The following is a 56,410-nucleotide window of genomic DNA, read 5'->3' on the forward strand; positions in this document are numbered from 1 at the left end:
ANGGGGAAGAGGGAAACGGTCATGACTTTCATGATTTGGGGTGTCTCCACGTGTCATGACCGTTAATGTGAAAGTCGCGTATGCGACTCACGAACCTCCCTTCTCCCCCTGCGGGAGAAGGGCCGGGGGTGATACGGGGAATTCGGGGAGCATGCTCCCTGCCCAGCGAACGATTCCGGCGTGTAAGCCGGAATGCGCACTGCAAGTGAGAGGCGGGCGGTCATGGCTTTCATCATCAGGGGTGTCTCGACATGTCATGACCGTTTCCCGGTCACGGCGCACAGCCGGTCGCGACCATCGCCGCCGAGCGGCTTGACCCACACCTGGCGGGGCGTGCTGTGATAGGACCGGCCAGGACCGGCCAGGGCGGGCCAGGGCGGGCCAGGGCGCGTCCGCTGGTCTCTCCGAGCAACTGCCAACCGGCAGCACGGTAGCAGGTGCCGGCATGGTGTCGCGGGTCGACAAAGCTTTCCAGCAGCAGCGGCTGGTACCCCCAATGTTCGAGCCAGTCCCTGCGGATGCCAGCGCGCCACCAGCGCATCCCAATGCGCCACCACAGCCGGGTCGCGAACGACTTCCAGAGACACCGGTCCGAGTGCCGACAGCGTGCCGTGCACCGGGGGCTCGGCGACTGGCTCGACCGGTGCGGCGACGGCCGCGCCACGACCTGCCGGCGACGGCCGCACCGCCGGCAGTGCCAGCCGTCCGGCGGCCTGCAGACGCTCCAGGAACTCCAGGCAGGCACTGAGCTTCGCCGCCCCCCGTCCGCGTGGTCCAGCCTAAATGCTCGCAGACCGTCGCTGCCAACTCCTTGCGCGCCAATCCCGGCAGCCACGCCACCGTCGCGCAGAGGTCGGCAATCTCCGCGGCGCGGAACACGCGACCGCAGTGCACCCAATTTCCGGCACTCGTTGCAACCACCGTCACTCCTCCGGCCAAGACGTGGATCCATGACGCTCCACTTCTCCTGCCAGAAGTCCTCGCGCTCCGCGGTGGTTGATTCTCATTGTGTCGGCGTGCCACGGACCCACCATGACCATGAAATCTCTGCGATACCGGGAGTGAAGTGCTGGGCGAGGAAGGCGCGACGTCCGCTTCCGCAGCACCGCGCACGCAGATCAAGAAACACACCGCCCCGCTTGGCCGGGCTTCGTGCTTTCTGGAGCTTGGCCTCGTCGGCTCAGTCCGCTTCCTGGAACGTCTCCTGGCGTTTGGACTTGATCGCCGGAAACGTCGCGATGCCCAATAATGCCAGGGCCGCAAGCAGCAGGCCGAGCGAGAGCGGGCTTGTGACGAACGTGGTCGGGTCACCGCGCGACAGCAGCATCGCCCGCCGCAAGTTCTCCTCCATCATCGGGCCGAGGATGAAGCCCAGGATCAGCGGTGCGGGCTCGCAGTGCAGCTTGTAGAACAGATAACCCAGCGCGCCGAAGAAGACGGTCACTAACACGTCGAAGGTCGTGTTATTGATCGAGTACACGCCGATACAGCAGAACGCCAGGATTGCCGGATACAGCATCCGGTACGGCACCTTGAGCAACTGGATCCACAGCCCGATCAGCGGTAGGTTCAGGATCACCAGCATCAGGTTGCCGATCCACATCGATGCGATCAGGCCCCAGAAGAGCGTCGGATTGCTCGTCATCACCTGTGGGCCGGGCTGGATGTTGTGGATCGTCATCGCGCCGATCATCAACGCCATCACTGCGTTGGACGGTATGCCGAGCGTCAGCATCGGGATGAACGAGGTCTGCGCGCCCGCGTTATTGGCCGACTCCGGGCCGGCGACGCCGCGGATGTTGCCCTTGCCGAATGGCGGATCGGCATTCGGACCCGCGAGTTTCTTTTCGACCGCGTACGCCGCAAAGGCCGCGAGCAGCGCGCCGCCGCCAGGCAGTATGCCGAGAATCGAACCGAGGAGCGTGCCGCGCGCGACCGCCGGCGCCGCCTCCTTCATCTCCTTGCCGTTCGGCATGACCGAGCCGACGTTGCTGGTCAACACCTCGCGCTGGCCTTTCTTCTCCACATTGGCGATGATCTCGGCAAACCCGAATACGCCCATCGCCACCGCGACGAAGCCGATTCCGTCGGTCAGCTCTGGAATGCCGAAGCTGAAGCGTGACACGCCCGAGTTCACGTCGGTGCCGACCAATCCGAGCAGCAGCCCGAGCACGATCATCCCGACCGCCTTGATCAGTGAACCCGACGCGAGTACGACGGCGCCGATCAGGCCCAGCAGCATCAGCGAGACGTATTCGGCAGGACCGAACTTGAACGCGAGTTCGGTCAGCGGCGGCGCAAACGCCGCGACCAGAACCGTTGCGAAGGTTCCGGCGATGAATGAGCCGATTGCCGCTGTACCGAGCGCCGCCCCCGCGCGACCCTGGCGCGCCATCTGGTAGCCGTCGAGACAGGTCACGACGGAAGACGATTCACCGGGCAGATTGACCAGAATCGCCGTCGTCGAGCCGCCGTACTGCGCACCGTAGTAGATCCCGGCCAGCATGATCAGTGCCGAGGTCGGTTCCAGCGCGTAGGTGGTCGGCAGCAGCATCGCCAGGGTGGCGACCGGTCCGACGCCGGGCAGCACGCCGATCAGCGTGCCGATCAGGCAGCCGGCAAACGCATAAAAGAGGTTCTGCAGCGTCAGCGCAGTGTCGAAGCCGATCGCGAGGTTGTCCAACAGTTCCAAAGCCGTCTCCGCTGAGTCCGTCTAGTTCCTGAGGAACGCCGGCAGGACCGGGATCGTAAGCTTTAGGCCCATGATGAAGACGAGGTACGTGATCACGGCCATAACGATCGACAGGATGATCGCTTCCTTCCAGCGGAACTCGTGGCTCGCGAAGCTCGAGATCACGATCAGTGCGAGCATGGACACCAGCAGGCCCGCCCAGCGCAGTATCGCTGCATATATGAGCACCGCACCGAGCACCCATGCCAGCTCGGCGAAATGGAACCTCTCGAGCTTGCCGCCTTCTCCCTCACGCCCCAGTCCGGCCAAGGCCACCAGCACGCCGACAAGCGCGAGCAGCCCGCCCAGCACGGTCGGGAAATACGCCGGCCCCATGACCTGTGCGGTACCAAAGTCATAGCGGGTCGCGAACGCCGCGAAAAACAGCCCGAACGCGATGAACATCACGCCCGACCAGAAGTCGGTTTCGTTTCTGATTCTCAGTTTCATCTCCTCGCGGTTGCTGCGCGTTTGGCAAGGCTGTTGGGACGTCTTCGTGGTCAGTCTATGGTTCGGACGGTCGGGAAATTGGGAACACTTCGCGCACGTACTCCGCCAGCATATCGCAAAAGGCCGTTGCGTAGGACGGCAGGGAGCGCCGCTTGTCCCAGAAGACGGCCAGGTGCTCGCGCAACGGTTTGCCCCCGTCGGTGATCCGAACGATGTGCAGCGGATACCGATCGATACGTACTGCAGAGGGAACGATGGCTACACCGTGCCCACTCTCAGCCATTGCCAGCAGCGTATGCGGTGTCCGGCTCTCAAAAACGATATTGGCCTCGATGCCTGCCAGGCGGCAGGTGGCGTCGAAGGTGCGGCGGGATAAAAAGCTGGTATCCAGCACAAGGAGCGGCTGGCTGGCGAGGTGCGCGATCTCGATCGCTCCGCTCTTTCCAAGCATCAACGGCGCATGCGAAGCGGCAAGCAGGTCTACCGCCTCCAGCGGGTGGCTCGCAAAGTGCGGATCGTCGGGCTGAACCACACGAAGCAGATTCTGACCAAGGTGAATCTCGCCACGCTCGAGCATTCCGAGGGTGTCGGACCACGCAATTGCCTCGATCACCTTGACCTGCACGTTGGGGTAACGCTGCGTGAATCGGTCCAGGAACCCGGAAAGGGTGCCTTCGATGAACTGAGGGGAGGCCGCTACCTTCAGTATGCCCCCGTCGCCGCGCCGAAGCTGTTGCGCGCGCTCGCCGATCGAGCTGGCGCAGTTCAACAAACTACGGCAGTCGCCAAGCAACTGCTCGCCCTCGCCAGTCAGCACGAGACGGCGTCCTACACGATCGAAGAGTTTAAGACCGAGCTCCTGCTCAAGATCGCGGATCTGCCGGGACAGGGCAGGCTGAGCAATGTGCAGACGTGCCGCTGCCTTGGAGACGGTGCCCAGGTCTGCAACGGTGACGAAGGTTCGCGCGTGTCGAAGGTCCATACCAGCAGTTATGCCTGATCGGCATAAGTAACGAGAGAAATTCTATATTGGATTGCTAAACAGCATTGCGCCATAGTTGATGTGCAAATTGCGTTCCTCTAAAAGGAGAAAGCCGTGAAATCGATGCTCTTGATGCGCGTCCTTGCGCTCGGCCTGACCGTCACGACATTCGCCGCCGAAGCACAGACCTGGCCGTCGAAACCGCTGAGGGCGATCGTGCCGATCGCGCCCGGCAGCATGGCCGATATTGCCGCGCGTGTCGTCTTCGAACAGGTGTCGACGCAACTCGGGCAGCCCGTCATCGTCGAGAACCGTCCCGGCGCAGGGCAAACGATCGGTGCAAGCGTCGTTGCCAAGTCGGAACCCGATGGCTACACCCTGCTGGTCAACTCGTCCGCACACGCCATAGCGCCGTCGCTTCATCTGAACCTGAACTACCACCCGGCGCGGGACTTCGCTGCAGTCATCCCGCTCGGCATCCTGCCCAATGTCCTGGTCGTCCCGCCAGCCAAAGGGTGGACGACAGTGGGCGAACTCGTTGCCGCAGCCAAGGCGACGCCTGGCGCGATGAATTACGCGTCAGCCGGTGTCGGGACTGCGACTCATCTCAGCGCGGAACGTTTTCGGTCGAGCGCGGGAATCGAGGCCGTGCATGTTCCACTCAAGGGCGGGTCGGAAGTTCTCACCGAGGTGATGACCGGACGGGTCGATTTCTTCTTCGGGCCCGTTGGCGTCGTGGCGCCTCGGGTTCGGGAGGGCAAGCTCACTGCGCTCTTGGTGAATGGCGCCCAACGTTCTTCCTTGCTGCCGGACGTGCCGACTACACTGGAGGCCGGCTTCGCCAATGCCGAGTATCCGCTCTGGTTGGGTGTGTTTCTGCCGGCGAAGACGCCGCGCGGTATCGTCGAGAAGCTTCACCACGAGACGCTCAAAGCGCTGCAAGAGCCCAAGGTGAAGAACAAGCTGGCGACACTGGGCATCGATCCGATGGTCATGACCCCGACCGAGTTCGACGCGCATGTCGAGAAGGAGATTGCCGTCAACGCAGCGCTTGTCAATGCGATTGGCTTGAAGCCGCAGTGACAGTCGACCAAGCCTGAGGCCGAGCGCTCGGTTAATGTGAAAGTCGCGCAAGCGACTCACGAACCTCCCTTCTCCCCCTGCGGGAGAAGGGCCGGGGGGAAGAGGNGGGGACGGTCATGACTTTCATCATCCGGGGTATCTCGACTGTCATGATCGTTAGCGGCCAAACCAATGCATCTGTCGCAGAACACATGGCGATTTCATCAACATTCGTTGCCTCGGACGGGGACGGTTACGAGGTCCAGATGGGCCGATGGAGCCGTCGTCTCGCGCCCCTGTTCATTGACTTCGCGGGGATTGCGGCAGCAGAGCGCGTCCTCGATGTCGGGTGCGGCACGGGCAATCTGAGTTTCAGCATTGCCCGGAACCCGGCCATTGGCAGCGTGCGTGGCATTGATTTTTCGGCCGCTTACGTCGACCACGCCAAGCGACGGAATCGCGATGCGCGCGTCGACTTCGAAGTGGGAGACGCTTGTGCTCTGCCATTTCCGGACGCTTCGTTTGACCACACCCTCTCGCTGCTGGTCCTGCAATTCATTCCCCAGGCCGATCTCGCTGTGCGCGAGATGCGGCGTGTCACGCGTCCGGGCGGAATTGTCGCCGCCGCGACGTGGGACACACGCGGAGGGCTCGTCTGCGTTCGTCTGATCTTCGATACGGCAGCCATGCTCGATGAACACGGAAATGAGGACAGAGCGCGAGCGTACACCAAGCCCATGAGTCGCCCCGGAGACTTGGCGCGCGCGTGGCGTGAGGCCGGTCTGGTTGGTGTCGTGGACGGCATGCTGACCATCCGCATGGATTTCGCATCCTTTGCCGACTTCTGGGCACCCGCAGAAGGCAAGGATGGACCGATCGCGGCCTACGTCGGCACCCTTGGCATGCAAGCGCGGGAAAAGCTTCGAGACATGGTCAAGCTGGCGTATCTAGACGGAGAGGTCGATGGTCCACGGTCCTACGCCGCAACGGCCTGGGTCGTGAAAGGCAAAGTGCCATAGTCGCTGGAGCCCCTGTGGCGTGGGTCGGCACCGAACCTGTTCAGCGCCAGATACCCATCGTAGTGTTGGCAGGGCCGACCTGCCGCCAACCCCGGAGAAGCCCCCTCAAGACAGCCAGCATTCCGCGATTGTTCCGAATGGCTGGATTGGCCCGAGATGCTGGCAGTCGCAGAGATGTGCGAGCGTCAGCAGTCGATGGGCGTTGCTGACGCTCATCGCCTCAATTGAGGGGCTGGCCGCTGGTCCGCTTGTGGTCGTTATGGATAGATGTTCATAACGGCCACAAACAGCCGTAGCGGCTTCGAAAATGGAGCTACGCGAACGGCAGGTAACTCATCAGATACCGGTCCCTCGGCGTTGTAGTACATTGGCCAGATCCTCGGCCATTCCAGAGATAGCAGGAGTGCTCTATGTTGCGGTCTCGACCCATCACCCACGCCCACGAACCCGCCGCTGAGGACGGCAGCAACTCGTCATACGGAAATAAACCGATAACCTACGCCTGCTTCTGTAATGATGTGTCTTGGCTGCGACGGATCATCTTCGATTTTCTTCCGTAGCAGCCCCATATAGACCCGAACGTAATGACTGTCGTCGGCATGGGATGGCCCCCACACGGTCTTGAGCAGTTGGCGATGCGTCAGAACGCTGTCTGGATGGGTGATAAGGTAGGCCAGCAACCGATACTCGATAGGAGTAAGGTGCAGTGGCTTGCCCGAGAGCTCGACAATCCGCTTGCCGAGGTCGACACGTATCTTGCCGAACTCGAAGACCGTGGAGCCGCTACCGACCGTACTCGATCGGCGTCTCAATTGAGCACGAACGCGAGCCAGCAGTTCTCCGGCCCCAAAGGGTTTGGTGAGGTAGTCGTCGGCGCCAGCGTCCAGAGCCCCCACCTTGTCGGCTTCGGTCGTTCGTGCCGACAGCACGATGATAGGGATATCGGACCACGCGCGCAGGTCGCGGATGAAATCGACGCCGTCGCCATCAGGTAGGCCGAGGTCGAGTACTACCATGTCCGGCTTGCGGGTACCGGCCTCGATAAGGCCGCGCTGAATGGAGTCAGTTTCGTAGACCTGGCAGCCTTCTGCTTCCAGGGACATCCTGATGAAACGCCTGATCTTCGGCTCGTCCTCGATGACGATTACTACGGGCAGCGGTTCGCTCACTTCTGGCTCTCCTCCTTCAGAACATCCTCCTCGGCTATATCAACGGAAGGAGGATTACCGCGCGGCAGCGAGAATACGAAACGCGCTCCGCTACCGCGGCGGTTCTCGGCCCGAATGGTGCCGCCATGCGCTTCGACAATGGCGCGACAGATCGCGAGCCCCAGGCCCACTCCTGTCGTAGCGCTTTCCTTCTGGCCACGCTCGAATTTTTTGAAGATTTCCTCTTCCTTTCCAGCCGGCAAACCGGGTCCATCATCCTCGACCGATATGTCTTCATAATCGCGGGCCCCCAGTGTTGCGCCGATTCCGATCATGCTTCCGGGGGGGGTGTATTTGGCGGCATTTTCCAGTAGATTCGACAGCACACGTTCGATCAGTACGGCGTCGAATTGCAGCAGAGGCAAATCGTCCGGCAGGTTGACGCTCACGCGGTGGCGAGCGAGGGTCGCTCCCGTCGCCTTGATGGCGCTGCCAACTACTTCCTCGAGCGGTTGCCACTGCCTGTTGAGCTTGACTGCACCGGCTTGCAGACGGGCCATATCGAGCAGGTTGTCGACCAGCGAGTTCATGCGTAACGACTCTTCGCGCATCGACATAGAGATTTCGCACTGCTGTCCTGTCAGCGGTGGCTGCGTCATGGACATCGAGTCGGCCAAGCCGACCAACGCCGCGAGAGGCGTGCGCAGGTCATGCGAGATGGCCGATAGCAGCGAATTGCGCAGCCGCTCTGACTCCATCTGCACTGTGGTCATCTGCGCCACATCGACGTAATGAACTCGTTCGAGAGAAATGGCGGTCAGCCGCGCGAAGGTGTCGAGGAGACGACGCTGCTCGGGAGCCATCAGCCGCCTCTGATGGCGCGGCTCCAGTACCAGCACGCCGCGCGTGCGCATCGGCGCCTTGAGTGGAATATAGAGGAGCGGGCTTCCCGCCAGGGTGTCTGTGCCGCAGCCGGCCTCGGCACCGTGGTCGAAGGCCCACTGGCTGATACCCATGTCCACCGCCGGCACGCCGCCGGGGATCTGGATCGGCTCCTGCAACCGGCCTTTTTCGTCGGCCAGGACGATGGCGGTTCGGGCGCCGAATCCGGTCTCGGCAAAACGCTGGCTGATTTCGGCGATCTGTTCCGGCACTAGCGCTCCCGACAAGTCACGCGACATTTCATAGAGTGCCCTAACCCGTTGTTCGCGGCGGCTGGCGACGCGGGCCTGGAACTTGAGACCCGCGGTGAGCTTGGCGGTAACCAGGCCGACGGCCAGCATGACGGCGAAAGTCATCAGGTACTGGACGTCGCTGACTGCGAATGAAAATCGCGGCGGCACGAAGAAAAAATCGAAAGCCGCAACGTTAAGGAAGGCTGCCGCGACCGCCGGGCCGAGACCGTAGCGAACTGCGGACAGAACGACCGCCATCAGGAAAAGCATGGCGATGTTGGCAAGATCGAACACCGAATGCAGCGGCATGGCGATGAGTGTCGCCAGCGCGCAGAAGACAACGCTCATCGCGAACGACTGCCAGGATGCATTCAGCCGATCGAGCAGCGACTCGTCAGTTGGCTCCTCCTGGCGCTTGTCTGGCCGCGCCTCCTCGCGCGCAACCTGAATAACGTCGAGATCGGGTGCATGCTTGCCCACACGGTCGGCGAAGGAGCGGTACCACGGCCGCCAATCGCGCACATGATCTCGGCCGACGACGATGTTCGAAAGGTTGTGGTCTCGGGCATAGGCGACGATTGTCTCGATGGCGTCGCTGCCGGCCAGGCTTGCCGTTTCTGCCCCAGTCTCCTGCGCCAGTTTAAGGTTCTTGAGGATAGGCAGGCGGCGCTTCTCTGAGAGGTGCCGCAGTTCCGGCGTCTCGACATAGATCACGTGCCACGGCACGTCAAGCCTGGTGGCGATGCGGGCGGCGCTGCGGATGATGCGGTCGCTGCCGTCGCCCGGGCCGATACAGGCCAGAAGCGATTCACGGGTCTGCCAGGCGCGAGCGACAGATTGGTCGCGCCGATACTGGATCATCTCGCCGTCAACGCGGTCGGCGGTGCGGCGAAGGGCGAGTTCGCGTAGCGCGATCAGATTGCCCTTGCGAAAGAAATTCTGGATCGCACGCTCGGCCTGGTGCGGAAGATAGACCTTTCCTTCCTTCAGTCGCTGCAGCAGTTCGTCGGGCGTCAGATCGACGAGCACGACTTGATCAGCGGCGTCGAAGACATGATCAGGAACTGTTTCCCAGACACGGATACCGGTAATGCCACCGACAACGTCATTGAGGGTTTCCAGGTGCTGGACGTTAACTGTCGAATAGACATCTATACCCGACGACTGAAGTTCCTCGACATCCTGCCAGCGCTTGGGATGGCGCGAACCTGGCACGTTGGAGTGAGCAAGCTCGTCCATCAGAATAAGTTCGGGCTTGCGCGCCAGAGCGCCGTCGATGTCGAATTCCTTCAGCACCTTGTCACGGTAGGCGACCTCCTTCAGTGGCAGACGTGCCAGTCCGGTCAGCAAGGCTTCGGTTTCCTTGCGACCATGGGTTTCCACGACACCGATGACGACGTCCGTACCTTGCTCGGTCTGCTGGCGCGCGGCCGACAGCATGGCGTAGGTCTTGCCGACACCCGCCGAAGCGCCGAAGAAGAGCTTCAGCTTACCGCGGGTGGCACGAATCTCCTCTTCCTTGATCCGGCCGAGGAGTTCGTCGGGATCGGGACGGGCGTCGTTCATTTTCCTTGCTGGTCATCCAGCGTCAAGTTCAGCAGCAATACGTTAACACGAGGCTCGCCGAAGAGGCCCCATTGCCGTCCTTCGGTATGTACATCGATCAGGGCCGCTACCTGTTCCGGTGGTAGCTTGCGCGCTGCGGCAACGCGCGCGACCTGGTAGCGGGCCGCTGCCGGGCTGATATGCGGATCAAGGCCGCTGGCGGATGCGGTGACCAGATCGGCCGGGATGGGTAACTGGTTGCCGGGATCGACCGCCTTGAGAGTCTCGATGCGCTCTCTGGCGGCAGCCACCAGCGCCGGGTTCAACGGCCCCTGGTTTGATCCACCCGAAGTGATGCCGTTGTAGGGCTGCGGTGACGTGGCTGACGGTCTCCCCCAAAAGTACCTTTGCTCAGCGAAGTTCTGACCAATCAGTGTTGAGCCGACCGGCTTGCCACCCCTGACGAGCAGGCTGCCGGCAGCAGTATCTGGAAAGACAGCCTGGGCAATGCCGGTTACCGCCACGGGATAGACAATGCCGGTAATGGCGGACAGCAGCATGAACAGAGTGATGGCTGGACGTAACAGTGTTTTCATGACGACTTCCTTTCTCAGGCGAGGCTGACGGCGGCGATCAGCATGTCGATCAGTTTGATGCCAACAAAGGGCGCAACGAGGCCGCCGAGACCATAGACGGTGAGGTTGCGGCGCAACAGCGCGGCGGCGCCCAGGGCCCGGTACTTCACGCCTCTCAACGCCAGCGGGATCAGGAACATGATGATCAATGCATTGAAGATCACTGCGGATAGGATGGCCGAGTTCGGGCTGGCGAGCCCCATGACGTTGAGGGCCGCAAGCTGCGGATAGACGGTGACGAAGGCCGCCGGGATAATGGCGAAGTACTTGGCGACATCGTTGGCGACGCTGAAGGTCGTCAGCGAGCCGCGCGTCATCAGCATTTGCTTGCCGGTCTCAACAACCTCGATCAACTTGGTCGGGTTAGAGTCGAGATCGACCATGTTGCCGGCTTCCTTGGCAGCCTGGGTACCCGTATTCATGGCTACAGCCACGTCGGCCTGGGCCAGTGCTGGCGCGTCGTTGGTGCCGTCGCCGGTCATGGCGACGAGGCGGCCTTCGGTCTGGTGTTGGCGGATCAGGGCCAACTTCGCTTCCGGCGTGGCTTCGGCAAGGAAGTCGTCGACCCCGGCTTCCGCGGCGATGGCGGCAGCCGTGAGTCGATTGTCGCCGGTAATCATGATGGTGCGGATACCCATGCGACGCAGTTCGGCGAAGCGCTCCTTGATTCCACCCTTGACGATGTCCTTGAGCTCGACGACGCCGAGAACGCGGGTACCCTCGGCTACTACGAGGGGCGTGCTGCCGCGTCGGGATACCTCCTCGACGGCAACGAGCACTGAGGGCGGGAAGTGGCCGCCGAATTCTTCCACATGCTTGCTGATCGCTTCGGCAGCGCCCTTGCGAATCTGCGTGCCATGGACATCGACCCCGCTCATACGCGTGTGAGCCGAGAAATGGACGAACTGGGCTTCAAGCGAATGGATGTCGCGCTCGCGCAGATTGAATTTCTGCTTGGCCAGGACCATGATGCTGCGGCCTTCCGGGGTTTCATCGGCGAGCGACGCCAGTTGGGCGGCGCTCGCCAGTTCTGCTTCAGTGACACCGTCGGCGGGCAGAAACGCAGAAGCCTGTCGGTTACCGAGAGTGATCGTGCCAGTCTTGTCGAGCAACAGGACATCGACATCGCCCGCAGCCTCGACGGCGCGACCGGACGTGGCAATGACGTTGGCTTGCATCATGCGGCTCATGCCGGCCACACCAATCGCCGAGAGCAGGCCGGCGATCGTCGTCGGGATAACGCAGACCAGCAAGGCGATGAGCACCGTGATGGTCACGGGGGTACCGGCCTTCGCTACATTAACGCTGAATATCGAGTACGGCAGCAGCGTGACGGTGACGCCGAGAAAGACGATGGTCAGCGCCACCAGCAGGATGGTGAGCGCGATCTCGTTGGGCGTCTTCTGGCGCTTGGCACTCTCGACCATGGCGATCATGCGGTCGACAAAGGTTTCGCCGGGATTGACGCTGACCTTTATGACGAGCCAGTCGGACAGCACGCGCGTGCCGCCGGTCACGGCCGAGAAATCGCCGCCCGACTCACGAATGACCGGCGCCGATTCGCCGGTGATGGCGGACTCGTCCACCGAAGCTACGCCTTCGATGACTTCGCCATCGGCCGGGATGGTCTCAGAGGCATGCACCAGGACGATGTCGCCCTTGCGCAGATCGGCGGACGGCACCGTATGCCACTCGGCGGTGGCATGCGGTCCCTTGAGCTTCTTGGCCCATGTCTCTTTCTTCAGACCACGCAACGAGGCCGCCTGAGCCTTGCTGCGGCCTTCCGCGAGCCCTTCGGCGAAGTTGGCGAACAGCACCGTGAACCACAGCCAGAGGGCCACGGAGAGGATGAATCCGGCCGATGCCTCACCCTGCCCGGCAAGCGCCTGTCCCCAGAGCACCGTAGTCAGGATACTGCCGACATACACCACGAACATCACCGGGTTGCGCCACTGGGTGGCGGGATTCAGTTTTCTGAACGAATCGACGATGGCCGGTTTCACCAGCACCGGGTCGAACATCGCAAGTTTCTTGTGAATCATGATTGTCTCCTTCGGCTCAGTGGGCGGGGTAGAGCATTAGATGCTCGACCACCGGCCCGAGCGCGAGCGCGGGAACGTAGTTCAGGGCGCCAACCAGCACGACGGTGCCAATCAACAGCACGACGAACAGGGGGCCATGGGTCGGCATGGTGCCGGCACTGGCGGTAATGCGCTTCTTGGCGGCGAGGCCGCCGGCCAGGGCCAGTACCGGCACGATGACGCCGAAGCGGCCGAACCACATGGCAACTGCCAGCAAGCCGTTGTAGAAGGGCGTATTGGCTGAGAGTCCGGCGAAGGCACTGCCGTTGTTATTGGCGGCCGATGTGAAGGCGTAGAGAATTTCCGAGAAGCCGTGGGCGCCAGGGTTGGCGATACCGGCGATACCGTCTGTGGTCATCACGGCGATGGCGGTGCCGGCCAGTACCAAGAACGGCGTGACGAGGATGGTGATCGACACCATCTTTATTTCATGCGCCTCGATCTTCTTGCCCAAGTATTCGGGCGTGCGGCCGATCATCAGCCCGGCGATGAATACCGCCATGACGGCGAACACCAACATGCCATAGAGGCCGGTGCCGACGCCGCCGAACACCACTTCGCCGAGCATCATGTCCCACAGCGGCACGAAGCCGCCCAGTGGAGTGAAGGAGTCGTGCATGGCGTTGACGGCTCCACAGGACGCCAGCGTGGTGATGGTAGCGAACAGACCCGATTCGGCGATGCCGAAACGCGTTTCCTTGCCTTCCATGTTGCCGGCCGCCATGTCGACGCCGAGATTGGCCAGCAGCGGGTTGCCCTGTTGCTCGAAGCTGATGGCCGCGATGGCCACGACCACGAACATCAACGTCATGGCAGCCAGCACGGCCCAGCCTTGGCGCATGTCGCCAACCATACGGCCGAAGGTCAGGCACAGGGCCGCCGGGATCAGGAAGATCGACAGCATCTGAATGAAGTTGGAAAGCGGCGTCGGGTTTTCGTAGGGGTGCGCCGAGTTGGCGTTGAAGAAGCCGCCGCCATTCGTGCCGAGGGTCTTGATGGCTTCCTGCGAGGCGACCGGGCCCATCGGCAAGGTCTGGGTCTGCGTAGTGGCGGGTTCGGTGATGGCGACGCCCTTGTCGTCCTTGAGCGGCTGGCCGGCGGCGTCGAGCTTGGGATTGTCGTATTCTGTCACTTGCAGCGTTGTCACGTCCTTGTAAGGGTCGAAGTTCTGGATCGCGCCTTGGCTGACCAGAAACAACGCGTAGACCAGCGCTATCGGCAGCAGCACATAGAGCGTAATGCGGGTCAGATCGACCCAGGCGTTGCCGATGGTCCTGGCCGTATGACGGGCAAAGCTGCGGATCAGCGCGATGACGACGACGATGCCGGTGGCTGCCGAGAAAAAGTTCTGCACCGTGAGACCTAGCATCTGCGTCAAGTAGCTCATCGTCGATTCACCTGAATAGCCTTGCCAGTTGGTGTTGGTAGCAAAGCTGACAGCGCTGTTGAACGATGAATCCGGGCTGACGTTGGCCATCCCCTGGGGATTGAGCGGCAGCCAGAGTTGCAGCCGTTGCAGGGTATACACCGCCAGCGCGCCGAGGACGTTGAACAGCAGGATCGCCAGCGCGTAGTGCAGCCAGCCCATTTCCTCGTCGCGGCGCACGCCGCACAGGCGATACAGCAAAGATTCAATGCCACCACCAAAGCGGAGGGCGAGGCCGCGGCCTTCCATCACAGCAGCAATGTAGCTGCCGAGCGGCTTCGCTGCGAGCAGCAGCAGCGCCAGGTAAACCCCGAGGAGAAGCCAGGCATGAATGGTCATGAAAAATCCTCCGGGTTGAGCAGGGCCGCGATCAGGTAGATAAGCAGCGCGACCGCGGCGACGGCGCTGACGATATGAAGCCAGGTCATTTGGCACCTCCAAGTTTGGCGCAGCCGATGGCCATGAAAGCCACCAGACCAAAGAACAGACCTATGCCTGCGAGATAGACGATATCCATGTTTGCCTCCGTAATGGTCTTGCAGCGACCCCATTACTATGGGCAAGGGGATTTCAAGATGCTCAAAAGGTTTGCGGCGGCGATATAAAAATCGTGACAAAACCGCAGGGAAGTCAGTCCTGCAAAGACGCGCAACCATTAGCTTCAGAAGACACTCTCTTGCCTTGCAGCCGTCGCTGTTGATGGACTGTTTTGGGGCGCGCGTCCCGTTGATCATCGCTGACCCGATGGACCGCTTGGGCCGATGATGCAGACCGACGTCAGACTCCCGGCACCGGTAGCTTCATGATCTGTGAGCGGTCATTGCCAATGAACAGGTCATCGGGCAGGTAGGGGTCGAAAGGGTGAGTAGCGCTTTCGGGTAAGCAGCCGCTCGGATTGGTCTGCCCCGGCTTTTCCGCCGGACCTCCTCGAACGTCGGCAATGCGGAGTACAGCAGCCGTTCAAGGCGCATGGCCCCAATGACCGCAGCGGCCGAGGACCAGTCCGACATCAGATTCCCGTGACCGCCAGCTTTCGCATCTGTAAGCCGCCGTCGAACATGATGAATTCATCAGGTAGCTGAGGGTCGGACGCGGTCGTTAACAAGCCAAGTAGACATCAGTTCAGCCGTCCTCGCCCGAACCCCTGATCGCGTTTGCATCATTATCGGCAGCGGCTTTCCGCCGCTTTGACGAGTCGCTTCGGGATGAAGTAGGCAATGAGGGTTCATCAGTGATTAGTCCGCAGCGGTGAGCCGAGATCAGCGCGGCCTTGAGGTGAGGAACTGTGCCCGAGTCTGGCCTGGAGGCGCTGGCCGTGGGCTGATGGCCGCCTTCCGGGAACGCTCGACGGAGAACTGGACGCCGCGGCGCGGACGCGGTGCCGGCAAGGCTAGCGGTGGCGAATACGGTTCGGGCAAGACGTTTTTGGCCGTTGGCTGCAAGAACGAGTTCGGGCAGGCGGGCGGGCGGTCTCGCGACTCAGCAATCCCGTTCCATCCTCTCACTCTTTCCCTGCGCATTGACATAGCGAACACTGGACACGCGAAAAGCCGAAGCTCTGGATTGCCGCGTCGGCTTCGCCTCCTCGCCATGACGGCGGGTAGGAGAGGCTTGCCGAAAGTCTCCTCAAAAATGCAAGCCTCCACTCGGTCGCTCGTTCGAGGAAGGGCGAGGCGAAAACAGCGCAGATCAGGAGCGGTGGCGCGGTCGCCGCGGCGATGATGATCGTCAAGGAAGGTCTTACCCTGACGAAGGCTGCTGCGGCGATTTCCAGCGCTGGACGATCTGCTCAGCGAGGTCGGTGAGTTCCGCTGCCACCACGTCCGGGATAGGTACTTCTGCGGCGGGCAGAATCGCGTTGTGCGGACGTGTGACGAGTGCGCCGCGGCAGCCGGCAGCCTGGGCACCAATCGTATCCCATAAGTGACAGGCGACAAGGCACAGCGCCGACGTCTCAACGCGCAGTTCTTCGGCTACTTGACGGTAGGTCTCGGGGGCGGGCTTGAATTTGCGAACCGACTCGACACTGAAGGAGCGTTCGAAGAATTCGCCAATGCCGGCGCGTTCAAGCGGCGTCGGCGAAGAGGCGCTCGCCGAGTTGGTCAGGGTCACGAGCCTGAATCCCGCAGCGCGTAAGCGGCTGAGCGCGGGAACGACGTCGGCATGGGCCGGCATGGTGTTCATGCGCGTCTTCAGTTCCTCGATGTCGCCGTCGGCGATGCTGACGCCGTGGATTGACGCCAGCATGCGCAGGCTCCCGACGCCCAGTTCTCCGAACGGTGTGTACAGGCCCGAGAGGGTCATCGTTTGGGAGTAGAGAATCAATTGCGCAAACCACTCGCGCAACACGGACGGATCGCCAAAGACGCGCTCAAACAAGGGTTCGAGCGTGGTGATGTCGAGCAGCGTCTCATTGACGTCGAAAACGATGATCGAAGCAGCGGTGTCGTGGGCCATGGGGCATCCTTTTTTCGGTGTTGCTGTCGCATCATCGGCAATGCCAGCTTCCTGACAGAGCATTTCGACAGCGCAGATTGAGAAGTGGGAGGAGTCAGAACGGTAGATGGCTACTCGCCCCGAGCGATGGACGAATCAGGCCCCCTGGCGCCACGCAAACTGGCGCAGCGGCGCATTAACGGGGGTTCGCGCCAGGGGGTCAGTATAGTTCGACATCCTCTTCTGGGAGACACCCCGCATCGCCTCGAGAATCCGGCGATCGCGTCGCTTCGTCAACAACCGCCTGGCAGCGAAGCGAAAGAGCTTCACAGCTGCTGACTTTTCGGCCAGAATCTTGGCCTGCCACGGGCCGCATCACCGCTCTGGGGCTTGATTTGGGGCCATCGATCAAAGCAGGAGCTTGTAATCTTCGCGATGGCACGGGGTTTCCTGGCCGGGTTCGATGCCCTTCCCGGCAGCACAAGAAGACGTCGAAGGTGACGGAGAGAAGCGCAGGAGTGGCACGTCGAGCCGCGTTCTGCCTGGGCCATTATTCAAAACGGTCGACTGTTGCGACCTAGGATGGATCGCCATGAGCAAGATCACCGGCATCAAACCGACCCCCAGGCAGGCCATGGAATGGGTCAAGGAAGTCGGCAACGGCAAGCGCCGCCTGGTTTTCAGCGAGAATGCCGAGGCGCGGATGAAGCTCCGCCACATCGGTCGCCGACAGGTGCTGGAAACCTTGAAGAACGGCCTGGTCAGCGAGCCGCTGCACAAGGATGCGCGGGACGATTGGTGCTGTAACCTGAGCTGGTTCCATGCTGGCGCTCGCTTGACCGTCGGCGTGATCTTCAAGCTTGGCGAGGCCAGAGGAGAAAGCGCAGACGGCCAAAACGGCCCAGGCCGTGTTGAGGGTGGCGAGTTGGCCGTGGTGGCGACGGTAGTCGAGGGCTGAAATGAGCGACATGCTGAAATATGAAGACTGCGGCCTAAAAAAACATCTGGCTGGCGAGTGGTTTCGGCTACGAGGAGGTCGACGGGCTGGGGGCATGCCTCGAGATTTACGATATCGACGGCTTGCACCGGAGCATCGGTCATCACCTGGTCGACTACAAGCGGCGCCTGACCGGCGTCGAAATTCGCTTCCTTCGCCTCGAAATGGGCATGTCGCAGAAGCGGCTGGGTGACTGCCTGGGTGTCGACGAACAGAGCACTGCGCTCTGGGAGCGCGGCAAGCGCCGGCCAACAGTGGCTGCCGAGCGGATGCTGCGCCTGATGTACCTCGAGCATATCCACGGCACGACCCGCGTGACCGAGCTGATCGCCCAGTGGAATGACACCGATCGCCAGAAAGACGAAGCGCGCCAGGTGTTCGAAGAAACCGAAGCCGGCTGGCGACTGGCAGCGTAGGCGCCTGGCCGGCGAGTAGTCCCGGCGCCGAGTAGTCCCGGCGCCGAGAGTTCAGTGAGCGCGGCTCCGCCCCTGACAGTTGGCCTCAGCCTTAGGCGATTTCTGTCAAAGAACATACCATCTTGCTTGTCTTTTCGCCCGTCTTCTGTGTTACGACAACAGTCACGTAGTTCGACTATGCGCCTGTTGTCGCGCCTTGAAGCCGACCGAAAATCCGGCGCAATCTGGTACGTTCTTTTCCGGCAATCGCCTTACTTGTTTTCGTCCGCATCTGCCTGCTTTTCCGGCTTTCTCCGGACAGTACTGCGGACGGCGCCAAACGCCTGCACGGCGAGCAAGGCCAGGCTGCCGCCAACGACCCCCAGCAGCATTTCCAGGGACAGTGAGCTCAGTGCCGTGAGCACGCCGCCAACGCTGCTCACCGGGGTGGCGAGTTGAATGAGCTCGGCGACGTTTTCGATGAAGTGATGGACGGGCGGGATGCCGTGGCTGAGGATGCTTCCGCCGACCATGAACATCGCTGCCGTGCCGATCACGGTGAGCGCTTTCATCAGGCGCGGCGCCGCCAGCACGAGGCCTTTGCCGACCGCTTGCGCCAGCGCGCCGCTCTTCTTCAGCAGGTACAGCCCGAGGTCGTCCAGCTTGACGATGCCGGCGACGAGGCCATAAACGCCGACCGTCATCAGCACGCCGATTCCCGAAAGAACCGCCACCTGCGTCGTAAACGATGCGCCAGCGACGGTGCCCAGCGCGATGACCACGATCTCGGCCGAAAGCACGAAGTCGGTGCGGATCGCGCCCTTGATCTTCTCGGCTTCCAGGGCCGCCAGATCGATGTGTTCATCGCTTTGTGCCGCCGTTTGGTCGGCCTCTTGTGCCGGCTCCTCGCCCGTCGCAGCGCTTTTGCCGTGCAGCCACTTGTGGGCGATTTTCTCGACCCCTTCGAGGCACAGATAAAGGCCGCCGATCATCAGTAGCGGTGTCACTGCCCACGGAATGAAGCGGCTGATCGCCAGCGCCGCTGGCACCAGGATCAGCTTGTTCTTGAAGGAGCCGACGGCGACCGCCCAGACCACGGGCAACTCACGCTCGGCGCGCACGCCGGACACCTGCTGCGCATTCAGCGCCAGGTCGTCGCCGAGCACGCCAGCGGTTTTCTTGGCCGCCACCTTGGTCATTAGTGCGATGTCGTCGAGGACGCTGGCAATGTCATCGATCAGGGCAAGCAGGCTGGCTCCGGCCATCGTGGTCTCCAAGTACCGTGAAAGTCGCGTCCGCGACGGGTGAGCGCTGCCACGCCGCTGGCAGCCAGGAGTGCTGCGCATGATCCTCTACCGGCGGCGATAGCCAGGCGAGGCCGCTGGCTCAAGGTTCGCAAGTGTAGCTGCTCTGCAGGCTCATGCGGAGGCGGGGCGTTCGTCGGCAAGGGGGAAGCCTGGCCCGCGATCGCCAACGATTGTTCATTGCGACGATCGATCGGCCAGCATGCCGGCGCCGCTACGCTGCCTGGCTTGACTAGCGCGGCGTCCGGACTTGGCGTTATCCTGCATGCCTTGTGGCGCACGGACGCGCCGTGTACTCACTTTCACTCAACTCCGCTTGCCCAATCACCGCATGGAGACAATCGTGCCCGCACTCCTTCCCCAACCCGATCCCGACGGTCTGCTCGAATACTCGGTGGTCTATACCGACCGCGCCCTCAACCACATGTCGCGGCGCTTCCAGGGCGTGATGAACGACATCTCGCGGATCGTCAAGACGGTCTACAACGCCAAGGCTGCCATCGTCGTTCCCGGCAGCGGCACTTTCGGCATGGAAGCCGTCGCCCGCCAGTTTGCCACCAACAAGAAATGCCTGATCATCCGCAACGGCTGGTTCAGCTTTCGCTGGACGCAGATCCTCGACATGGGGCGGATAGCTTCCGAAAGCGTGGCCATGGTCGCGCGGCCGGTCGATCAGCAGCCGCAGGCAGCGTTCGCGCCGCCGCCGATCGAAGACGTCGTGGCCAGCATCCACGCCGAGAAGCCGGAAATCGTCTTCGCCCCGCACGTCGAAACCGCCTCCGGCTTGATGCTCCCCGACGATTACCTGCGTGCCATCGGCGCCGCCGTTCGTGCCGTTGATGGCCTCTTCATTCTTGATTGCATCGCCTCCGGAACCGTCTGGGTCGATATGGTCGCCAACGACGTCGACGTACTGATCAGCGCACCGCAGAAAGGCTGGAGCGGCTCCCCATGCTGCGCGCTGGTGGCGCTTGGCGAGCGCGCGCGTGCGTGCATCGACGCAAGCACCAGCAGCAGTTTTGCCTGCGACCTCAAGAAGTGGCTGCAGATCATGGAGGCCTACGAGAAAGGCGGTTTTGCCTATCACGCGACGCTGCCTACCGACGCCCTGGCAGGCTTGCGTGACGTAATGCTCGAAACCGAGGAATACGGTTTTGAGCGCGTCTGCAAGGAGCAGCAGCAACTCGGTCGCCGGGTTCGCGAGTTGCTCAGCAGCAAGGGCTTCAAGAGCGTCGCCGCGGAAGGATTCCAGGCGCCCGGCGTCGTCGTCAGCTATACCGACGATGCGGATATCCAGTCCGGCAAGAAGTTCGCCGCCAGCGGCGTGCAGATCGCCGCCGGGGTGCCCATGCAATGCGACGAGCCGGCGGATTTTCGCAGTTTCCGCATCGGACTGTTCGGCCTCGATAAACTGCACAACCCAGACCGGACCGTCAGCAGCCTGGCCGCTGCGCTCGAAGCGCTTGGCAGTTGAAACAAGGCAGGGAAAGGCTTTCCACTTGCCCTGCCGTGGTCGCCACACAGCGGGAAAAGGTAGCGGACGAGCGCAGGTTGATTAGTTAAAACTCAAGAAGAGCAGAGGAAACAGGTATGGAAGGAAGCACGCTCGCCGCGGTCGAGAAAGCCGCTACGCAAGTCCTCGATTACAGCAACATCGATCAGTTGATCGTGCTGGCGACGGAACAGGGGATGTCGATCGCCATGAAAGTCGTCGCCGCCATCCTGATTTTCGTTGTCGGCCGATGGCTGGCCCAACTGGTGACGAATCTTGCGCGCAAGGGTTTCCAGAAGACGGGCATGGAGGACACGCTCGAAAAATTCCTCGGCAACATGCTCAGTGCCGTGCTGCTGGTGGTGGTGATCATCGCCGCGATTGGCGCTCTCGGCGTGCAGACGACTTCGCTGCTCGCCGTGCTCGGTGCTGCCGGCCTGGCGGTCGGTCTGGCGCTGCAAGGCTCGCTGTCCAACTTCGCGTCTGGCGTGCTGATCGTCGCCTTCCGCCCGTACAAGGTCGGCGACTTCATCGAAGCCGCGGGAGTCGCCGGTACGGTCAAGGAAGTGCAGATTCTCACGACCATCATTCACTCCCCTGACAACAAGAAGATCCTGGTTCCCAACAGCCAGATCATGGCCGGGACGATCATCAACTATTCGGCCAACGACACGCGGCGCCTGGACATGATTGTCGGTTGCAGCTATGGCGACGATCTGGACGCGGTTCGCAAGCTGCTCAATGAGCTCGTCGCCAGCGACGAGCGCATCCTCAAGGAGCCCGCGCCGACGGTCGAAGTGGTCGCGCTCGCTGACCACAGCGTCAATTTTGTGGTCCGCCCCTGGGTCCATTCAGGCGACTACTGGGCGGTGCACTTCCATCTGCACGAACAGGTCAAGAAACGCTTCGATGCTGCCGGGCTGAACATCCCCTTCCCGCAGCGGGATGTGCACGTTTATCAGCAGCGGGCTGGCAGCTGATCCTTGGGCGGGAACGCGGCACAACGCTGGTGATCACGCCAGCGCGCCGACCGACGGGCAATTTCACCGTTCATAGCGTCTAGCGCTCGTCTAGCGCTCGTCGAGGACTTCGCCATGGCCGACTTCAAGAAGATCCGCATCATGATCTCCAGCCGTTGCTCATCGCTGGTCGCCGACGGCGAGCAGCAAGTGAGCATGACCGTTGTCCGCAAGCGCCTGCACGACAAGCTGTGCGCGGAGCCCCTGCTCGGCGAAGCCTTGTTCGAAGTCTGGATCTCGGACAATGCCCCGGACCAGTCGCAGGGCGACCTCGATACTGCCTGGAACCGCTCGCTCGAAGAGGTGCGCAAGGCCGACGTCGTTCTTGCCCTGTACACGGGCGAAGCCGGCTGGGCACCGAAAAGCGGCGAGATCGGCATCTGCCACGCCGAGTTTCAGGAGGTCTGGAACAACGGGCCGGCCCGGCTAAAAGTCGTGCGCGTCCTGGACGTCAAGTTTCCCGCCAGAAAATCGGCCGCCGAGAAGAAGGCCGACAAGATCTTCCAGGAGTACTTCCTGACCCTCAACCCGACTTCGCCGGAAGCGCGCAATGCCGAAGACATCGTCGCGCGCAGCCTGGAAGCCCTGCGCGAGGGGGTTGCCAGTCTGGTCAAACTGGGCGGTCGCGAAGCACGCAAGGGGCGCTTCGCCTACGGCACCGCCCTGGACTGGAGCCGGCTCGATTTCAGCAGCCGCAAGCAGGCCATGCAAGAAGCGCTCGGCGAAGCACTAAGCGACCTCGGCGCGAATGCGCTGTCCTCCGTCGCCGGCGGCTGGGACTGGCCGCTGGCGGGCGAATCGCTGCTCACCATCGTGCACGGCCTGCCGGCCGCTTTTGGCGTCGCCGCCGCGCGCGAACTGGTCGGGCAGCCTTTCCTGAAGGATCACAGCTACGTCCCGGGTGGTGCTACCCCGTCGCTGGCCGGGCCGGTGCATCTGGTCGCCTGCCTGAAAACGGTCAGCGAGTCGCAGGCCATGCGGCAACTGGGCTTCCCCGATGCGACCATCGTCGCCGCGCCTTTCGGCGTCTACGTGACCGACAAAGTACAGAAGATCCAGATGGTCTTCCTGGCCAACTGCCGCGACGCCACCACCACCCGTCATGCCCTGACGCGCCTGGTCGAATGGCTCGACTCGACCGGCGAGGAGGCCAATCTGGTCAGCCGCGCGCGCGGCAGGCGACGCATCGTCGATGCGGTGAAGCTCGCGCTGGATGAAGGGGTTCACTAGTGGCGGGTTGATTTCGGCTGGCGATCTGGAGACTGTAGTGAGGAGGGCGTAGGTTTGGTGACGGCCCTGGCCTGTACGATCTGTCGCGAAACAGGTGTTTTCCGCCAGATCGAGGCCCGTACCGCTATCGATTACGGTTATACTTCAATATAACTTGACTCGATAGAGGTGCACCATGCATACAACGAATCTGCGCAAGGTCGGCGGCTCAGTGATGCTGGCAGTTCCGCCAGCGTTCCTCGATCAACTTCAGCTGCAAGCAGGCGCCACGGTAGGAGTGGCCGTCACTGATGGCCGCTTGGTGATTGATCCTAAGCCCAGGCCGCGTTACACGCTGGCGGAACTGCTGGCCGCTTCGGATTATTCACAGCAGCAAGCGGCGGAAGAACGCGAATGGATCGATGCGCCCGCGGTCGGTGGGGAACTGATATGAGACGTGGTGACATCTACCTGGTCTCGCTTGATCCGACCGAAGGGCGCGAGCAACGCGGTAGCCGTCCAGTTCTGATCGTGTCGCCTGCCGCGTTCAACGAGGCAACCAGGTTGCCGGTGGTCTGCCCGATCACCAGCGGCGGTGGCTTCGCCAGGCGAATTGCCTTCGCTGTCCCCGTGACTGGCATCAGAACGACCGGCGTAGTTCGCTGCGATCAGCCGCGTGTGCTCGATCTTGGGGCGCGCAATGGGCGCAAGGTGGACACCTTGCCAGCATCGACCATGGAAGAGGTGCTGGCGAAACTTGCCCCGATTTTTGAGTGAGCAATAACGAGGCAGGCGGGCGGGCAGGTGGGCAAGCGGACGCTCTGCTCCATCCGGTCTACAATGCGCTCATCCCCTTGCTCATCAGTCCCTGTTTCGCCAGTGCGCTGGCTATCGACCATTCCCTCTCATGACCCTCCACTCGAACATCGACCAGCATAGCGGCGCGCTGGCACTCCTGCTGCCGCTCACCGAGTTGTTGCCCGAAAATTACGCGCAATATCGTCCACTGCTCGCGGATGGCCTGGCTTTCTTCCTGCAGCGCCTTTCGCCAGTCCGTCAGCAAGCCATTGTTGCCGCACAAATTGAACTGCCGAGATCTGCCAGTCGTGAGCGGCGTGTAATCAGCCTGTTTCGTCTCTGCCCGACCCTGCACAAGCTGGGGCAGGTGGTGGCCCACGACCGGCGCCTGTCGGCCGATTTGCGCCAGCGTTTGCAGGAACTCGAAACGCTGGCGCCGACCGATTCGCTGGCGGCGGTGCAGCCGCTGCTCGATCGCGAAGTAGGTCCTGTCGCCGGTCTGCAGTTGGGGCAGGAGACAATCGCCGAGGGCAGCGTCGCCGTGGTCGTGCCTTTCGTCTGGCAGCAGGCGCAGGATGCAGCGCCGCAGCGCGGCGTCTTCAAGGTGCTGCGGCCGGGTGTGCAGGAGCGGCTGGAGGAAGAACTCGCCATCTGGCCCTTGCTCGGCACATTCCTGGAAGAACGCTGCGCCCACCACGGCCTGCCGGTACTCGACTACGCTAATACCCTGGAAACGGTTGCCCGCCTGCTCGCCAACGAAGTTCGTCTGGACCAGGAACAGGAGCACCTGCGGCAGGCGGCGGATTTCTATGCCGCTTCACCGGATATCCTTATCCCCCGCCTGTTTCCCTTCTGTACGCCCTTGGTGACGGCGATGGAAAGGGTTGATGGCTGCAAGGTGACCCACCAGGACTTGCCGGCCGCAGAAATGCGCCAGCGTGCCGAGCGGGTGATCAGGGCTTTGCTGGCCCAGCCCTTCTGGGGCAGTGGCGAGACGGGAGCGATGTTTCATGCCGACCCGCACGCCGGCAACCTCTTGGCGACGCCAGATGGACGTCTGGCGATTATCGACTGGGCACTCACCACACGCTTGACGAAGGCCCAATGCGAAGCGGTCGTGCAACTCGGTCTGGGGGCTGTGACGCTCAACGAGACGCGGGTGTGCAGGGCCATCGCGGCGCTCGGCCAGGTGGTCGACGAAGCCCGCGTGCGACTCGCGGTAGGTGCAGCGATTGAGCAGGTGCGTGCTGGTCGCTTTCCCGGCTTCGACTGGATGACGTCGCTGCTGGATAGTCTGGCAGCAAGCTCGGCGGTGCGTTTTCCGGAGGAGATCGCGCTTTTTCGCAAGGCCTTGCTGACGCTGTCGGGGGTTGCCGCCGATGTTTCCGAGCACATGGCGATCGATCGCGTGCTCGTCCGCCACGGCGCGGGCAGCTTCCTGCAAGGCCTCCTGCGGCGCCCATGGGCCTGGGCGGATTCCCGCGCTGTCGGCGGCCATCTGTCGACCGTCGACCTGGTGGGGCTCTGCGTCGACCTGCCGGCGACCACGCTGCGTTTTCTGGCGGGAGATCGCAGCGGGTCTGGTGGCCTGGCAGGACGGCACGCCGTGCATCCCGGCGCGGAGCCGAGCAAGCGGTCAGTGGAGGGCGTGTCGTGCGAGAGAGGGCTTTGGCTGTGCAAAGCAGAGGGGTTGCAGTAGCTTGAGACGTTCTTTTTTTGTTTCTGCAGGGTGTTTGTTCGCCATTTTTTGGACGGCTCGCTGATCAGTTGGTCGCTGACGGACACCGCGTTTTCAAAATCAATTTCAATGCTGGCGACGTCGCCTATTGGGGTTTTCGGCCGGCGTGGAATTTTCGCGGCGAGTTGTCCGGCCTGCGCGACTTTCTCGACGACAAATACCGCCGCTTCGGAATCACCGACCAGGTTCTGTTTGGTGACCGGCGTCCAGTGCATAGACCCGCCGTCGATCATGGCTCGGCTCTGGGCATGCGCACGCACGTTTTCGAAGAAGGCTACTTGCGGCCTTACTGGGTGACTCTCGAGCGCGAGGGGGTCAATGGTCACTCGCTGCTGCCGCGTGATCCCGACTGGTTTCGCCGCGTTGGCGCGAAGTTGCCGGATTACGGTGACGGCGAGCCGTTTCATTCGCCGTTCCGAGTACGTGCGGCACATGATGTGGCCTACCATCTCGCCGGATCCGTCAATGCCGTCGCCTTTCCGCGCTACCAAAGGCATGCGCCGCTCAACGCGGCGCTCGAGTACGCCGGCTACGCCGGGCGCTTTTCGATGCTGCACTTTCGCAAGTCGAAAGACCAGGCCTTGATCGACAAACTCGTCAGCAGCGGCGTGCCGTACTACCTTTTGCCACTGCAACTGAACAGCGACGCACAGATTCGCGATCATTGCCGATTCGACGACATGAGCGGCGTCATGGAATTCGTGCTGGAGTCCTTCGCTACGCACGCGGCTGGCGACGCACGCCTGGTGATCAAGAACCATCCGGCCGACGCCGGCCTGGTGAATTTCCGTCGCGTGATCGCCGCTCTGGAAAAGCGCTTCGGACTGGCCGGACGCATCGCCTACCTGGAGAGCGGCGATCTAGGCCCCTTGCTGCAGCACGCGCAAGGCGTGGTCACCGTGAATAGCACCGTCGGTCTCCTCTCGCTGGCCGCGGGATGTCCGACCGTGACCCTGAGCGACCCCATCTACAATCTTCCCGGGCTCACTTTTCAGGGGCCTGTCGACGATTTCTGGACCCATGCCGGCAAGCCCGAACGCGAGCTTTTCCGCTTTTTCCGCAATACGGTGATTCACGCCACCCAGGTCAATGGCGGCTTCTATTCCGCCCAGGCAATCCGCATGGCCGTCGCCAACTGCCGCCGCTTTCTTGAACCACAGCGCTCACCGCTGGACGAGTTGTTGTGAGCCTCGCTACACGACCGCAAACGGTGCTCATCACGGGTGCCACCGGCGGTATCGGCGGCGCGCTGGCGATGGCCTATGCCGAGGCGGGCAGTACGCTGATCCTGCAGGGGCGCAATGCTGCGCGGCTGGCAGAGTTGGCGGCGGCTTGTCAGGCGCGCGGCGCGCGGGTGCTGATCCAAGTGCTCGACCTGCGTGATCGCCGGGCACTGGCGAACTGGCTGAACGACCTTTGCGGATCAGAACGGCTCGATCTGGTGATCGTCAACGCGGGCGTAAACACGAATATCGGGCCAGCCGGCGCGGGCGAACACTGGCCGGATGTCGAGGAACTCATCGAGGTGAACGTCCTGGCAGTAATGGCCACGGTCGATGCGGTGCTGCCGGCGATGCGCGCCCGCGGGCAAGGTCAGATTGCCCTGATCAGTTCGCTGGCCGCGTATTACGGGCTGCCGGTGACGCCCAGCTACTGCGCCAGCAAGGCGGCGATCAAGACTTACGGTGAAGCGATACGTGGCTGGCTGGCAGGCGAAGGGGTGCAGGTGAGCGTGGTCATGCCGGGCTATGTCGAATCGAAGATGTGCCGCGAGATGCCGGGGCCGAAGCCTTTCCTGTGGACTCCGGAACGAGCGGCGCGTACCATCCGGCGCGGTCTGGCGCGCAATCAGGCGCGCATCAGCTTTCCGTTTCCCCTCAACTTCGGGACCTGGTGGCTGTCGGTCCTGCCGTCGGCGGTCTCGCAACGCATTCTGCGCCTGCTCGATTACGGTGGCTGATTCCTTCTGGTCGGCGGTTGCCCCGTCTGCGCTCGCTGGCGCCGGCCTTTGCCTGCTACTTGAACGCTTGCTGAGACCAGCTGTGCGGCCCTTCTGGAAGCGGCCTCTGGCGGCGCTGGCGATTCATCTTGGCGTCTGGCTGGGCTTGTTTACTTGCCTATTGCTGGTTCTTCAGCGGCCGCTCTTTGCCGCCAGCGCGCTGCTCGCCGGGATGCTGTTTCTGGTGCTGGTCAGCAACGCCAAATACCACACCTTGCGCGAACCCTTCATTTTTCAGGATTTCGAGTACTTCAGCGACGTCTTCAAGCACCCGCGCCTGTACCTGCCCTTTCTCGGCGCGGGGAAGGCGGCGCTTGCCGTGCTGGCGTTTGGTGGCGCAGTCTATGCGGGGCTGGCCCTGGAGGAATCCTTGTTGCTGGTCCTGTCGGTCGGCGACTTTCTGACCGGGTCGGCAATGCTCGCGCTGGCAGCGGGCCTTGTGCTGTGGTGGGCGGCGCGGAGCAAGCTGGCGGTGACATTCGAAGCGGCAAGCGACCTGTGCCGGCTGGGCCTGCTTTGCGCCATGTGGCGCTATGGCGAGGAGGAGTTGCTGCCTTGCCCCTTGCATTCGCCGTTTGACGGCGGGAGCGCAGGCGCCACGAATGTCACGAATGCCGCGCACCCAAGCCGAGACAAACCCGCGCATCTGGTCGTCGTGCAGAGCGAGTCCTTCTTCGATCCGCGGCGGCTCGACGCGGGAATCCGTAGCGAGGTCCTGCGGGAGTTTGACGCTTTGCAGGCTGAGGCAGCTTGCAGCGGACAACTCGAGGTCGCTGCCTGGGGCGCCAATACCGTGCGCACCGAGTTTGCTTTCCTGTCTGGACTCGCCGGCGAGTCACTGCGGGTGCATCGCTTCAATCCTTATCGTCGGCTGGCGCGGCAGGGGGTGGCGACCCTGGCCAGTTTCCTGCAAGCCCGCGGTTACCGGACCCTCTGCGTCCATCCCTACGCGGCGAGCTTCTACGACCGCCACAAGGTCTTTCCACGCCTTGGCTTCGATGAGTTCATTGATATCCGCAGCTTCATGGACGCAGCAAGGAGTGGGCCTTACGTCGGGGACCTGGCCGTCGCCGAGAAAGTCTGCTCCCTGCTGAAGGGCGCTAGCGAGCAGCCACTCTTCGTCTTTGTCATCAGCATGGAGAACCATGGGCCCCTGCATCTCGAGAAAGTGCGGTCCGATGAGGCGGAGCGCTTCTACTCAAGGCCGCCACCGGCTGGCTGCGACGAGCTGACCATCTACCTGCGTCATTTGCGCAATGCGGACCGCATGGCGGGCATGCTGCGCGCCGGGCTCGCGGCTTTGCCGGGCCGCAGTGGCCTGTGCTGGTACGGCGATCACGTGCCGATCATGCCGGATGTCTACCGGACCCTGGGCGCGCCCGCGGGGCAGACCGATTACTTCATCTGGCGGAAGAACGGTCAGCCGAAGCCGGGGATACGGCGCGATTTGAAGGTCGAGGACCTGGGCAGCCTGTTTCTGCAGGAAATGGGCTTGCTTACTGCTCAGAGCCTGCCGAGTTCCTCCGCCAAGGCCTCGACGGTTTGCTGAATCTGCAGTTCGCTATGCTCGCAGGAGATGAAAAAGCGTAAGCGGGCGGATTTCTCCGGCACTGCCGGGTAAAGGATCGGCTGCACATTGATGCCGCGCTCGAAGAGGGCGGCAGCCAGGCGTGCCGCCTTGATCGAGCTGCCGGTAATTGCCGGAATTACCGCGAAGCCGGCGCAAGTCCCGGTATCAACGCCGGCCGCTTTGGCTTGCGCCAGGAAGAATCGGCCGCGTGCCTGCAGTGCGGCGACGCGCTCGGGCTCGCGTTGCATTACTTGCAGCGCGGCAAGCGAGGCCGCGGCAACCGGCGGTGGCATGCCGACGCTATAGAGAAAGCCGGGCGCCAGGAATTTGAGGTGTTCGACCAGCGCGGCTTCGCCGGCGATATAGCCGCCGCATCCCGCCAGGGCCTTGCTCAGGGTGCCCATCCAGATGTCGACCTCGGCGCTGTGCAGGCCGAAGTGCTCCCTGATGCCGAGTCCTGTGGCGCCCATGACGCCGAAGGAGTGGGCTTCGTCGACCATCAGGAAGGCGCGATGCTTGTTCTTGATGGCCACGAAGCGGGGCAGGTCGGGATAGTCGCCATCCATGCTGTAGATCCCTTCCAGAACGATCAGCACTCTCTGGAAGTGCTGGCGCTGCTGGTTGAGAATGGTATCCAGTGCCTCCGGGTTATTGTGCGGAAACGACAGGCGGCGGGCGCCAGAGAGGCTGATTCCCTGCACGACGCTGTTATGGATCAGCTCGTCGTGAACCACCAGATCCTGGGCGGCGAAGAGATGGCCGATGGTGGTGACGTTGGCGGCGTGGCCGCTGACGAAGGTGATCGCATCGTCGGTCCCGTAGGCACGGGCGATGGCATCTTCCAGCTCGCGGTGCAGCGCTCGCTCACCAGAGACCAGGCGGCTGGCTGAAACCGAGGTCCCGTAACGATCAATGGCCTGCTTGGCGGCCTCGGAGATCTCGGCATGTCCCGAGAGCGCGAGATAGTTGTAGCTCGCGAAGTTGATGTAGTCGCGGCCGTCGATGCGCGTGCTGGCGCCAGCGATACCTTCGTGGAGCTTGAAGAAGGGGCTGTCGATGCCGAGGCGAGTCGCGCCTTCGCTGATGATGCGAATCTGCTGGTAGCCGGGATGCAGGTGAAAGCGGTAGTGCTGCTCGGGAGTGGTGGCGGCACCGCTGGGCGTCCGCGCCGGGGCGTCGTAGTTCTTCCCTTGATCGGCCTGGCGGAGCCGGCGCTCGAGCGCCTGCTGGATGAGCTTGTCCTTGATCTGGGCGGTGAGCCCTGGCAATCCTTTGCGTACCATCCTAGTCGATCACCTTGGCAGTCGCCGCGGCCCGTGCGGTCCGTAGGTCCTTGACCACTCCGGCGATCACTTCTGGCGAAGCGTCGGCGCCCTGCTGCCTGGCCACCTCTTGCGTCTGCGCCAGCAGCAGCGCTTGCTGATCCGACTCGCCAGCGTCGTCGGCTCCGCGCAACTGCTGGATCACTCGCGCCGCCAGTTTCCTAATCGTCGGACTCTGGCTCAAGGCCATTACCGGCAGGCGAATACCGAAACGAGATTCGAGGGCGATCATCAGTTCGACGCCCATCAGCGAGTCCAGGCCCATGTCGTAGAGCGAACGCTCGGGGTCGATCTTGTCTGCGCCAACGCGCAGGATCTCGCCGATTTCGTTGCGCAGGATGTCCGAGAAGGTGGCCAGAAGCTCGTCATCGGAGAGTTCGGCGAGCAGTCGCTGAATGTCTTCCGAGTGATCCTCCTGCCCGTCGCGGTCTTCGGCATGCCAGGCCAGTTCCTGGAATTTTGGACTGCTGGCGCTCGGCAGCAGGCGGCTGAGCGCATGCCAGTCAAATTCGAGCACCGCCAGTCCGGAGCGATCGGCGAGCAGCATGCCTTCCAGGGCGTCGAGAGCGGTTGCCGAGTTGAGAGCGCCGCCACCCATGCGGCTTTGCAGGGCGTCCTTGATTTTTTCATTGCGGGCCAGGAAGCCGACGTCGTCGATCGGGCCCCAGCCGACACTGGTGGCGCACAGACCGAGTGCGCGGCGATGTTCTGCAAGCGCTTCGAGGAAGGCGTTCGCCGCTACGTAGCTGGCTTGTCCAGGATTGCCGAAGACGGTGGTCGCCGACGAAAAGAGAATGAAGAGGTCGAGCGGGCAGTCGCGCGTCAGCTCATCGAGGTTGCGGGCACCGAGGATCTTGGGGGCGAGCACGCGGCGCATCTGCGCGGCGTCGAGATTGCGCACCAGACCGTCATCGATGACCGCCGCCGCGTGTACCACTCCTTTCAGCGGCGGCAGGCTGCGCGCCGTTTCCGCCAGCAAGGCCGCCAGTTCGGCGCGCTTGCTGACGTCGCAGGCAGCGGCGTGCACGCGTACCCCTTGCCTTTCAAGGCGTGCAATGGCGCTGCGGGCTTCGTCGGATTGTTCGGATTGCGGACCGCTACGGCTGATCAGGATCAGCTGGCGGGCGCCTTTGCTGGCCAGCCACTCGGCAGTTCGCAGACCGAAACCCTGCAGGCCACCGGAAACCAGATACGAGCCGTCAGCCGCCAGCTGCAGGTGCCGACGCGTTGGCGCTTTCGGTAGATACACGTCGTTGATGCCGTGACGATAGGTGATGACGATCTTGCCGATCTGGCGTGCCTGTTGCATATAGCGGAAAGCGTCGACCACGTCCTCGGCTTCGAAGGCGCGATAGGGGAGGGGGTGGAGAACACCATCGGCAAACAGCGCCATGATCTCGGCGAAAAGGCGGCGCGTCAGATCGGGGCGGACCAGCATCAACTGGTCGGCATCGATGCCGAAGTAGCTGACGTTGTTACGGAAGGGGCGCAGGCCGATCCTGGTGTTTTCGTAGAAGTCGCGTTTGCCGAGTTCAAGAAAACGACCGAAAGGTTTCAGGACCTGAAAATTTCGGTTGATCGCTTCGCCGGCCAGTGAGTTGAGGACGACATCGACGCCTTGCCCACCGGTTTGGGCCATGATCTGGTCGGCAAAAGTAAGCGAACGCGAGTCGAAAATATGATCGACGCCGAGCAGGCGCAGGAAATCACGCTTCTCGTCGGAGCCGGCGGTGGCGTAGATTTCGGCGCCGAGCCACTTGGCGACCTGGACCGCAGCAATCCCGACGCCGCCGGCGGCTCCGTGGATCAGCACCTTTTCGTCGGCTTGCAGCTGTGCCAGATGATGCAGCGCGTAATAGACGGTGAAGAAGGTGCTGGGGATCGTCGCCGCGGCTTCGAAGGAGATGTCGGGTGGCAGATGGGCAATGGCTGCGGCTTGGGTGATCACCCGGTTGCCGAAGCTGGAGGGGCCGAAGCCGACGACTTCATCGCCGGCATTGAAAATGCTGTCCTCGCTGCCTCTGCCGCTGACGACGCCGGCAAATTCGAAACCAAGCGTTGGCCCGGCAAAGCCGTTTTCGATGGCTTCGTCGGAAAGCAGCCCGAGCGCATACATGACGTCGCGGAAGTTCAGACCGGTGGCGCGCACATCGACTTCGATCTCGCCGGGTGCAAGTTCGCGGCGTGGGTGCGCTTCCCAGCGCAGATTCCGCAGTTGTCCGGGAAGCTGGAAGCCGAGCGACAGGGTGGGCTGCTCCAGGGCTACGTGTACCTGCCCGTCGGGGCGCTCTTCGCTACACAGGCGCAAGGCGTAGCGCTCACCGCCGGACGTCAGCACCACCTCCTGCTCGTCATCCGGCTGCTCGAATTCCTTGTCCAGCGCCGTTGCTGCCGTTTCAACGCTCAGCGGCGTTTGCAGGTCAATCAGGCGGATGGCACAGTGGTCGGCCTCGTTGAGCATCGTCCGGCCAAATCCCCACAGCGCGCTGTCCGCAGCGAGGCTTGCCGCGGGCGTCGCGCCGGTGTGCTTGGGCAGCAGGCTGCCGGCAGCATTGGCGGTAATCAGCCAGCAGGTGGTTTTCGTTTGCGTGCTTGTACAGGCCTGGAAGATGTCCGCAGCTGTCGCACAGCGGGCAAGCTGGCGATCGAAAACCTTGTCGGTGGCGTCGGCAAGCGCGTCGTCCGGCTCGGCAACGATGCCGGTGAGATGGACGATGCCGTCGAGTTCGCCGTAGTTGGCCGTGGTTTCACGGAGCAGCGCTTCGATCTGCGTGCTTCCGCCGGCGCGGGCCTCGATGACCAGATCGCCGCGCGCTTGCAGCTTCTTGCTCAGCTGGTCGGAAAGTTGCGCCGAAAAACCATCCGCATCGGCGAACAGGATCCAGCTACGCAGCGTCGACCGTGGCGTGTTGCTTGGCGACGTGTCGCTTGCGCTGCGCTGGCCGAGCAGCAAGTAGGGACCGGACAAGGTGTCTGGCGAGAACTCGAAAGGCTCGTTCGCCGAAAAGCCGGCTTCCTGCAATTGCTGTAGCCAGAAATGGCTGGGCCGTTGACTCGACTGCCAGCGACCGCTTTCCGCTTGCGACCAGCCCGCCCGTTGCGCGCCGAATACGAAGTCGATCCAGCGCGACGGGTGCTGGCCGACGACGATCAGCGAAGCGTCCGCAGCGAGGCGGCTACGCGCGTAATCAATGGCCTGGAGGGCCTGCTCGACGCTGTCGAAATCAAGCACGACGATGGCCAGTGCGCAGCTTCCGGCTCCCCCCCGTGCCATTGCCAGCGGCTTCCGAGGCGCCGCCAATGAGCTGCGTGGCGATGGCTGGCGAGCATTCCTTGAGTTTGGCGGCCACCTCGTCCAGAGTGCTCGCCGAGGTAGTGGCGAAGCAATAGTCGGCACGGTTGAAGTCGAGGGCGGTGCACGCATCCATGACAAACGCTGGCCCGCCGGCGCTGATCTCGACGATGCCCAGGCGCCGCCCGGCGGGCAAATCCTGCAATCCCCGGCCAATCAGCTCGCGCAGCGCGTGGCCAATCTTCTGTTTACCGTTGCTTCCGAGTACCTGCCGCAACAGCGTTGCCAGCGACGACTCTTGCGGGCAGAGGTCGCGCAGCGTCCGCTGGCCGGCCAGGAGTTCGCCGAGATGCATCCCGACCAGCCCGACCGAATGCACGATCTGAAAATAGTCCGGATCGTCGGCGACCAGGCTGTTCCAGATATCCTGCGCTGAGGACTGGTCGCGCTGATCCGGCACGATCTTCCAGCCATCGGCGGTAGCGGCCAGAGAGCGATCGTCCTCGGCCAGCGACAGCAGTTGCGCCAGATACGGTTCGAGCTCCGGGGCGGCGGTCGCGCAGGCGCGGAGGGTATGCGCTGGCAGGCTCTGCCCATCGGGCGAAAGTGCTTGCAGGGCCAGCCGGCTGAAGCGGCTGCACAGACTGTCGAGCAGCGGATCGACCTCTTCCGAATAGCGGCGATGGCTTCCCTTCAGCGCCGCCCGTCTGACCAGATCAGAGAGCGCAGCCCTGACGCTGGCGTAAGCGATGCTCGGGCTGGCAGCGGGCGTCAGCGGGTGTGGCCTGGGGGTGGCGTGGTAAGCGAGACAGCGTAGTTGGTCGGCAGCATTGCGGCTCAGACGCACACTGCGGAAGCGGACGTCGCTGACGACGGCGATGGTGCTCCCATCGGCCGCGAAAATCGCGAACTCCGCTTGCAGCGAACGTGCGCTCCGCCTGAGCAATGTCGCCCGCGCATGGCTCGGCCTGGCCAAGCCGCTGCGCACGGCGATGCGGCCCATGCGCACGGGCACGAAGGCCAGTCCCGCGTGGGTTTCGACGGCGTTTTTCAGCAGCTGGAAAATGAGTTGGAAAGCGCAATCCAGGAGCGCTGGATGGAGGTGGTGCGAGGCTAGTTGGCTGTCGACGCTGGCCGCGATGCGATACACCGCCAGGACCGAGCTCCCTTGTACCCAGCCGTGCTCGATGCACTGGAAGGCCGGGCCATAGGCGATACCAACGGCGCGCGTCAGTGCCGCGTGGCTGCGGGCATCGAAATCCGGGGTCCGGCTGGGCAGGGCGGGCCCTCTCTCGCGCAGCAGGATGTCGTCGGTGTCGTGCAGCAAGCGTGCCGTCGTGTGCAAGGTCCAGGGATCGCTGGCGAGTTGCTCCCGGCTGCTAATGGTCAGACTGCCGTCCTGCGCATCGATCGTCGTGCGCACGCTTGTCGAGCGCTCGTCGCTGAGCAACAGCGGCGTGCGGATTTCGAGATTCTCGATGACCGCGACCGCGTCTGGATGCCACGCCGCAGCGGCCGCCAGAGCAATCTCGGCGAAAGCGGAACCTGGGAAAACGGTGGCCTCACCAACGACATGGTCGGCGAGCACCGGATACAGTTGCGTATCGAGCTCATTTTCCCAGGTAAGTTCGTGCTGCGGCAGCGGATAGCCGAGCAGCGGGTGCAGCTTGCGCCGATAAATCAGTCCGCCCGATGCCGCAGTGACCGGATGCCAGTGGCGTTCTCGCTGCCAGGGATAGCTGGGTAGCTGCACGAAGCGACCCGGTTGCGGGAAGAACTGCTGCCAATCAGGGTCGCATCCGGCGATGATCGCCTGGCTGGCGGCACCCCAGACGCTTTGTGGCGAGTCGTCGGCAGGGCGGACGGTGCCGATCACGCGGCCCTCGATCGCCCGTTCTTTCAGGCAGTCGTTGAGGTAGCTGCGCAGGATCGGATTGGGGCCGATTTCGACGAAGATGTTTGCGCCGTCGTCCAGGATGGCGTTGATCGCCGACTCGAAGAGAACCGGTTTGCGGATGTTCTGCCACCAGTATTCGGCATCGAGCTGGCGGCCACTGAGCCGCTTGCCGCTGACCGTGGAGCAGAAGGGCAATTCACCTTCCCGTGGTTCGAGCTCTGCCAGTACGTCCTTGAGTTCGACTTCGATGCCGTCCATGGCCGCGCTGTGAAACGCGTAATCGAGGTCCAGTCGCTTGTAAAAGAGGTTTCGCCCTTCCAGGGCAGCTTCCAGAATGGTGAGCTGCTCGGGGTCACCGGCGATGGTCACGCCGCGCGCGCTGTTGACACCGGCGATGGCGAGCCGCGCTGCGAGGCCCAATTCGGCGAGCAGGGCCTGGGCGGCCTCTTGCCCGAGGGCGATGGCGCACATCTGTCCCTGGCCCTTGGTCGTTCCCTGCAGGCGGCTGCGCTGGTAGATGACGTGCACGGCTTCGGCGAGGCTCAGCGCGCCTGATGCCCAGGCGGCAGCGACTTCACCGACACTGTGGCCGGCGACGACGGTCGGCGCGAGTCCGCGCTGGGTGAGCATGCGCGTGATTCCCACCTGCATGGCGAACAGCACTGGCTGGGCGATTTCAGTCCGCTCGTAGCGGTTTTCTTCGCCGTTGACGCCGGCAAGTTCGTCTTCCAGCGAATAGTCCGCATGACGACGGAAGAAGGCGTCGACCTCGCGGACCGCGGCGCGGAACACGGGTTCTTCGCCCAGCAGGCGCTTGCCCATACCCGCCCACTGCGAGCCGTTTCCCGTGTAGATGAAGGCCAGGCCCACCGGCTTCGCCAAGCTGCTGCCGGTCTCCAGCGTAGCTGCTGCTGTGCTCGCGCTCACCGTGTGCGCTGGCGTCGCCGTGGTGATCTCCTTCCTTCCCTCGGCGAAGTCCAGCAAAGCCTCGGCGATGGTCGTCGCGTCCTGGCCGAAAACGAGGGCCTGCTGCGGGTGCCGCTCACGACGGAACGCCGCGCTATAGGCAAGGTCGTAGAGCGCGTGTTCCGGCTGTTCTGTCAGGAAAGCGGCGAGCTCGCGTGCCGCTGCCTGCAGCGCCGCGCTGTCCCGTGCCGAGACGATCAGCGGTAGCAGGCCTGCGGCCGATGTTTGCGGGGTCTTGGCGTCGGCCGGCTGATGGCTTTCGAGAATGACGTGCGCGTTCGATCCGCCAAAACCGAAGGAGTTGACGCCGATGATCAACTTGCCGGACTGCTTCAGCGCAAGCGGCCTGGTGACCACTTCGATGTTCCACTCGGCAAGCTTGATGTGCGGATTGGGGGTTTCGACGCCGATGGTCGCCGGGACCACTCGATGCTTGATGCAGTGCAGGGCTTTGACCAGGCCGGCAACGCCGGAGGCGGTTTCAAGATGGCCCAGATTGCTCTTCACCGAGCCGATCGGCAGTGGCTTGCCGAGGGCGCGGCGCTTGCCCAGGGCCTCGCCGATGGCCAGGGACTCAATCGGGTCGCCGACCGCCGTGCCGGTGCCATGCGCTTCGAGGTAATCAATCGCCTGCGGATCAATGCCCGCCTGCGCGTAGATCTGTTCGAGCAGCGCTGCCTGTACGCGTGGGTTGGGAACCGTCAGGCCCGATTTGCGGCCATCGGTATTGACCGCCGAGCCGGCCACGACGGCCAGGATCGGGTCGCCATCGGCGAGCGCCTGATCATAGTCCTTGAGAAAGAAGACGCCGCCGCCTTCCGAACGCACGTAACCGTCGCCGGAAGCATCGAAGACGCTGCAGCGGCCGCGCGGGGAAAGCATCGTGGCCTTGGCAAAAACAAGGAAGCCGTAGGGATGGAGATGCAGGCTGATGCCGCCGGCAAGCGCCTGCGTGCTTTCCCCGGAAAGAATCGAGCGACAGGCCTGGTGGAAGGCGACCATCGACGACGAGCAGGCGGTGTCGATGGCCATGCTCGGCCCGCGCAGATCGAAGACGTAGGAGATACGGTTGGCGGCAATGCTGGCGGTGTTGCCGGTGGCCGTCATCGAGTCGATGACGGCGAGATCGTCAGCCAGGCGATAGGAGTAGTCCGCGCTGGCGATTCCGATGTAGACGCCGCAACGGCTAGCGCGCAAGGAGGAGGGCTTGATTCCCGAGTTCTCGATCGCTTCCCAGCTCATTTCGAGCAGCAAGCGTTGCTGCGGGTCCATCAGCGCGGCTTCGCGCGGCGAAATGCCAAAGAAGGACGCGTCGAAAGTCGCGATGTCGCCCAATGAGCCGGCGGCAAAGGTGTAGCTGGTCCCCGGATGGTTGCGGCGCGGATGCAGGAAGCTGTCCTGCGCCCAACGCCCGGGATCGACCTCGCTTACCAGGTCGCGACAGTCGAGCAGGTCTTGCCAGTACTGGCTGGTGCTTGTACCCGGCATTCGGAAGGAATAGCCGGTGATGGCCACGCGCCCGGTCATTGGTGGTCTCTTCTCCGTTGCTGTCGGCGATGCCCGAAGTGCCCATTCTGGCCGCTCCGAGAGTCGGGGTGGGGACGGTCAGTGCTGGCGAGCTTCACACGCCCGGTTTGCCGGCAGAAGCGCCATACGCTCGGGGTGACCGGAGGACGGGCGCGAGCGACGAAGGCGTGCGGCGCTTCTCGGCAGAGTCGGAAATCCGGCCATGAGCGTTACCGCCATGACTTCCCGTATAAGCGTGAGGTGCGAAAGCGAAACCAAGTCCCGGCAAAGGAGTTGTCCGTAGTCAAGTTCCGTGCCTTCTGTTTGTCGCTGTGCCGAAGGCGGTGCCGCGAAAGGAGACGAGAATTGGCGACAAGTAACGATTCCCTGCTGGTTTCGACGTTTCGAGTTTTTGGGGCGATGTACGGGGCTCGAACCCGTGACCACTGGAATCACAATCCAGTGCTCTACCAACTGAGCTAACACCGCCACTGATCTGGCGCGCCCGGCGAGACTCGAACTCACGACCCCCGGCTTAGAAGGCCGGTGCTCTATCCGGTTGAGCTACGGGCGCCTGTACGAGGGTTCCTTTGCAGGACTTCCCGCGGGTACTGCCTTTTTTTGACACATGTACCACTGGTCGGGGCGGTGGGATTCGAACTCACGACCCTCTGCTCCCAAAGCAGATGCGCTACCAGGCTGCGCTACGCCCCGAGGAAGCGCGCATTCTACAAGCTGACATCACGGCGGTCAATGAGGTCCGGCATGAATTTGATGACTATGCAAGCCGCCAGGATTTTCGGCGTTCAGGCGCAGGATCTGTGCTGCTGGCTTTTCTCCTGGGCAGGTCGGCGTGGGCTTTGACAGTGCCCAGTTGGCGAAGATGATTTCGGCGAAGAGGCGGTCAGAACTTGACCCCGCTTCCCGGCTGCGGTATATCCCTGAAGCGGTGTCGATCGATGGGTGTTCAGCGCGAGCACCCTCTCTTTACTGGTGTGCCGGCAGACGGCGACCTATGAAAACTGAGAAACCTTGGGGAGCGGCAATGGAACGTGAAGCGATGGAGTATGACGTAGTGATTGTCGGTGCGGGGCCGGCAGGCTTGAGTGCGGCGATTCGTCTCAAGCAGCTCAATTCCGAGCTGTCGGTCATGGTGCTGGAGAAAGGCTCGGAGGTCGGTGCGCACATCCTCTCCGGCGCCCTGTTCGAGAGCCGCGCGCTTGACGAATTGCTACCCGACTGGCAGGCCCTGGGTGCGCCGCTGCAGACCCCGGTCAGCGAAGATCAGGTGTATCTGTATCGCAGTGCAACCGCGGCCGTCAAGCTGCCCGCGTTTGCCGTGCCGGCACCGATGCACAACACCGGCAATTACATCATCAGCCTGGGCAGCCTGTGCCGTTGGCTGGGCGAACAGGCGGAAGCCCTGGGCGTCGAGATCTTCCCGGGTTTCGCAGCTGCCGAGTTGCTCTATCACGACGACGCCTCGGTGAAGGGTGTGGCCACCGGTGATCTGGGACGTGACAAGCATGGCGAGCCAAAGGACAATTTCCAGCCGGGCCTCGAACTGCACGCCAAGTACACGCTGTTCGCCGAAGGCGCGCGCGGACAGTTGGGCAAGGAACTGATCGCCAGATTCGATTTGGCGGCTGGCGCTACCGCCCAACACTACGGTCTCGGGATCAAGGAACTGTGGGAGATCGAAGCGGCGAAACACCAGGCTGGCCTGGTCGTACATGGCGCTGGCTGGCCGCTTAGCGAACATGGCGCTACCGGCGGCTCCTTCCTCTATCACCTGGCCGACAATCAGGTCGCCGTGGGGCTGATCGCCGATCTCAACTACGCCAATCCCTATCTATCGCCGTTCGAGGAATTTCAGCGTTTCAAGTCGCAGGCTCAGATCAAGAAGTATCTGGAAGGCGGCAAACGCTTGTGCTACGGGGCGCGCGCCATCACCAAGGGGGGGCTCAACAGCCTGCCCAAGCAGAGTTTCCCTGGCGGGCTGTTGATCGGCTGTGACGCCGGGACGCTGAATTTCGCCAAGATCAAGGGTATTCATACAGCCATGAAGTCGGCCATGCTGGCCGCCGAAACCGTGCACACCGCGCTGCAGGCGGACCCTGAAGGGCGCAGTGATCTGGTCGCCTACGAGCAGAACTTCAAGGCTTCCTGGTTGTACGCCGAACTCCACCAGGCGCGCAATTTCGGGCCGGCGCTGCACAAGTTCGGCACTTTTGCCGGCGGTGCCTTCAACTGGATTGAGCACAATCTCTTTGGCGGTCGCATGTTCTTCACCCTCAAGGACGAAAGCAGCGACCACGAACAATTACAGCCCGCGGCGAGTCATCAGCCGATCCAGTACGCGCGGCCAGACGGCGTCTTGAGCTTCGATCGCCTGTCGTCGGTATTCATTTCCAATACGGCGCACGAGGAGGAGCAACCGGTTCATCTGCAGTTGCTCGACAGCAGCAAGGCGATTTCTGTCAACTTCAATGAATACGCTTCGCCCGAGCAGCGTTATTGCCCGGCGGGGGTCTATGAAATCGTCGAAGAGGCCGCCGGCCCGCGTTTGCAGATCAATGCCTCGAACTGCGTTCACTGCAAGACCTGCGACATCAAGGATCCGACCCAGAACATCCGTTGGGTAGCGCCCGAGGGAGGCGGTGGGCCGAACTATCCGAACATGTAAGCGCTCCGTGCTCTGGTTGCTGCCAATCAGCTCGCTGGCAAGCGCTGCTGCGCGAGTGCCCAGGCAACATGCTCTCGCAGCAGCAGCGAGGGGTCGTCCTGCCGCGAGCACAGCGCCGCGATGATGGCCGGCGAGCGGGGTGCGTTGCCAAGGGCGACGGCGATATTGCGCAGCCAGCGCAGGTGGCCGATGCGGCGGATCGGGCTGCCGGCCAGGCGGCTGTTGAAGTCCTCCTCGCTCCAGGCGAAGAGGGTCGTCAACGGCGTCGCGTCAAGACCGTTGCGCACCGCGAAGTCGGGGTCCCCGATCTGCGCGAAGCGATTCCAGGGGCAGCACAGCTGACAGTCGTCGCAGCCGTAGATGCGCGTGCCGATCAGTGGTCGCAGGGCCGCCGGGATGGCGCCGTGCAGCTCGATCGTCAGATACGAAATGCATAGCCGGGCGTCCACTTCGTAGGGGGCGACGATGGCTGCGGTCGGGCAGGCGTCGAGGCAGCGACGGCAGTCGCCGCAATGGTCGGCGATCGGCGTATCGGCGGGCAGCGGCAGGGTGCTGTAGATCTCGCCGAGGAAATGCCAGGACCCCTCGCGGGTCAGCGACAGCGTGTGTTTGCCGCGCCAGGCGATGCCTGCCTGTCGGGCGAAGTCGGTTTCCATGACCGGTGCCGAATCGGAAAAAACGCGGCAGGCAAAGGGCTCTGCCAAGTCCAGTGTCGCCACCTCCTGGCGGAGACGATCGGCGAGTTTCTGCAGCCGCTGGCGGACGGTCTTGTGATAGTCGCGGCCGAGTGCGTAGCGCGAGATGTAGGCCAGTTCGGCATCGTCGAGCACCTGCTGTGCATCAACAGCCGCGGGCCAGTAAGCCAGCCGTACCGAAATGACCGACAGGGCGCCCGGCAGGAGCAACGGTGGCGCCGCGCGCAGCGCCGCATGTTTGGCCATATAATCCATTTCGCCGTGCCGGCCCAGCGCAAGCCAGCGCATCAGCCACGGCGCTGCGGCTGATACATCGGCCCTGGCGATGCCGATCGCGGCAAAGCCCAGTTCCTGACCCCAGTTCTTGATTTTTTTCGCTACTGCGGCGTAAGCGCCTTGGCCATCGGCCAGGCCGCTGGCGGCGCCTGTTTGGGAGTTCACTTCTTGCATAGCAGCGATGATAACCAGTCGGCAGTCCGTCTGCATCTCTCAGACGAGGCCGCGACCGCCGAGCTTGGCCACCAACTGGCGCCCCTGCTCGCTCCGGGGATGGTGGTCTGGCTCGACGGCGACCTTGGCGCCGGGAAGACTTCACTGGTGCGCGCCATGTTGCGCGCGCTCGGCCATGTCGGTCCGGTAAAAAGCCCCACCTACACATTGGTTGAAATTTATGTGATTTCGAGGATATACTGGTATCACTTTGATTTCTATCGGTTCAACTTTCCAGAAGAGTTCGTTGATGCAGGGCTTGGCGAATATTTCCGAGACGATGCCGTTTGCTTGGTTGAGTGGCCCGAAAAGGCTGCCGGGCAGGTACCTGCGGCTGACATCGTCCTTATGTTCCATATCTGCGGGAACGGTCGGATGCTGGACGTCGTTGCGAGTACCGAGGAGGGACAAAAATGTTTGAACGCGCTGAAGAGAGGTTGGCAGGACGCCGGAGACTGATCAAGTTTGCCGGTGCTTCGCTGTTTCTAACAGTCAGTCAGGTATCGCAAGCGTCTGCCAGGAGAAGTCCAGCTGTTCTTGCCGTTCGCGTCTGGCCGGCAGCAGAGTACACGCGCGTGACGATCGAACTCAGCGCACCTTTGAAATACACCCAATTCACGGTCAAAGATCCTGACCGCCTGGTCGTCGACCTGGAAGGCATCGAGCTGACCAGCGTGCTCGACAGCCTTTCCAGCAAGGTGCTTCCCGACGATCCGAATATCAAGCTGCTGCGCGCCGGGCGCTACAAGCCGGGCGTCGTTCGTCTGGTGATGGAGCTCAAGACCGAGGTCGCACCGCAGGTTTTTGAACTGGCACCGGTGGGTAGTTACGGGCATCGTCTGGTTCTCGACGTTTATCCGTCGACGCAGCCGGATCCACTGCTCTCGCTGCTCGACAGCAAGGACTGGAAAGTCGCACCCGGTGAGAGCCGGCCTGAGATCATCGCCGAAAGCCGGCCCGAACCAGGCGCCGATGCCAGGATCGACGCCAAGCCCGAGCAACTCGCCGAGCACCGGCCAGTGAGCAAACAGCGGGGCCGGTCGGTCATCGATCGCCTGGTGACGATCACCCTCGATCCGGGGCACGGAGGCGAGGATCCTGGTGCGATCGGGGGCGGTGGCAGCTACGAAAAGCACGTCACGCTGGCGGTGGCAAAGCGTTTGCGTGCGAAAATTGCGGCCGACCCGAACATGCGTGTAGTCCTGACTCGCGACTCGGACTTCTTCGTGCCCCTGCGCGCACGCGTAGATAAAGCGCGTCGAATCCAGTCCGACCTCTTCGTTTCGATCCATGCCGACGCCTTTGTCAGGCCGGACGCCAATGGGTCGTCAGTGTTCGTTCTTTCCGAGAGCGGGGCCACGAGTTCGGCAGCGCGTTATCTGGCCCAGAAAGAGAACGCCTCCGACCTGATTGGTGGCGTCAATATCGCCGTCAACGACCCGGTCCTGGCTCGTACGCTGCTCGATCTCTCGCAGACGGCAACGATCAGCGATAGCCTGAAGCTCGGCAAAGCGGTCCTCGGCGAGATTGGCGGTATCAACCGGCTGCACAAGGCGCATGTCGAACAGGCCGGTTTTGCCGTTCTCAAGGCGCCCGACATTCCGTCGATCCTGATCGAAACCGCCTTCATCTCCAATCCTGAGGAGGAGAAGCGCCTGAACGACGACGCCTATCAGGACAAACTGGCCTCGGCCATCTTTGCGGGGATAAAAAAAGTACCTGGCCCTGAATCCGCCGCTGGCCAAGTCGACCCTGGCCAGGCTCGATTAGCTTTCTCGCTTGCGCTCGCGGCGTGTACGCCGACGAGCAAGCGACAGCTTTTTGGGCCGCAAATAGAGGTTCCAAATATCCGCTGGCGCTGCTAGAATGCCGACCCTGCACGTGCTTCAAGAATCACCGTGCCGCTGTAGCTCAGTCGGTAGAGCAGCGCATTCGTAATGCGAAGGTCGGCAGTTCGATTCCGCCCAGCGGCACCAGTAGAAACAAACACTTAGCCCGGCTCACAAGGTCGGGCTTTTTGTTGTCTGCGCACCTGGTAGGCAGATGGTAGGCAAGTTTTTTCAGCCCGCATCCGTCGCACCAAAGAAAAACCCGGCGCGCGGCCGGGTCGGCGCATTGCCTGGCGCCGGGCCGCTACTCCCTGCCGCTTTCCATCTGAGCATTGACGACGGTGTCGACAAGGGCCTTGGCCATTTCAACGAGGTGAACGATTGCCCACCGGGCGCCATCGTCTAGCGCGTCCGAGTTGCTGCCCAGGCTGGCGGCTGACGACAGAAACATCGAAGACCCTTCGAGCGCGCATTCGGTCGTAATGTCCTCGCTGACGACGAAGAACTGCGCAGCGTTGCCGGCAGTGGCGAAGTATGGCTTCGGCTCGAATTCGGCTTGTGCGTGGGCGTCGGCTCTCATTGAAGCCCCCCTGCAAGCCAAACAGTTCTCGTATCTCGGTGACCAGTTCGCTGCACGCCCATAGGTAGTTGTCTCGGGCCGACGCGTCGAGCACGCGCCCGAACGTCTCGCCGCCGACACCCCACGTCATCTGCAGCATGGCGTCAAGGCGCGCCAGCTTCTTCTCGATCAGTTCTTGAACGTCGTCAGCCGTCGCGCCAGGGGCAAAGTCGTAGACGGACGAGTCGATAGCCGGGCGATTGGTCGGTATCTGCTCACTCATGGCACGCCTCCGCAGCATCAAGGAACGAAGCCAGGGCTGCAGGTAGTTTGCTTGCGTTGCCGTGTAGCGCGTCCTGAACGTCGTACAGGTCATCGACCACGCGCCAGAGCGCGATGGCAATGTCGTGCGATAGGTGCGCCTCATTGACGACAAGACGCGCCTTGTTGATGGCGTCGAGCAGAACCAACCCGACAGCGGCGAGGGCAGTGATGCCGTCAGGTGTGAAGCGGTTGAGGCGTTGCAGCGTGCTGGATTGGCGCGCATCGGCGCAGGGGATATTGGGCATGGTGGGACTCCAACTAAGCGGTTGTGAAACCGCCTTCCCGCTTCCAAACGGGAGGGCGATCGTGCAGGTTGGAAGACCGGTAGTTGGCACCGGCGAGCCCGAAGACTCCCCACACGACCGCCCAAAACTTGGACGCCATGCACCAGACGAAAAAATACCGCTCAGGGCGGCTCGTCCGCCAACTTTTCCCGGGCTTCCAAACCCGCATCGCTGATGTGCAGCGACAGCGCCAGTATCAGCCACCCGCTAGCAGTGCGTCAAGGGCTCTTGCGCGCTGGATTGCCATTATCGCCAAGGGCCGCCACAAGTCAGCACGATGGCGGACCCTCCCAAAATTATCGTTGTGGAAAATCTCATGCACTCCATGCCAGCTCTGTTATGAAGAGTGTAGTGAGGTATTCGCGAGCAAGAGCTGAACAAAAACGACAGTTCTCACAAAGGAAAATCTGCGCGATAATCGATCTGGCAGGGCTTCGCATGTGCAGGGTCGAAAAAATAGCTACACCTACCGAGGAAGCAGGTCACAAGGCGATGCGAGAACGCCTTTTTTTCTCGTTTTTTTTGAGGAACTATGATGAAAACCATATCTTTGTTTTTTGCCATCGCGATAGCCGTTGTCAGCGGCAGCGCCATCGCCCACTCAGGCGGAACTGACAGCAAAGGGTGCCATACCGACCACAAGACAGGCGGCTATCACTGCCACTGATGGTCCTCTACGCTGGCGGAGTGGCTAGGCTGCTGGCTCCGCCAGCTCTTCGTCGAGGTTGGCGAGCAACGGCTCCCACGAGGCTGCGTTTTCCAGCGAGGACTTAAGCTGATCCCGATTTTTTTTCCAAATCCCACCCTTCATCGATCAGCTTGATCAAGTGGCCAAGGGTTAAAAACACGTGCTGCTTCGGCGTTAAGCTGACGAAAGGCTCGCAATTCATGAAAGGTCATCCAGAAATAAAGAAAGGCGACTGGATACGTGTCGACGCAACAGATTGTGTAGTGGCCATCGTGTACCAAGAAAACTCCATGTCAGGCGTGTGCAAAGCCATTTTCAACAAATCAAAACCGACGACGCATGACGTCGATTGGAACGGTGAGTCATGGTTTTTCCCGGCCCGCCCAGACTACGGCGGATACGCTAAGAACAGTGATCCACTGGTCCAGCAACTAAAGCGCGGGAAAGAAGCTTGAGAGTGCACCTCAAGATCACCCACAGGAGATTGCCATGATTGAGAAGCAACGCCGCATCATCACCATTTGCATGGTCGCGCTTGGCGCCTCGCTGCTTTGCGTCCCGTACCTGGTCAACGGGCACGCTATGGGGTATAGCTTGGTCGGCGACCCGCCGCACCCGAGGGCCACCCTCGACATGGGGCGCATCGTGCTTGAGTGGGTGGCCATCGCCTTCGTCGGCGCCGTCGCCTGGATGACCTACGGGCGGCCATGATCGCGTTTCGCAACGACGGCCAGGCAATCGCCGAGACGAGCTACTGGCATACGCCACACGCAAAGTCTGGGCTCCTTTCTTGAGTTGGAACGTTGGCGCCGTGGTAATGCAGGATTCCATTACGCAGCGTCGCTGACGTGATGTCCTCAAGAAGCACTCCTTGCCAGCGTTCTCGGGCTACTCGCTCGGCTTCTTGCCGGTCGATTTCTGCAAGGGATTGCTGCTCAAGGGCAAACCCTTCGCCGCTCGCCGCTTCTTGATCGCCTTCAACAGCATCGCGTCTGCTACCAAGTCCCGTATCTCCTGGTCCGTTGTCGAGCCAGGGCGAGTCGAAGTTTGATTCGTGAATTCTTCCTCGGGGCTCGGCTCGCCGTACATCGCCTGATAGCTCGCTTCCAGTCTCGCCAGTTCCTCCCGGCTCTCTTGGTCGGAAGTCGGCAGAAACTCGGCGCACACTTCCTGCCAAATCTCCATTCGCTCCGTCCTGAACTGCCGGGTTCCGTCTTCCGTTCCCCACTGTTCCGACTTCATCAGCCGATCCATCACCCCGTCCTCGCGAGCCTCGAACGCTTCGACCATTTGATCGTCCAGGCCTGTAGCGCGTTGCGACAGCGCCTCGGGCGGGGGCGTAGCTGCGCCCTGGCTGTTGTCCTTGATCCAGCGACTGATCGACCGGATTCTGACTTCCTTGATTGGCGGAATCATTGCTGCTCTCCGTAGGGGATTCTTCATCATAGTTCACGCGGCGGGCTGTTCGATGGTCCAAGCCACTTCGGCCCCGTTTTGATGCGGCTCTCCAGAACCTTCCCTGAGCCTTCTCGATCGCGGCCTTCTCGCGTGGAAAGTTCTACCGTTCGCCCGTTTTCCGCGACTTCCCGCTCGACACTCCGATTACCGCCCCGCCGAGGGAGTCGAGCAGTTCCCGCAGCGGATTTGCTTGCTGATCGTTGTCCTTCTCGTACAGGCCAAGGTGCTTCATCGCCTTTTCCAGCGCGTCGAGCTTGTTCCAGAAGCGATACTTGACGACGCCATCCTTGTCGACCTCGAACGAAGCCACCGCGCGACGAAGCTCCGGCGGCAGTTCGTGCAGCAGCTTGAGCTGCCCGTCCTCGTTCATAATCCCGCCAATGTCGGCCAGGGCCAGTGCTTTGACCTCCCGAAGAATGTCCGCGGCCTTCAGCGTAGCGATCTCGGCCGCAGTTGCCTGCATCGCACGCAACCTTGTGGCTACCTTGGGGTTCGCAGCCAGCCTGCTTGCCTCTTCGTGAATCTGCTTCGCTGTCATGCGGGCAGTTTTGTACGAGGCCCGATAGGCGTCGGAAAGCGTCTCGCCGCTTACGACTTCCTGTGCGAAATTCTCTTGCTGCGGAGTTAGTTCATACTGATTCGTCATGCTCATCTTGTTGCCTCTTGCCTTTCGCGCAGTTGCTGCGCCTGTTTGTCAAATCGTTGGAAGTTGGTTCATTGCGCCCCGGCATTCATCGCACCACGGCGGCAGAAAATCACGCCAGTGGCCCGCGGCGGGCGACTTGCCGTAGGCATTGTGCGATGCACTGTAAGCAAGTTGCGAGCCACGAGCACTCTATACCCGTCATATGCCAGACAGCACAAAGAGGGGCACACTTCATGCTTGCTGTTGCCGGCGGCATTGTGCGCTGCAGTTTTTGCCGTTCTCATCATGGCACGTCGACCGACTTCCCGGCGCCTGTTTTTGCGTCGGAGCGTAGCGTATCCGGTGCATCGCGGCGCAGTGTCGAGCCCTCGCCGATAACTGGCAGCGCCCGCAGCACGTACCGGCAATTTCCAGCGTCTCGCGGCCCAGCGTCCGCGCTGAGCTGGTCAAGCCAGTCACCGACCGTCGACGGAATCTTTACCGTCACGACCAAGCCTCTCCGCTTCAGCCGATGTGCGGCCGTGTACGCCGCCGCCTGGCCGACGAAGTTGCTATCGTGGTCGCCGAAGACGATCAGCTCACGCACGCCAGCGGGAGGCTCGAAGCTCTGGATGCCTGCCGCGCTGATACAGGACCAGACCGGAACGCCGAAGAGCTGCGCCGCTGCCAGCGCCGTTTCTATTCCCTCGGCTATACCCAGGCATTCCGCCACCGGGAAAAGGCGCACAGCGGCCCCGGAAACAGGCTTGCCGGCCATCAGCTTCTTTGGCGAACTGACCGGCGCCTTGTGCCCGCGCTGCAGGTATGTCCGATGCAGGGTGACGCCCGTGCCGTCAGCAGCAACGACGCGTGCGAGCATTGCCGGGAACCTGCCCGCGAGCGCGCGAGTTTCGTAGTAGGGCAGCGCGGGGTGCAGGCGCAGGCAATCGGGCACCGTCTTGATCTCTAAGTCTCTCCCAGCCAAGTAGGTCATGGCCTCGTCGCCGTGCGTCAGCTTGCTGCCTTCCGCCCAGGCCTGACACAACTTGCGGACCTTCGCCGCTTCATCCTGCTCCGGCTGTCGCACGAACGGCTGCACGACGCCTGCAGCGCGCTCGATCTCCAGAGCAGCGGCCGGGAAATCCTGGCCCGTCACCAGCATCGCCAGCTTGACGCCATCGCCGGCACCGCACTGCGAGCAGAACCACGTGCCGCGGCCTTCCTTGTCGTCAAAGCGGAACCGGTCTTTTCCCCCGCACATCGGACACGGTCCATGCTTCCCCGACAGCGCACGGTCACTCAAGCCCATGCCGGCGAGGATGCCCGGCCACTTGCCGGCGGCCGCCTCCCGCACGCTATGCCGCTGCATTGCCCGCCTCCTTGCGCTTCGCGAAGGCGATCGCGTTCGCGCGGACCTTGTTGATGACCTCCTGCGTCGGCGTTGCCGCGACCTCCGCCAATCCCTTCGGCCAAACATCAAAGAAGGTCCGGTACTGGTTCGCCGCCCAGCCTTGACGATAGCCCCGCCTTTGCTGAAGAAACAGGAGCTGCGAATAGACGAGCTGCTTGACGTCCTTGGTCGCCGGCTTCTTGCGCACCTGCTTGACCAGCTTGCCGGCGATGGTTTGGACTTCGTTCTGCCGCTCGGGAGCGAATCCGCAAGCCGGGCACTTGTGGATTTTCGCTGGCTTCATGAGGCTGCATTTCGCGCATTTCGTCGGCAGTGACTCCCGGCGCTCGGTGCTCTTGCTGCCGGATGTTCTGGGCTTCCCGTCGTCAAGCGCCAGCGGTAGGTCGTCACACGGGTGCCCAAGACGCGCGGTGCTGCCGCTGTGGTCGAGCAGCAATGCACGCTCCTTGCCGGGCGCTGGCCTGAGCACTCTGCCCACCATCTGGATGTAGCGAATCAGGGAGCGCGTCGGGCGCGCCAGAATCATCACCTCGGCGGTCGGGCAGTCTCCAGCCTTCCGACAACAAGGCGCAGTTGCTGAGCACCGTTGTGGCGCCGTTGGCGAAGCGCTCCAGAATTGCCGCGCGCTCGTCGTCGTCCATGCGGTAGTCGATGTGCTCAGCGGCGACGCCGGCCGCTTGGAAAGTCTCGACGATGTGCTTGCTGTGGGGGATGTCGGTGGCGAAGACGACCGTTTGCTTGTCCTTGGCCAGCCTGAACCAGTGGTCTCGGATGTCGCCGATCAGGCTCGGCTTATCGACTGCTTTGGCCAGATCGCTTTGGCAGAAATCCGTCTCGCCGTCGATGCCTTTCGAGCTGCGCACCCCTTTCAGGTCGGGGTCGCTCGGCGCGTAGATATCACAATCGACCAAGTGACCGTCAGCAATCAAATCGGGCACCGTTGCACCGATAACCAAGTCCTCGAACAGCGCGCCGCCGAGCTTGTCGTAGTGCTTCCCCATACCTGCAGCGAACGGCGTTGCCGTCAAGCCGATTACCGGCACCAGGTTTCTGGAAAACATGATCTGCTTGAGCTTCGCGCTTCCGGCGACGGAATGGCACTCGTCAATGATGATCAGGCTGATGTCGTCTGGCAGGCCGCGTAGGTGCACCGTGTCGATGGACGCCACCAGAACACGGGCGTCCAGATTGCGCGTGTTGTCAGCCTGCAGGATGCCGTGGGCGATGCCCAGGCCGTGGAGGACTCCCGACGTCTGCAGAACAAGCTGCTTTCGATTGGCGACGAACACGACTTTGCGGCCCTTGGCCAGCGCCCTGCAGATGATGGCGGCGGCGGTGCGCGTCTTGCCCCCGCCTGTGGGCAGATAGGCAACCACGCGGCGATTTCCCCCAGCCAAGGAAAGGCGGGTGTTGTCGACGAGATTGGATTGGTAGGGGCGCAAGTCAATAGACATGGCAATCCTCCCATCCAGGCAAGGAATCGCCGGCCGTATGATCCCCGTCTGAGTCAGTAGCACCGGGCGCAGAAACAGGCTCTTGCTTGGCTAGGGGCCTTTGGGTTGCGCCCTTAAAGTCTTGGTAAGCGTCGACGGATGCGTCAAGGACATCGTGACGGACACCGTTACGCTGTCCGTCACGGAGAGCTTTACGGTCATCCTTCGGCCATCTGGCCTTTGTCGCGGCGGCGGTGCGCTCTCGGTTCTTCTTCATCGCCGAGTACATGACCTCCATGTCTGCGTCGATCTGCGGATTAATCCACTGACCGCCAGAGACGACAAACAGGGGCTCGATTGCCGGCCGACTCTTGCGCCACTCGGCAATCGACAGACCAGTGATACGGGCGAGTAGATTGTCATCGTCCCCGGGGGGTCCGGCCACCCAATAGGCACGTTCCAGGAGCATGTAGGCGCCGAATTCGAGAGTCGACAACCTGGCTGTCTTGCGCGAGTTTTCGTCCAGCCAGACTTTGCTCCATTGCAACGGCTGCGTCGATTTAGCGGCCATCAAAATAGCCCCCTTTGACGCGCCGGTTCCGGCGCTGCAAGAAAGCCTGGAGCCGGCCATTCAGGGGTGCCGAGCGAGTACGTCGCCGCATTCCGCCTGATGCTGCCGCGAAACTCGATCGCTGAATGAATCTGCGTCAGGATGTTGTAACCCTTGCCCCGAAGGTCGTGGACTCGGGCGGCCGCCTCGGGAATTGCGTAGTCGGCCGTCATGGTGAAACTCAGGACTGGGCCCAGCTCGCGAATGATTCTGAGAACCTGCGCGCATTGCCCGGTCACAAGCGGCGGCGAAGTATCAGAAGAGGGGTGATTAGGGTTATGATCGCGCTTGCGTGGGGCGCTCTCGGATGCGGTTTGGTTCGGGAGCGTTTTTTTTCATTTACTCGACCTCGCCGGCCAGCAGCGCCTGCAGGTCAGATACCCGCCACGCCAAACGCCCATTGATACGCACCGGGCGAATCGGTCCGTTTTCGAGGCATGCCCATTTCCTGAGCGTCTGCGGCGCACGGTTGATTGCTCGCGCTGCGTCGGCCGTCGGCAGAACTTGAGGAAGCCCGGCACGCGCCATGAGTTGATTGATAGTGTTCATTTGGCCTACACCTTCTTGTTTGTTGATGGTGTAGCCACTTCATAGATGGGAAAATTTCCCAGCAAGAAAAACAAAATAGCCAGCAACCTATTGGTTTTGCTGGCTATTCATGCTCGCTGCGGAGCGGGAAATTTCGCCTCGTCGAGATTTCCCACATTTCCCACGCGCTATATCACGGTCCGTTCTCCGTCCACCAGTCGCTCTGTATGGCATTTCTCTTGATGTAGCCTAAAGCTAGGGGCTTTTTGTGAGCGCCGAAGATTTTTTTTTTCGCGCGCTACCTCAGTTAGGTGCTTGCAAACGTCATCTTGCGTGGGGTACAGGTCTTGCTCCTTGTGGCGGGCGATATATTCGATGGCAAGGGCTCGTACACGCGCTATCCAGTCCACAGTCGCTGTAGAAGAAGTACCCTCTTCGCTCTCGTGCTGGACTTCTGCAGGTGCCGATACGGATTCAAAACCTTCGACGAACACGTCGCGCTCTGCACTGGTGCAGTCTAAATGGAGGTCCCGCTCTCCCGCCCGTTCGGCCAGCCCTTCGTCGAGACGTTCCATCGCGCGGTCGTCAAAAACGCCCTTCCATTGGCGCCGATAGACCGGCTCAAACTCGTCACGCCATACGAACACGCCAGCGGGCAGTTTCAGCGGGGATTGCTGGCGCCAGTCCTGGCGGGTCGTGCGGCCGCTGTTCTCCTTGGCCTTGAGATTCGTCGAGAGGTCTTGCAGACTGTCGGAAATGGCGTCCCACGCAGTCGGTGGGTATGGCGCAAAGCCATCAGGTGGTTGAATGCTATAGACAGATACCTCTAGCAGCCTCTTAAGGACATCCTCGTGTCCCAAGAATTTGCATAGCGTGTCCGGAGTAATCGTCCTTCGTGTCACGTGCGGAATAGCCCGCACCGGAATGGCTTCCCGGCCGGCAATGATGACTACTACGTTCATAATGGCGCTCCTTCGCTGCGCTCCTTCAAATGGGGTGCCGCGCCAGCAGAATGAAGGGGTTTCTGTGTTCACCCTCGGGGATCAGCCTCGGGATAGGCGCGGCAAAACTCAGTCAGGCTGGGTGTTCCTCCCGGCGGGCAACTGCCAGGCGCAGACCAGCGGCGGAGAGGACCGCCAGCAGCGTTTCAAGCGTCGGGTTCCCCTTGGGAGACAGCGCGCGGTAAAGGCTTTCACGGCGCAGGCCGGCGCGTTCCGCAACTTCCTCCATGCCTTGCGCTTGGGCGACATGGCGCAAGGCGCGCAACAGGGCTTGCCGCCCGCCGGGTTCGTCGGCTTCTTCCAGCGCGGTGGCCAGGTACTCGTCGGCAAAGGCCGGGTCTTCGCGGAGCAGTTCCACCATTGCGTCATCGTGGGGGCGGGCGGCTTTCATTGTGCGTTTCTCCTTTGCCAGTCTTGCCAGTAGCGGACGGCGGTTGCAATGTCGGCTTGCTGCCGGCGCTTGTCACCACCGACCAGCAGCAACAGCACTCGGCGGCCGGCCCGGGCGTAATACACCCGGTAGCCGGGGCCGTGGTCTATCTTCAGTTCCCATACCCCCTCACTCAGCGGCTTGTGGTCGCCGAAGTTGCCGGCGGCCATGCGTTGCACCCGAACGGCCACCCGTGCGCGTGCCTGCCGGTCTGCCAAACCTGCCAGCCACTCCTTGAACGGGTCGCGGTCGTCTTCCGCCTGATAGTCGAGAATGTCGAACATGGGTTAGTAACGTAAAGGTTACAGAAGTTCTGTAGTGGGAGCAATGGACTTGCGCGGCGCGGAGTCGTAGCCGGCGGTTACTTCCGGCCGCCCTTCACCAAGCGCGGAGCGGTTTGCTCGTCCGTCGATTGTTCGATACCCGCTTCGTTCAGAATCCAAGTCTCAATCTTCGTGTGCCACATCCGCAGCAAGTCGAGCGGCCGAACCCGGTAATGCTTCTCGGCGGTCGCGCTCGGCTTGTGTCCCATGATTTGCGCCGATACCCCGGCGGGGCACTCTACCCATTCCGCAAGCGTGCCGAACGAGCGGCGCAGGCCGTGGATAGTGACGTTCGGCAAGCCGGCGGCGGTCAGTGCTTTGTTGTGTTGAATGCGCGGCTCCTGAAGCCTTCCCGACGCGGCGGCGGGGCTACTGAATACCCACTCATTGCGGCGGGGCAGGGCGGCCAGCAACGCGGCAACGTAGGGAGTCAGCGGAATGGTGCGGGTGCCGTCCACCTTGTCCTTGATGGTCATCGCCTTCCACTGGAAGTCGACATCGTTCCAGGCCAAGCCGGCCACCTCTTCCCGGCGCGCGCCAGCTAGCAGCGTCGTTTGCAGATAGGCAGCAATGACGGGGTTTTGTATCTGGCGAACGGCTGCGAACCACGCCGGCAACTGTTCGCGCTGCAGGCAGTCGTCCTTGGCGGATTTCTTCGGCAGTTCGTCGCGAGACAGGCGGGTAAGACAGGCGTCAGTGCGTGCTTGGTCGCGGTACTCGGGTCGATCGGCGCACCAGTTGAGGAAGGCGCGCAGGCGAACGAAGGCGTTGTTGGCTTGCGTCGGCCTGTGTGCGGCTTCTCCCTTCAACCATGCGCGTACGGCGTCAGCGTCGATCTTCGCCAGAGGAAGGCTTAACAGGGGAAGCAGGATTCCCGGTAGCGTCGTGTCGCCTTCGCCGGGTTTGCGGCCTCGGGTCTTGGGTCGTCCGCCAGCGTCCGAAAGGCGCTGATGGTCGAGCAGGCTACGGGCACTCCACCGCGTGGCGCGGGCGTCAAGGTAGGCTTGCCACGCTTCCATTGCCAATGCCTGTACGCGTTTCGCTTGTTCCCGCTTGGCCTCAGATGCTGCGACGCGTTCGGCCTTCTCTTGGCGCGGGTCTATGCCTTGGTCAATCAGCGTTTGTAGTCGGCGGGCTTCGTCACGGGCGGCTTGAATCGCCCACGTCTTCGGGTCGCCGATGGTCAGCCGGATGCTTGCGCCAGATTTGAGGCGGCTTTCGAGTACGTACCGTCTCGAACCACCCATTGAAGCCTTTAGCCCAAGCCCCTTTGTGTCGGTGTCCCAGAGGAACGCGGCATTTGAGCCGGCCGGACAGTTGAAGCCCGAGATTTTCCCGGCTGTGAATTTAACTCTCTCGCTCATGGTTCGCCCTCCGATGGTGCCTACCAGAGACGCACAGTAGGCAGACAGTAGGCAAATTATAGCAATGCGCATCAACAGAAAGCAACGTCTAGTTCTGCTAAATGATTGAAAAACAGTAGTTTTAACTGTCTTTTGGAATCCCAATCAACATGAATAAATGCCATTGTTTGCGCATTCGTAATGCGAAGGTCGGCAGTTCGATTCCGCCCAGCGGCACCAGTAAATCAGACATTTAGCCCGACTTGCAAGGTCGGGCTTTTTGTTGGGCTATCACCGGGCCAGCACTCGCCGGTTTTTCTTGGATTTGCAGCATGTCTTGCACTTCCGATCGGCAAATCCCGCCGGTCGCCGGCTGAGCCTTCGCCCAATCCTGGGCGCTGGCCGCCAATGCCTCGGTAATGGCAACCAAGCACCGCCACCGCAAAGCGCCGCACGTCGATTTCCACGCCCGCCGCCGCTGCCTGCTCGGCCTGCTTCAGCAGAGCAGCATTAACGGCGTCGTCATGTGCGCGCCTCGTCGCGGTCGGTGTTGGTTTCTTGGCGCCGGACGATCTGGGTGAGATTGGCCTCGGCCAGAAAGCGAAGCGGGGCACCCGGCTTGTCGTCGAGATACGCCGAGTCGGTTGCGAAGCGTTTGCGTGCGTCGTCAATGAATGCGACATCTGTTCCCGGACTCAGGATGGCGTAGCGAAGTTCCTCGGCGTTGAGTCCGCGCAAGATGTCTTTGAACGCCAGGGTATGAATGAATGCGCAGCGGGCAACGTACGATCCGTACTTCGGAAGGCCCCTGAACGGCCGTGCAGCGAGTTGTTCAGCCAGCGACGGCGTGGTTTCGACGGCAGCGATTTCGGCCTTGATGGCCGGCACGTAGATGTCCTGCTTGAGGCGGGTGACGAGTTGGAGACGGTTCGGCTCGAACCCGAGGTCGATGTGATGGGTGTGAATTGCGTAGGCGTCGGCGGAACGTGTCTGCCAAACGCGTGCAACCGTCCGGGCAAGCAGTGAGTGAAAGTCAGGCCTGCTTGTCGGCAAGCGCCGGGGCTGTGGCGAAGCTGACACCGTGTCGCAGCAGGGCCGCTTTGCCGCGAACGGTGAGGTCGCTGATGAAGCGAAACTGCTGGCGCGCATCGATCGGATAAGCCTTCAAGCGGTAGTGGGTGCCCCAGGGTTTCTCGTGCACGACGACCATGATCGGGTCGTCGAAATAGGGATAGGGGCTGGTCAGCGCGACGTCCTGAAGTACCGCTTTGGCCGCCGCCGCGTCGTGCGCGGGATGGAGATAGAAATCGGCAGCACACTGGAGCTGCGGGCGACCGCAGTTGGCATTGAAAATCGGATCGCTCCAGAGGCGCAGGTGGGGGATGCTGACCAGGGTATCGTCGGCGGTGACGATCTGCACCGTACGCATGCCGATATGCGTCACCTCGCCGTAGATTCCGTTGACTTCGATCCAGTCGCCGTTGCGATAGGGCATTTCGC

At 62.3% G+C, this 56,410-nt stretch carries 48 protein-coding genes, 4 tRNA genes and 2 pseudogenes (1 of these 54 cut by a window edge); 20 read left to right on the top strand and 34 right to left on the bottom strand.

Features of this window, described 5'->3' with window-relative positions:
- Window positions 1-1,180: 1,180 nt before the first annotated feature.
- Genes E4Q23_RS17010 through E4Q23_RS17020 form a run of 3 tightly spaced genes read right to left on the bottom strand, consistent with a single transcriptional unit; the run spans window position 1,181 to window position 4,163 of the window.
- Window positions 1,181-2,692 carry a tripartite tricarboxylate transporter permease gene (locus E4Q23_RS17010; RefSeq protein ID WP_169067744.1) on the bottom strand — a complete coding sequence of 504 codons (1,512 nt, stop codon included), beginning with the start codon at window positions 2,690-2,692 and terminating at the stop codon, window positions 1,181-1,183.
- Between the two features lie 21 nt (window positions 2,693-2,713).
- Window positions 2,714-3,181 (bottom strand): tripartite tricarboxylate transporter TctB family protein, encoded by a 468-nt coding sequence (locus E4Q23_RS17015; RefSeq protein ID WP_169067745.1) that lies wholly within the window; start codon window positions 3,179-3,181, stop codon window positions 2,714-2,716.
- Window positions 3,182-3,236: 55 nt separating this feature from the next.
- Window positions 3,237-4,163: a LysR family transcriptional regulator gene (locus E4Q23_RS17020; RefSeq protein WP_169067746.1), complete on the bottom strand. Its 927-nt coding sequence runs from the start codon at window positions 4,161-4,163 to the stop codon at window positions 3,237-3,239.
- Window positions 4,164-4,286: 123 nt separating this feature from the next.
- On the opposite strand from E4Q23_RS17020, the gene E4Q23_RS17025 reads away from it, so the two are divergent.
- Both E4Q23_RS17025 and E4Q23_RS17030 read left to right on the top strand, forming a co-directional pair.
- Entirely contained in the window at window positions 4,287-5,246 is a 960-nt protein-coding gene (locus E4Q23_RS17025) for a tripartite tricarboxylate transporter substrate binding protein (RefSeq protein WP_248595535.1), read from the top strand.
- A 116-nt stretch (window positions 5,247-5,362) separates the two neighbouring features.
- Window positions 5,363-6,244, top strand: a complete 882-nt coding sequence (locus E4Q23_RS17030; RefSeq protein WP_248595529.1) for a class I SAM-dependent methyltransferase — start codon at window positions 5,363-5,365, stop codon at window positions 6,242-6,244.
- Between the two features lie 473 nt (window positions 6,245-6,717).
- Here E4Q23_RS17030 and kdpE read toward each other — a convergent pair whose 3' ends face one another.
- The 7 genes from kdpE to E4Q23_RS17065 all read right to left on the bottom strand — a co-directional run bounded on the left by kdpE (window position 6,718) and on the right by E4Q23_RS17065 (window position 16,711).
- Window positions 6,718-7,413 carry a two-component system response regulator KdpE gene (gene kdpE / locus E4Q23_RS17035; protein WP_169067748.1) on the bottom strand — a complete coding sequence of 232 codons (696 nt, stop codon included), beginning with the start codon at window positions 7,411-7,413 and terminating at the stop codon, window positions 6,718-6,720.
- Window positions 7,410-10,133: a two-component system sensor histidine kinase KdpD gene (gene kdpD / locus E4Q23_RS17040; protein ID WP_169067749.1), complete on the bottom strand. Its 2,724-nt coding sequence runs from the start codon at window positions 10,131-10,133 to the stop codon at window positions 7,410-7,412. The genes kdpE and kdpD overlap by 4 nt, the downstream gene beginning before the upstream one ends.
- The gene (kdpC, locus tag E4Q23_RS17045) at window positions 10,130-10,708 is read right to left on the bottom strand and encodes a potassium-transporting ATPase subunit KdpC (RefSeq protein ID WP_169067750.1); all 579 of its coding nucleotides are present in this window, start codon (window positions 10,706-10,708) and stop codon (window positions 10,130-10,132) included. Before kdpC ends, kdpD begins: the two co-directional genes overlap by 4 nt.
- A 14-nt stretch (window positions 10,709-10,722) precedes the next feature.
- The gene (gene kdpB / locus E4Q23_RS17050) at window positions 10,723-12,789 is read right to left on the bottom strand and encodes a potassium-transporting ATPase subunit KdpB (protein ID WP_169067751.1); all 2,067 of its coding nucleotides are present in this window, start codon (window positions 12,787-12,789) and stop codon (window positions 10,723-10,725) included.
- A gap of 16 nt (window positions 12,790-12,805) precedes the next feature.
- A complete protein-coding gene (gene kdpA / locus E4Q23_RS17055; protein WP_169067752.1) occupies window positions 12,806-14,593 on the bottom strand; it encodes a potassium-transporting ATPase subunit KdpA in 1,788 nt (595 codons plus the stop codon).
- Window positions 14,590-14,682 (bottom strand): K(+)-transporting ATPase subunit F, encoded by a 93-nt coding sequence (kdpF, locus tag E4Q23_RS17060; RefSeq protein ID WP_169067753.1) that lies wholly within the window; start codon window positions 14,680-14,682, stop codon window positions 14,590-14,592. Before kdpF ends, kdpA begins: the two co-directional genes overlap by 4 nt.
- A gap of 1,312 nt (window positions 14,683-15,994) precedes the next feature.
- The gene (locus E4Q23_RS17065; protein ID WP_169067754.1) at window positions 15,995-16,711 is read right to left on the bottom strand and encodes a haloacid dehalogenase type II; all 717 of its coding nucleotides are present in this window, start codon (window positions 16,709-16,711) and stop codon (window positions 15,995-15,997) included.
- A gap of 571 nt (window positions 16,712-17,282) precedes the next feature.
- Here E4Q23_RS17065 and E4Q23_RS17070 point away from each other — a divergent pair.
- Together E4Q23_RS17070 and E4Q23_RS17075 are read left to right on the top strand one after the other, a co-directional pair.
- Window positions 17,283-17,648: a DUF4258 domain-containing protein gene (locus tag E4Q23_RS17070; RefSeq protein WP_169067755.1), complete on the top strand. Its 366-nt coding sequence runs from the start codon at window positions 17,283-17,285 to the stop codon at window positions 17,646-17,648.
- Window positions 17,649-17,770: 122 nt separating this feature from the next.
- The gene (locus E4Q23_RS17075) at window positions 17,771-18,103 is read left to right on the top strand and encodes a helix-turn-helix domain-containing protein (RefSeq protein WP_169067756.1); all 333 of its coding nucleotides are present in this window, start codon (window positions 17,771-17,773) and stop codon (window positions 18,101-18,103) included.
- A gap of 251 nt (window positions 18,104-18,354) precedes the next feature.
- On the opposite strand, the gene E4Q23_RS17080 is transcribed toward E4Q23_RS17075, so the two are convergent.
- Complete coding sequence (locus E4Q23_RS17080; RefSeq protein WP_169067757.1) at window positions 18,355-19,347, bottom strand: DUF808 domain-containing protein; 993 nt, start codon at window positions 19,345-19,347, stop codon at window positions 18,355-18,357.
- Between the two features lie 382 nt (window positions 19,348-19,729).
- Between E4Q23_RS17080 and E4Q23_RS17085 the strand changes: the two genes are divergently transcribed.
- The 9 genes from E4Q23_RS17085 (at window position 19,730) to E4Q23_RS17125 (ending at window position 29,190) form a co-directional block, all read left to right on the top strand.
- On the top strand, window positions 19,730-20,860 hold the full coding sequence (locus E4Q23_RS17085; protein ID WP_169067758.1) for an aminotransferase class V-fold PLP-dependent enzyme: 1,131 nt from the start codon (window positions 19,730-19,732) through the stop codon (window positions 20,858-20,860).
- Between the two features lie 116 nt (window positions 20,861-20,976).
- Entirely contained in the window at window positions 20,977-21,858 is an 882-nt protein-coding gene (locus tag E4Q23_RS17090) for a mechanosensitive ion channel family protein (protein WP_248595530.1), read from the top strand.
- Between the two features lie 114 nt (window positions 21,859-21,972).
- Window positions 21,973-23,127, top strand: a complete 1,155-nt coding sequence (locus tag E4Q23_RS17095; protein WP_169067759.1) for a hypothetical protein — start codon at window positions 21,973-21,975, stop codon at window positions 23,125-23,127.
- Window positions 23,128-23,302: 175 nt separating this feature from the next.
- Window positions 23,303-23,560 (top strand): AbrB/MazE/SpoVT family DNA-binding domain-containing protein, encoded by a 258-nt coding sequence (locus E4Q23_RS17100; protein ID WP_169067760.1) that lies wholly within the window; start codon window positions 23,303-23,305, stop codon window positions 23,558-23,560.
- Entirely contained in the window at window positions 23,557-23,883 is a 327-nt protein-coding gene (locus tag E4Q23_RS17105) for a type II toxin-antitoxin system PemK/MazF family toxin (RefSeq protein ID WP_169067761.1), read from the top strand. Before E4Q23_RS17100 ends, E4Q23_RS17105 begins: the two co-directional genes overlap by 4 nt.
- 130 nt (window positions 23,884-24,013) lie before the next feature.
- Window positions 24,014-25,603, top strand: coding sequence for an AarF/UbiB family protein (locus E4Q23_RS17110; RefSeq protein ID WP_169067762.1), 1,590 nt, complete (start codon window positions 24,014-24,016; stop codon window positions 25,601-25,603).
- A gap of 68 nt (window positions 25,604-25,671) precedes the next feature.
- Window positions 25,672-26,829 (top strand): capsule biosynthesis protein, encoded by a 1,158-nt coding sequence (locus E4Q23_RS17115; protein WP_248595531.1) that lies wholly within the window; start codon window positions 25,672-25,674, stop codon window positions 26,827-26,829.
- Window positions 26,826-27,602, top strand: a complete 777-nt coding sequence (locus E4Q23_RS17120; RefSeq protein ID WP_169067764.1) for an SDR family NAD(P)-dependent oxidoreductase — start codon at window positions 26,826-26,828, stop codon at window positions 27,600-27,602. Before E4Q23_RS17115 ends, E4Q23_RS17120 begins: the two co-directional genes overlap by 4 nt.
- Window positions 27,595-29,190 (top strand): sulfatase-like hydrolase/transferase, encoded by a 1,596-nt coding sequence (locus E4Q23_RS17125; RefSeq protein ID WP_169067765.1) that lies wholly within the window; start codon window positions 27,595-27,597, stop codon window positions 29,188-29,190. The genes E4Q23_RS17120 and E4Q23_RS17125 overlap by 8 nt, the downstream gene beginning before the upstream one ends.
- Here E4Q23_RS17125 and E4Q23_RS17130 read toward each other — a convergent pair.
- The 5 genes and pseudogenes from E4Q23_RS17130 to E4Q23_RS17155 form a co-directional block, all read right to left on the bottom strand.
- On the bottom strand, window positions 29,145-30,494 hold the full coding sequence (locus tag E4Q23_RS17130) for an aminotransferase class I/II-fold pyridoxal phosphate-dependent enzyme (RefSeq protein WP_169067766.1): 1,350 nt from the start codon (window positions 30,492-30,494) through the stop codon (window positions 29,145-29,147). The genes E4Q23_RS17125 and E4Q23_RS17130 overlap by 46 nt on opposite strands.
- A 1-nt stretch (window position 30,495) precedes the next feature.
- Window positions 30,496-38,215: pseudogene (locus E4Q23_RS25335) on the bottom strand (SDR family NAD(P)-dependent oxidoreductase).
- 392 nt (window positions 38,216-38,607) lie between these two features.
- Window positions 38,608-38,683 (bottom strand) — tRNA-His (locus E4Q23_RS17145).
- 8 nt (window positions 38,684-38,691) lie between these two features.
- A tRNA-Arg gene (locus tag E4Q23_RS17150) sits at window positions 38,692-38,768 on the bottom strand.
- Window positions 38,769-38,831: 63 nt separating this feature from the next.
- A tRNA-Pro gene (locus tag E4Q23_RS17155) sits at window positions 38,832-38,908 on the bottom strand.
- Between the two features lie 331 nt (window positions 38,909-39,239).
- Here E4Q23_RS17155 and E4Q23_RS17160 point away from each other — a divergent pair.
- Window positions 39,240-40,880: an electron transfer flavoprotein-ubiquinone oxidoreductase gene (locus tag E4Q23_RS17160; RefSeq protein WP_169067769.1), complete on the top strand. Its 1,641-nt coding sequence runs from the start codon at window positions 39,240-39,242 to the stop codon at window positions 40,878-40,880.
- 26 nt (window positions 40,881-40,906) lie between these two features.
- On the opposite strand, the gene queG is transcribed toward E4Q23_RS17160, so the two are convergent.
- Window positions 40,907-42,025, bottom strand: coding sequence for a tRNA epoxyqueuosine(34) reductase QueG (queG, locus tag E4Q23_RS17165; protein ID WP_169067770.1), 1,119 nt, complete (start codon window positions 42,023-42,025; stop codon window positions 40,907-40,909).
- Between queG and tsaE the strand changes: the two genes are divergently transcribed.
- From tsaE to E4Q23_RS17180, 3 genes and pseudogenes are all read left to right on the top strand, one after another.
- Entirely contained in the window at window positions 42,020-42,523 is a 504-nt protein-coding gene (gene tsaE / locus E4Q23_RS17170) for a tRNA (adenosine(37)-N6)-threonylcarbamoyltransferase complex ATPase subunit type 1 TsaE (RefSeq protein WP_169067771.1), read from the top strand. The genes queG and tsaE overlap by 6 nt on opposite strands.
- Window positions 42,478-43,834, top strand: a pseudogene (locus E4Q23_RS17175) (N-acetylmuramoyl-L-alanine amidase). The gene tsaE and the pseudogene E4Q23_RS17175 overlap by 46 nt, the downstream one beginning before the upstream one ends.
- A gap of 130 nt (window positions 43,835-43,964) precedes the next feature.
- Window positions 43,965-44,040, top strand: a tRNA-Thr gene (locus tag E4Q23_RS17180).
- A 157-nt stretch (window positions 44,041-44,197) separates the two neighbouring features.
- Here E4Q23_RS17180 and E4Q23_RS17185 read toward each other — a convergent pair.
- The 3 genes from E4Q23_RS17185 to E4Q23_RS17195 form a co-directional block, all read right to left on the bottom strand.
- A complete protein-coding gene (locus E4Q23_RS17185; RefSeq protein ID WP_169067773.1) occupies window positions 44,198-44,473 on the bottom strand; it encodes a DUF3077 domain-containing protein in 276 nt (91 codons plus the stop codon).
- 254 nt (window positions 44,474-44,727) lie between these two features.
- Window positions 44,728-45,021, bottom strand: coding sequence for a hypothetical protein (locus E4Q23_RS17190; protein WP_169067774.1), 294 nt, complete (start codon window positions 45,019-45,021; stop codon window positions 44,728-44,730).
- A gap of 432 nt (window positions 45,022-45,453) precedes the next feature.
- A complete protein-coding gene (locus E4Q23_RS17195) occupies window positions 45,454-45,654 on the bottom strand; it encodes a hypothetical protein (protein ID WP_169067742.1) in 201 nt (66 codons plus the stop codon).
- On the opposite strand from E4Q23_RS17195, the gene E4Q23_RS17200 reads away from it, so the two are divergent.
- The 3 genes from E4Q23_RS17200 (at window position 45,596) to E4Q23_RS17210 (ending at window position 46,459) form a co-directional block, all read left to right on the top strand.
- On the top strand, window positions 45,596-45,727 hold the full coding sequence (locus E4Q23_RS17200) for a YHYH domain-containing protein (RefSeq protein WP_169067775.1): 132 nt from the start codon (window positions 45,596-45,598) through the stop codon (window positions 45,725-45,727). The two genes, E4Q23_RS17195 and E4Q23_RS17200, sit on opposite strands and share 59 nt — an antisense overlap.
- A gap of 221 nt (window positions 45,728-45,948) precedes the next feature.
- On the top strand, window positions 45,949-46,203 hold the full coding sequence (locus tag E4Q23_RS17205; protein ID WP_169067776.1) for a hypothetical protein: 255 nt from the start codon (window positions 45,949-45,951) through the stop codon (window positions 46,201-46,203).
- Between the two features lie 34 nt (window positions 46,204-46,237).
- Window positions 46,238-46,459 carry a hypothetical protein gene (locus E4Q23_RS17210; protein WP_169067777.1) on the top strand — a complete coding sequence of 74 codons (222 nt, stop codon included), beginning with the start codon at window positions 46,238-46,240 and terminating at the stop codon, window positions 46,457-46,459.
- A gap of 177 nt (window positions 46,460-46,636) precedes the next feature.
- On the opposite strand, the gene E4Q23_RS17215 is transcribed toward E4Q23_RS17210, so the two are convergent.
- From E4Q23_RS17215 to E4Q23_RS17275, 14 genes are all read right to left on the bottom strand, one after another.
- Window positions 46,637-47,164 carry a hypothetical protein gene (locus E4Q23_RS17215; RefSeq protein WP_169067778.1) on the bottom strand — a complete coding sequence of 176 codons (528 nt, stop codon included), beginning with the start codon at window positions 47,162-47,164 and terminating at the stop codon, window positions 46,637-46,639.
- 142 nt (window positions 47,165-47,306) lie between these two features.
- Window positions 47,307-47,858, bottom strand: coding sequence for a terminase small subunit (locus E4Q23_RS17220; protein WP_169067779.1), 552 nt, complete (start codon window positions 47,856-47,858; stop codon window positions 47,307-47,309).
- A 277-nt stretch (window positions 47,859-48,135) separates the two neighbouring features.
- Window positions 48,136-49,200, bottom strand: a complete 1,065-nt coding sequence (locus E4Q23_RS17225) for a DUF7146 domain-containing protein (protein WP_169067780.1) — start codon at window positions 49,198-49,200, stop codon at window positions 48,136-48,138.
- Complete coding sequence (locus E4Q23_RS24120; RefSeq protein WP_248595532.1) at window positions 49,187-49,525, bottom strand: hypothetical protein; 339 nt, start codon at window positions 49,523-49,525, stop codon at window positions 49,187-49,189. The genes E4Q23_RS17225 and E4Q23_RS24120 overlap by 14 nt, the downstream gene beginning before the upstream one ends.
- Window positions 49,526-49,628: 103 nt before the next feature.
- Window positions 49,629-50,696, bottom strand: a complete 1,068-nt coding sequence (locus tag E4Q23_RS17230) for a DEAD/DEAH box helicase (RefSeq protein ID WP_248595533.1) — start codon at window positions 50,694-50,696, stop codon at window positions 49,629-49,631.
- Window positions 50,686-51,246 carry a DUF1376 domain-containing protein gene (locus E4Q23_RS17235; protein WP_169067781.1) on the bottom strand — a complete coding sequence of 187 codons (561 nt, stop codon included), beginning with the start codon at window positions 51,244-51,246 and terminating at the stop codon, window positions 50,686-50,688. The genes E4Q23_RS17230 and E4Q23_RS17235 overlap by 11 nt, the downstream gene beginning before the upstream one ends.
- Window positions 51,246-51,524, bottom strand: coding sequence for a helix-turn-helix domain-containing protein (locus E4Q23_RS17240; RefSeq protein ID WP_169067782.1), 279 nt, complete (start codon window positions 51,522-51,524; stop codon window positions 51,246-51,248). Before E4Q23_RS17240 ends, E4Q23_RS17235 begins: the two co-directional genes overlap by 1 nt.
- A 100-nt stretch (window positions 51,525-51,624) precedes the next feature.
- Entirely contained in the window at window positions 51,625-51,834 is a 210-nt protein-coding gene (locus E4Q23_RS17245; protein WP_169067783.1) for a DNA-binding protein, read from the bottom strand.
- Between the two features lie 167 nt (window positions 51,835-52,001).
- Window positions 52,002-52,775, bottom strand: coding sequence for a hypothetical protein (locus E4Q23_RS17250; RefSeq protein WP_169067784.1), 774 nt, complete (start codon window positions 52,773-52,775; stop codon window positions 52,002-52,004).
- A 112-nt stretch (window positions 52,776-52,887) separates the two neighbouring features.
- Window positions 52,888-53,205 carry an addiction module antidote protein gene (locus E4Q23_RS17255; RefSeq protein ID WP_169067785.1) on the bottom strand — a complete coding sequence of 106 codons (318 nt, stop codon included), beginning with the start codon at window positions 53,203-53,205 and terminating at the stop codon, window positions 52,888-52,890.
- Window positions 53,202-53,528: a type II toxin-antitoxin system RelE/ParE family toxin gene (locus tag E4Q23_RS17260; protein ID WP_169067786.1), complete on the bottom strand. Its 327-nt coding sequence runs from the start codon at window positions 53,526-53,528 to the stop codon at window positions 53,202-53,204. Before E4Q23_RS17260 ends, E4Q23_RS17255 begins: the two co-directional genes overlap by 4 nt.
- A 77-nt stretch (window positions 53,529-53,605) precedes the next feature.
- On the bottom strand, window positions 53,606-54,931 hold the full coding sequence (locus tag E4Q23_RS17265; protein WP_169067787.1) for a tyrosine-type recombinase/integrase: 1,326 nt from the start codon (window positions 54,929-54,931) through the stop codon (window positions 53,606-53,608).
- 501 nt (window positions 54,932-55,432) lie between these two features.
- Window positions 55,433-55,963 carry a hypothetical protein gene (locus tag E4Q23_RS17270; RefSeq protein ID WP_211203812.1) on the bottom strand — a complete coding sequence of 177 codons (531 nt, stop codon included), beginning with the start codon at window positions 55,961-55,963 and terminating at the stop codon, window positions 55,433-55,435.
- Window positions 55,944-56,410 carry the 3' portion of a mechanosensitive ion channel family protein gene (locus E4Q23_RS17275; protein ID WP_169067788.1) on the bottom strand. It continues 343 nt past the right edge of the window, so 467 of the gene's 810 nt are visible here — the last part of the coding sequence; its start codon lies off the right edge, out of view — the gene reads right to left on this strand; it ends in the stop codon at window positions 55,944-55,946. Before E4Q23_RS17275 ends, E4Q23_RS17270 begins: the two co-directional genes overlap by 20 nt.

It is taken from the genome of Candidatus Accumulibacter phosphatis, assembly GCF_012939955.1.
Classification (GTDB): Bacteria; Pseudomonadota; Gammaproteobacteria; order Burkholderiales; family Rhodocyclaceae; genus Accumulibacter; species Accumulibacter delftensis.

What these genes read in the sequence shown, in the direction of transcription:
- kdpF (WP_169067753.1), bottom strand. Translation starts at nt 14,682, where the DNA reads ATGACCTGGCTTCATATCGTCAGCGCCGTCGCCGCGGTCGCGCTGCTT.
- E4Q23_RS17025 (WP_248595535.1), top strand. Translation starts at nt 4,287, where the DNA reads ATGCTCTTGATGCGCGTCCTTGCGCTCGGCCTGACCGTCACGACATTC.
- E4Q23_RS17090 (WP_248595530.1), top strand. Translation starts at nt 20,977, where the DNA reads ATGGAAGGAAGCACGCTCGCCGCGGTCGAGAAAGCCGCTACGCAAGTC.
- E4Q23_RS17130 (WP_169067766.1), bottom strand. Translation starts at nt 30,494, where the DNA reads ATGGTACGCAAAGGATTGCCAGGGCTCACCGCCCAGATCAAGGACAAG.
- E4Q23_RS17215 (WP_169067778.1), bottom strand. Translation starts at nt 47,164, where the DNA reads ATGATTCCGCCAATCAAGGAAGTCAGAATCCGGTCGATCAGTCGCTGG.
- E4Q23_RS17230 (WP_248595533.1), bottom strand. Translation starts at nt 50,696, where the DNA reads ATGTCTATTGACTTGCGCCCCTACCAATCCAATCTCGTCGACAACACC.
- E4Q23_RS17225 (WP_169067780.1), bottom strand. Translation starts at nt 49,200, where the DNA reads ATGCAGCGGCATAGCGTGCGGGAGGCGGCCGCCGGCAAGTGGCCGGGC.
- E4Q23_RS17185 (WP_169067773.1), bottom strand. Translation starts at nt 44,473, where the DNA reads ATGAGAGCCGACGCCCACGCACAAGCCGAATTCGAGCCGAAGCCATAC.
- E4Q23_RS24120 (WP_248595532.1), bottom strand. Translation starts at nt 49,525, where the DNA reads ATGAAGCCAGCGAAAATCCACAAGTGCCCGGCTTGCGGATTCGCTCCC.
- E4Q23_RS17105 (WP_169067761.1), top strand. Translation starts at nt 23,557, where the DNA reads ATGAGACGTGGTGACATCTACCTGGTCTCGCTTGATCCGACCGAAGGG.
- E4Q23_RS17245 (WP_169067783.1), bottom strand. Translation starts at nt 51,834, where the DNA reads ATGAACACTATCAATCAACTCATGGCGCGTGCCGGGCTTCCTCAAGTT.
- E4Q23_RS17250 (WP_169067784.1), bottom strand. Translation starts at nt 52,775, where the DNA reads ATGAACGTAGTAGTCATCATTGCCGGCCGGGAAGCCATTCCGGTGCGG.
- E4Q23_RS17020 (WP_169067746.1), bottom strand. Translation starts at nt 4,163, where the DNA reads ATGGACCTTCGACACGCGCGAACCTTCGTCACCGTTGCAGACCTGGGC.
- E4Q23_RS17015 (WP_169067745.1), bottom strand. Translation starts at nt 3,181, where the DNA reads ATGAAACTGAGAATCAGAAACGAAACCGACTTCTGGTCGGGCGTGATG.
- E4Q23_RS17110 (WP_169067762.1), top strand. Translation starts at nt 24,014, where the DNA reads ATGACCCTCCACTCGAACATCGACCAGCATAGCGGCGCGCTGGCACTC.
- E4Q23_RS17205 (WP_169067776.1), top strand. Translation starts at nt 45,949, where the DNA reads ATGAAAGGTCATCCAGAAATAAAGAAAGGCGACTGGATACGTGTCGAC.
- E4Q23_RS17260 (WP_169067786.1), bottom strand. Translation starts at nt 53,528, where the DNA reads ATGTTCGACATTCTCGACTATCAGGCGGAAGACGACCGCGACCCGTTC.
- E4Q23_RS17210 (WP_169067777.1), top strand. Translation starts at nt 46,238, where the DNA reads ATGATTGAGAAGCAACGCCGCATCATCACCATTTGCATGGTCGCGCTT.
- E4Q23_RS17080 (WP_169067757.1), bottom strand. Translation starts at nt 19,347, where the DNA reads ATGGCCGGAGCCAGCCTGCTTGCCCTGATCGATGACATTGCCAGCGTC.
- E4Q23_RS17095 (WP_169067759.1), top strand. Translation starts at nt 21,973, where the DNA reads ATGGCCGACTTCAAGAAGATCCGCATCATGATCTCCAGCCGTTGCTCA.
- queG (WP_169067770.1), bottom strand. Translation starts at nt 42,025, where the DNA reads ATGCAAGAAGTGAACTCCCAAACAGGCGCCGCCAGCGGCCTGGCCGAT.
- E4Q23_RS17265 (WP_169067787.1), bottom strand. Translation starts at nt 54,931, where the DNA reads ATGAGCGAGAGAGTTAAATTCACAGCCGGGAAAATCTCGGGCTTCAAC.
- kdpC (WP_169067750.1), bottom strand. Translation starts at nt 10,708, where the DNA reads ATGAAAACACTGTTACGTCCAGCCATCACTCTGTTCATGCTGCTGTCC.
- E4Q23_RS17220 (WP_169067779.1), bottom strand. Translation starts at nt 47,858, where the DNA reads ATGAGCATGACGAATCAGTATGAACTAACTCCGCAGCAAGAGAATTTC.
- E4Q23_RS17030 (WP_248595529.1), top strand. Translation starts at nt 5,363, where the DNA reads ATGACTTTCATCATCCGGGGTATCTCGACTGTCATGATCGTTAGCGGC.
- E4Q23_RS17100 (WP_169067760.1), top strand. Translation starts at nt 23,303, where the DNA reads ATGCATACAACGAATCTGCGCAAGGTCGGCGGCTCAGTGATGCTGGCA.
- E4Q23_RS17235 (WP_169067781.1), bottom strand. Translation starts at nt 51,246, where the DNA reads ATGGCCGCTAAATCGACGCAGCCGTTGCAATGGAGCAAAGTCTGGCTG.
- E4Q23_RS17070 (WP_169067755.1), top strand. Translation starts at nt 17,283, where the DNA reads ATGAGCAAGATCACCGGCATCAAACCGACCCCCAGGCAGGCCATGGAA.
- E4Q23_RS17065 (WP_169067754.1), bottom strand. Translation starts at nt 16,711, where the DNA reads ATGGCCCACGACACCGCTGCTTCGATCATCGTTTTCGACGTCAATGAG.
- E4Q23_RS17200 (WP_169067775.1), top strand. Translation starts at nt 45,596, where the DNA reads ATGAAAACCATATCTTTGTTTTTTGCCATCGCGATAGCCGTTGTCAGC.
- kdpA (WP_169067752.1), bottom strand. Translation starts at nt 14,593, where the DNA reads ATGACCATTCATGCCTGGCTTCTCCTCGGGGTTTACCTGGCGCTGCTG.
- kdpB (WP_169067751.1), bottom strand. Translation starts at nt 12,789, where the DNA reads ATGATTCACAAGAAACTTGCGATGTTCGACCCGGTGCTGGTGAAACCG.
- E4Q23_RS17160 (WP_169067769.1), top strand. Translation starts at nt 39,240, where the DNA reads ATGGAACGTGAAGCGATGGAGTATGACGTAGTGATTGTCGGTGCGGGG.
- E4Q23_RS17195 (WP_169067742.1), bottom strand. Translation starts at nt 45,654, where the DNA reads ATGGCGCTGCCGCTGACAACGGCTATCGCGATGGCAAAAAACAAAGAT.
- E4Q23_RS17255 (WP_169067785.1), bottom strand. Translation starts at nt 53,205, where the DNA reads ATGAAAGCCGCCCGCCCCCACGATGACGCAATGGTGGAACTGCTCCGC.
- kdpD (WP_169067749.1), bottom strand. Translation starts at nt 10,133, where the DNA reads ATGAACGACGCCCGTCCCGATCCCGACGAACTCCTCGGCCGGATCAAG.
- E4Q23_RS17190 (WP_169067774.1), bottom strand. Translation starts at nt 45,021, where the DNA reads ATGCCCAATATCCCCTGCGCCGATGCGCGCCAATCCAGCACGCTGCAA.